44 protein-coding genes (1 of these 44 running past the window's edge) are annotated in these 57,671 nt (G+C 53.8%); 17 read left to right on the top strand and 27 right to left on the bottom strand.

The annotated features are described in order from the left end of the window. Positions 1-1,008, bottom strand: partial view of a phosphoenolpyruvate carboxykinase (GTP) gene (locus EKK48_09090; protein RTL43435.1) — the 5' portion only. Its footprint begins 831 nt before the window's first position; 1,008 of the gene's 1,839 nt are visible here — the first part of the coding sequence; it begins with the start codon at positions 1,006-1,008; its stop codon lies beyond the left edge, outside the window. Between the two features lie 715 nt (positions 1,009-1,723). Beyond that, positions 1,724-1,924: a hypothetical protein gene (locus EKK48_09085; GenBank protein RTL43434.1), complete on the bottom strand. Its 201-nt coding sequence runs from the start codon at positions 1,922-1,924 to the stop codon at positions 1,724-1,726. A gap of 400 nt (positions 1,925-2,324) precedes the next feature. On the opposite strand from EKK48_09085, the gene EKK48_09080 reads away from it, so the two are divergent. After that, on the top strand, positions 2,325-2,780 hold the full coding sequence (locus tag EKK48_09080; protein ID RTL43433.1) for an FHA domain-containing protein: 456 nt from the start codon (positions 2,325-2,327) through the stop codon (positions 2,778-2,780). A 179-nt stretch (positions 2,781-2,959) separates the two neighbouring features. Next, the gene (locus EKK48_09075) at positions 2,960-3,835 is read left to right on the top strand and encodes a hypothetical protein (protein RTL43432.1); all 876 of its coding nucleotides are present in this window, start codon (positions 2,960-2,962) and stop codon (positions 3,833-3,835) included. A 273-nt stretch (positions 3,836-4,108) separates the two neighbouring features. Here EKK48_09075 and EKK48_09070 read toward each other — a convergent pair whose 3' ends face one another. Continuing rightward, the gene (locus EKK48_09070; GenBank protein ID RTL43431.1) at positions 4,109-5,506 is read right to left on the bottom strand and encodes a class II fumarate hydratase; all 1,398 of its coding nucleotides are present in this window, start codon (positions 5,504-5,506) and stop codon (positions 4,109-4,111) included. A 27-nt stretch (positions 5,507-5,533) separates the two neighbouring features. Next, positions 5,534-5,746 carry a hypothetical protein gene (locus EKK48_09065; GenBank protein RTL43430.1) on the bottom strand — a complete coding sequence of 71 codons (213 nt, stop codon included), beginning with the start codon at positions 5,744-5,746 and terminating at the stop codon, positions 5,534-5,536. Between the two features lie 80 nt (positions 5,747-5,826). Between EKK48_09065 and EKK48_09060 the strand changes: the two genes are divergently transcribed. Beyond that, positions 5,827-6,717: a PH domain-containing protein gene (locus EKK48_09060; protein ID RTL43429.1), complete on the top strand. Its 891-nt coding sequence runs from the start codon at positions 5,827-5,829 to the stop codon at positions 6,715-6,717. Between the two features lie 9 nt (positions 6,718-6,726). Here EKK48_09060 and EKK48_09055 read toward each other — a convergent pair whose 3' ends face one another. From EKK48_09055 to EKK48_09025, 7 genes are all read right to left on the bottom strand, one after another. After that, the gene (locus tag EKK48_09055; GenBank protein ID RTL43428.1) at positions 6,727-7,200 is read right to left on the bottom strand and encodes an NUDIX hydrolase; all 474 of its coding nucleotides are present in this window, start codon (positions 7,198-7,200) and stop codon (positions 6,727-6,729) included. Between the two features lie 788 nt (positions 7,201-7,988). Then, positions 7,989-10,229, bottom strand: coding sequence for a hypothetical protein (locus tag EKK48_09050; protein ID RTL43427.1), 2,241 nt, complete (start codon positions 10,227-10,229; stop codon positions 7,989-7,991). 180 nt (positions 10,230-10,409) lie between these two features. Continuing rightward, a complete protein-coding gene (locus EKK48_09045; protein RTL43426.1) occupies positions 10,410-12,392 on the bottom strand; it encodes a hypothetical protein in 1,983 nt (660 codons plus the stop codon). 623 nt (positions 12,393-13,015) lie between these two features. Further along, a complete protein-coding gene (locus tag EKK48_09040) occupies positions 13,016-15,964 on the bottom strand; it encodes a hypothetical protein (protein ID RTL43425.1) in 2,949 nt (982 codons plus the stop codon). Between the two features lie 203 nt (positions 15,965-16,167). Next, positions 16,168-17,154, bottom strand: coding sequence for a hypothetical protein (locus tag EKK48_09035; protein RTL43424.1), 987 nt, complete (start codon positions 17,152-17,154; stop codon positions 16,168-16,170). 1 nt (position 17,155) lies between these two features. Continuing rightward, the gene (locus EKK48_09030; GenBank protein ID RTL43423.1) at positions 17,156-18,292 is read right to left on the bottom strand and encodes a hypothetical protein; all 1,137 of its coding nucleotides are present in this window, start codon (positions 18,290-18,292) and stop codon (positions 17,156-17,158) included. Further along, complete coding sequence (locus tag EKK48_09025) at positions 18,293-18,709, bottom strand: hypothetical protein (protein ID RTL43422.1); 417 nt, start codon at positions 18,707-18,709, stop codon at positions 18,293-18,295. It abuts the gene before it with no gap. Between the two features lie 426 nt (positions 18,710-19,135). On the opposite strand from EKK48_09025, the gene EKK48_09020 reads away from it, so the two are divergent. Next, complete coding sequence (locus EKK48_09020; protein ID RTL43421.1) at positions 19,136-19,483, top strand: hypothetical protein; 348 nt, start codon at positions 19,136-19,138, stop codon at positions 19,481-19,483. Here the strand turns inward: EKK48_09020 and EKK48_09015 are convergent. Next, positions 19,458-21,101: a tetratricopeptide repeat protein gene (locus tag EKK48_09015; GenBank protein ID RTL43420.1), complete on the bottom strand. Its 1,644-nt coding sequence runs from the start codon at positions 21,099-21,101 to the stop codon at positions 19,458-19,460. The genes EKK48_09020 and EKK48_09015 overlap by 26 nt on opposite strands. 263 nt (positions 21,102-21,364) lie before the next feature. On the opposite strand from EKK48_09015, the gene EKK48_09010 reads away from it, so the two are divergent. Continuing rightward, positions 21,365-22,030 (top strand): hypothetical protein, encoded by a 666-nt coding sequence (locus tag EKK48_09010; protein ID RTL43419.1) that lies wholly within the window; start codon positions 21,365-21,367, stop codon positions 22,028-22,030. A gap of 153 nt (positions 22,031-22,183) precedes the next feature. Here the strand turns inward: EKK48_09010 and EKK48_09005 are convergent, their stop codons facing one another. The 3 genes from EKK48_09005 to EKK48_08995 form a co-directional block, all read right to left on the bottom strand. Further along, entirely contained in the window at positions 22,184-23,242 is a 1,059-nt protein-coding gene (locus EKK48_09005; GenBank protein RTL43438.1) for a class I fructose-bisphosphate aldolase, read from the bottom strand. Between the two features lie 140 nt (positions 23,243-23,382). Next, positions 23,383-23,808 (bottom strand): methylmalonyl-CoA epimerase, encoded by a 426-nt coding sequence (mce, locus tag EKK48_09000; protein RTL43418.1) that lies wholly within the window; start codon positions 23,806-23,808, stop codon positions 23,383-23,385. Continuing rightward, on the bottom strand, positions 23,805-24,323 hold the full coding sequence (locus EKK48_08995; protein RTL43417.1) for a hypothetical protein: 519 nt from the start codon (positions 24,321-24,323) through the stop codon (positions 23,805-23,807). Before EKK48_08995 ends, mce begins: the two co-directional genes overlap by 4 nt. Positions 24,324-24,598: 275 nt before the next feature. Here EKK48_08995 and EKK48_08990 point away from each other — a divergent pair, with 275 nt between their 5' ends. From EKK48_08990 to EKK48_08970, 5 genes are all read left to right on the top strand, one after another. Then, positions 24,599-26,896, top strand: coding sequence for a tetratricopeptide repeat protein (locus EKK48_08990; protein RTL43416.1), 2,298 nt, complete (start codon positions 24,599-24,601; stop codon positions 26,894-26,896). A 4-nt stretch (positions 26,897-26,900) separates the two neighbouring features. Next, positions 26,901-27,401 carry a D-glycero-beta-D-manno-heptose 1-phosphate adenylyltransferase gene (gene rfaE2, locus EKK48_08985; protein ID RTL43415.1) on the top strand — a complete coding sequence of 167 codons (501 nt, stop codon included), beginning with the start codon at positions 26,901-26,903 and terminating at the stop codon, positions 27,399-27,401. 77 nt (positions 27,402-27,478) lie between these two features. Beyond that, positions 27,479-28,228, top strand: a complete 750-nt coding sequence (locus EKK48_08980) for an ABC transporter permease (protein ID RTL43414.1) — start codon at positions 27,479-27,481, stop codon at positions 28,226-28,228. After that, entirely contained in the window at positions 28,225-29,490 is a 1,266-nt protein-coding gene (locus tag EKK48_08975; GenBank protein ID RTL43413.1) for an MCE family protein, read from the top strand. Before EKK48_08980 ends, EKK48_08975 begins: the two co-directional genes overlap by 4 nt. A gap of 1,076 nt (positions 29,491-30,566) precedes the next feature. Continuing rightward, on the top strand, positions 30,567-30,884 hold the full coding sequence (locus EKK48_08970; GenBank protein RTL43412.1) for a hypothetical protein: 318 nt from the start codon (positions 30,567-30,569) through the stop codon (positions 30,882-30,884). Between the two features lie 43 nt (positions 30,885-30,927). On the opposite strand, the gene EKK48_08965 is transcribed toward EKK48_08970, so the two are convergent. Continuing rightward, the gene (locus EKK48_08965; protein RTL43411.1) at positions 30,928-35,832 is read right to left on the bottom strand and encodes a tetratricopeptide repeat protein; all 4,905 of its coding nucleotides are present in this window, start codon (positions 35,830-35,832) and stop codon (positions 30,928-30,930) included. A gap of 575 nt (positions 35,833-36,407) precedes the next feature. Here EKK48_08965 and EKK48_08960 point away from each other — a divergent pair. Continuing rightward, entirely contained in the window at positions 36,408-37,481 is a 1,074-nt protein-coding gene (locus EKK48_08960; protein ID RTL43410.1) for a hypothetical protein, read from the top strand. Between the two features lie 248 nt (positions 37,482-37,729). Here the strand turns inward: EKK48_08960 and EKK48_08955 are convergent, their stop codons facing one another. The 6 genes from EKK48_08955 to EKK48_08930 form a co-directional block, all read right to left on the bottom strand. After that, positions 37,730-38,986 carry a DUF1501 domain-containing protein gene (locus EKK48_08955; protein RTL43409.1) on the bottom strand — a complete coding sequence of 419 codons (1,257 nt, stop codon included), beginning with the start codon at positions 38,984-38,986 and terminating at the stop codon, positions 37,730-37,732. Positions 38,987-38,998: 12 nt separating this feature from the next. Further along, positions 38,999-40,564 carry a DUF1800 domain-containing protein gene (locus EKK48_08950; protein RTL43408.1) on the bottom strand — a complete coding sequence of 522 codons (1,566 nt, stop codon included), beginning with the start codon at positions 40,562-40,564 and terminating at the stop codon, positions 38,999-39,001. 197 nt (positions 40,565-40,761) lie between these two features. Then, complete coding sequence (locus tag EKK48_08945) at positions 40,762-41,040, bottom strand: TM2 domain-containing protein (GenBank protein RTL43407.1); 279 nt, start codon at positions 41,038-41,040, stop codon at positions 40,762-40,764. Positions 41,041-41,223: 183 nt separating this feature from the next. Next, positions 41,224-41,850 carry a hypothetical protein gene (locus EKK48_08940; GenBank protein ID RTL43406.1) on the bottom strand — a complete coding sequence of 209 codons (627 nt, stop codon included), beginning with the start codon at positions 41,848-41,850 and terminating at the stop codon, positions 41,224-41,226. A 126-nt stretch (positions 41,851-41,976) separates the two neighbouring features. After that, entirely contained in the window at positions 41,977-42,609 is a 633-nt protein-coding gene (locus EKK48_08935; GenBank protein RTL43405.1) for a hypothetical protein, read from the bottom strand. Positions 42,610-42,691: 82 nt separating this feature from the next. After that, positions 42,692-44,326 (bottom strand): hypothetical protein, encoded by a 1,635-nt coding sequence (locus EKK48_08930; protein ID RTL43404.1) that lies wholly within the window; start codon positions 44,324-44,326, stop codon positions 42,692-42,694. A gap of 998 nt (positions 44,327-45,324) precedes the next feature. On the opposite strand from EKK48_08930, the gene EKK48_08925 reads away from it, so the two are divergent. Then, positions 45,325-45,777, top strand: a complete 453-nt coding sequence (locus EKK48_08925; protein RTL43403.1) for a hypothetical protein — start codon at positions 45,325-45,327, stop codon at positions 45,775-45,777. Positions 45,778-45,920: 143 nt separating this feature from the next. Next, the gene (locus EKK48_08920) at positions 45,921-46,367 is read left to right on the top strand and encodes a hypothetical protein (protein ID RTL43402.1); all 447 of its coding nucleotides are present in this window, start codon (positions 45,921-45,923) and stop codon (positions 46,365-46,367) included. A 197-nt stretch (positions 46,368-46,564) separates the two neighbouring features. Here the strand turns inward: EKK48_08920 and EKK48_08915 are convergent, their stop codons facing one another. The 4 genes from EKK48_08915 to EKK48_08900 form a co-directional block, all read right to left on the bottom strand. Then, positions 46,565-48,646 (bottom strand): hypothetical protein, encoded by a 2,082-nt coding sequence (locus EKK48_08915; protein ID RTL43401.1) that lies wholly within the window; start codon positions 48,644-48,646, stop codon positions 46,565-46,567. A 303-nt stretch (positions 48,647-48,949) separates the two neighbouring features. Continuing rightward, positions 48,950-49,825, bottom strand: a complete 876-nt coding sequence (locus tag EKK48_08910; GenBank protein RTL43400.1) for an HD domain-containing protein — start codon at positions 49,823-49,825, stop codon at positions 48,950-48,952. Between the two features lie 447 nt (positions 49,826-50,272). Further along, positions 50,273-51,058 carry a MerR family transcriptional regulator gene (locus EKK48_08905; GenBank protein ID RTL43399.1) on the bottom strand — a complete coding sequence of 262 codons (786 nt, stop codon included), beginning with the start codon at positions 51,056-51,058 and terminating at the stop codon, positions 50,273-50,275. Positions 51,059-51,278: 220 nt separating this feature from the next. After that, on the bottom strand, positions 51,279-51,716 hold the full coding sequence (locus tag EKK48_08900) for a hypothetical protein (GenBank protein ID RTL43398.1): 438 nt from the start codon (positions 51,714-51,716) through the stop codon (positions 51,279-51,281). A 417-nt stretch (positions 51,717-52,133) separates the two neighbouring features. On the opposite strand from EKK48_08900, the gene EKK48_08895 reads away from it, so the two are divergent. Genes EKK48_08895 through EKK48_08885 form a run of 3 tightly spaced genes read left to right on the top strand, consistent with a single transcriptional unit; the run spans position 52,134 to position 54,989 of the window. Further along, positions 52,134-53,570 (top strand): phosphopentomutase, encoded by a 1,437-nt coding sequence (locus EKK48_08895; protein ID RTL43397.1) that lies wholly within the window; start codon positions 52,134-52,136, stop codon positions 53,568-53,570. 42 nt (positions 53,571-53,612) lie between these two features. Next, positions 53,613-54,134: a hypothetical protein gene (locus EKK48_08890; GenBank protein ID RTL43396.1), complete on the top strand. Its 522-nt coding sequence runs from the start codon at positions 53,613-53,615 to the stop codon at positions 54,132-54,134. Between the two features lie 9 nt (positions 54,135-54,143). Further along, positions 54,144-54,989: a purine-nucleoside phosphorylase gene (locus tag EKK48_08885; GenBank protein RTL43395.1), complete on the top strand. Its 846-nt coding sequence runs from the start codon at positions 54,144-54,146 to the stop codon at positions 54,987-54,989. A 244-nt stretch (positions 54,990-55,233) separates the two neighbouring features. Here EKK48_08885 and EKK48_08880 read toward each other — a convergent pair whose 3' ends face one another. Further along, positions 55,234-55,929, bottom strand: coding sequence for an NUDIX domain-containing protein (locus EKK48_08880; protein RTL43394.1), 696 nt, complete (start codon positions 55,927-55,929; stop codon positions 55,234-55,236). Positions 55,930-56,871: 942 nt separating this feature from the next. Between EKK48_08880 and EKK48_08875 the strand changes: the two genes are divergently transcribed. Then, positions 56,872-57,444: a hypothetical protein gene (locus EKK48_08875; GenBank protein ID RTL43393.1), complete on the top strand. Its 573-nt coding sequence runs from the start codon at positions 56,872-56,874 to the stop codon at positions 57,442-57,444. Positions 57,445-57,671: the final 227 nt, after the last annotated feature.

The following is a 57,671-nucleotide window of genomic DNA, read 5'->3' as shown; positions in this document are numbered from 1 at the left end:
GGCGTTGGGATTGGTCTTGGTGGAAGTGCCCGGGGCGACGCCGAAGTAGCCGGCTTCCGGGTTGATGGCGTAGAGCCGCCCATCAGCGCCCGGTTTGGCCCAGGCGATGTCGTCGCCGACTGTGGTCACCTTCCATCCGTTCAGACCGGCAGGAGGCACCAGCATGGCCAGGTTGGTCTTGCCGCAGGCACTCGGGAACGCTGCCGCGATGTACTTCTTCTCGCCCTGGGGCGACTCCAGACCGAGGATGAGCATGTGCTCGGCCAACCAGCCTTCTTCGCGTGCCATGCTCGAGGCGATGCGCAGCGCGAAGCACTTCTTGCCCAGAAGGGCGTTGCCGCCGTAGCCCGAGCCGAACGACCAGATCTCGCGGCTCTCCGGGAAGTGGCAGATGTACTTCGTCTTGTTGCAGGGCCAGGCGACGTCGGTTAAGCCTTCTGTGAGCGGCATGCCCACCGAGTGCAGGCACGGGATGAACGCGCCGTCTTCACCCAGCTGGTCGAGCACAGCCTCGCCGATGCGCGTCATGATGCGCATGCTCGCCACCACATACGGTGAATCGGTGACCTCGACGCCGATGTGGGCGATGTCGGAGCCGATCGGACCCATGCTGAAGGGAATCACGTACATCGTGCGTCCCTGCATGCAGCCGTCGAAGAGGGAAGAGAGAGTCGATCTGGCCTGGGCGGGATCCAGCCAGTTGTTGGTCGGTCCGGCATCGGCCTCGCTGCGCGAGCAGATGAAGGTGCGGTCTTCGACGCGGGCGACGTCGGATGCGTCGGAGCGAGCCAGGAAGCTGTTCGGGCGCAGTTCCGGATTGAGCCGCAGCAGTGTGCCGGACGCGACCATGGTGGCACAGAGCGAGTCGAATTCGGCTTGCGAACCGTCGCAGAGGTGAATGTGTTCGGGCTTGCACAGTGCGACCATGTCGTTCACCCAGGCGGAAAGCCGGGCATGAGACAGGGAGAGGGCGGGCTTGGAGGGGAGTTTGTTCGATGCTGAGGTCATGAGATGTCCTTCATAGGTTGACCTGCGTTGAGAACCTGAAGTGCCTGGTGCGGGGTTAGCGCAGCTGCGCCGCTTCAGGGGCTTTGGTGCGTCTCCGGCAATGTGTCAGCCTGTATGCCGTTTGGGGCATAAGGATGTGCGTTTGTTTTGTTAAAAGCACGATCAGTGCAGTGATGTAATCCTGGACGAAGAAAAAAGTAGACTTCAGAAACTTATCAAGAGAATTTCGCGCGCGTTGAAATGTACGGACTGTGTAGTTACTTAATCAACAGTCTTGAATGCGCCGCTTGATGACGTTTTTGACCCGTTACAAATGTCTTCTTCATCATTCCTTAGTGTGGCTGACAAGCATTTTTGGTTGTTGCAGCTCCGCCAGGGGCGTGTGCATTTTGCCAGACCAGTGTGAGCCTCTGTTAACGTCGACAACATTGCCAATGTTATTGCCTGCTGCGAATTTGACAATCTTTGGTTCAACGGATGCTAAAGCGTTTCATAGCGGCGCGAAATTTAGAGTAGATTCTCCTCCTTGACCCATCGTTAACCGCATTCATACTGGTACCATATATGGTATCGTCGCGCCGGCTGTTCCACTTTCCAGCTCTCGGTACTGCCTGACCTGGGTTTTCTGCTCACCTGTGACTTTTTAGTAACTTTTGGGCTCATGCTCGCGATAGAGATTGAAAGGTCTCATGACTTTTGTAGTTCTCGTGAATGCTCAATTCAGGCGGATTTCAGGTGGTAACGCATGTTTTTGAAAGAAGTTTTCAGGTAATTTTATTGATTCATTGTGCGCTAGTTCACTTTTTCGTGAGAGCGTTTTTGCTTCATCGAAAACATTTGGTTCGATTCCGTCCGGCGCCAACTGGGGCGGTTCTTCGCTTCTTTTCAAGAAATAATGGTGGCTTGCAATTTGCATCCCAAAATGCGCAGATTGGGGTGTCTACTTTTTCATTTTTGCATTTCCGGATAACCGCCAACTAGCGTTCGCTTCAGCCTCATTTTTGTACTTTTTCACTTCTCGCGCGAGGAGGCGAGAAGATTCATCGGTCGCAGGCAGTCATCTCTCACTGCGTGTCATCACATGTGGTGGCAGCGCCAGAGGACCAAAAGATGCTTTCTGATGATGAACTGAAGAAACTCAGGCAGGAGTGGCTTGAGTTGCAATCCCGGCTGGAGCGTTTCCGTCAACTCGAGAAAGAGTTGAGCTGGGATGAATTCGAGGTTCCATGGATGGAAGCCTGGAACAGATTTTTTCGTAGCCTGCCGCTGTAGGTCGGCTGCGTTTCCCATGGCTCCTTTCTGATAGGAGTTTTGCGATGAGTAAGAAGAATTTTGCGCAGGGTGAGATCGTCACCATTGGTCGGTCTGCGGAGTGTGAGTGCATCGTCGGTGACGACGCTAAGGTGAGCCGACTGCACCTGGCCCTGGTGGCTGTGGGTGGAAAGGTCAGCGTTCGTGACCTCAACAGCACCAACGGTACTTTCGTCAACGGCAGCCGCACGAGGCGTTGCGTTCTCCAGCCCGGCGACCGACTTACCATCGGCCTCGCGACCGAGATCGTCTGGTCGGTGAACGCCGAGACGTCCATGCTCGTGCTGAGCCTGAGTCATTCTTTGACCGACCAGCCCGAGGGGCAGAATCCGGCTGTTGGTCAGGATCACGGGCAGGTTCCGGACCCGGCTCTCGGTCAGGGTCAGGTCGATCAGGCTTTTGGTCAGGGTCAGGTCCCGGCGAAGGATGTGGGACCGGCTGACGATCAGGTGGCTCAGTAGGTCCTGTTCGGGATGAGGTCTACCTTCGGCGCCTGAGCCAGACAGCTAAATTTTCTGGCTCAGGTGCTGCGCTCCTTGTTCGCTCCGACTTCAGTCGGGGCTTGTCGCGTGCACCGGTAGTGGTGACTTGGCTGCCGGTGCTTTAAAAGAGGCGGATTGTCCGTCTCAGGAGGAATTTCATGACCGCAATCGGTACGTTCGTTAGCTTCGAGGATCTGTCGTTCGAGGAACAGCAACTTGTCGATGTGGCCGTGGGCGGTGCCGCAGCGTCGGCGCGGCATGGATTGTGCTTCAACTCAGATTTCCCGGTCGGCGCAGGCATTCTTGCCGCTAACGCGATGGGAGAGACCAGGGTCTTCGGCGGTAGCAACGTCGAGAACGACTGGTTCCCGCCCACTATCTGCGCCGAGCGGACTACTGGCACGCAGGCGGCCTTCCAAGGCTACAAGCAATTTCGCATCGTCTCGGTGTTCTGCCGCAAGGTTCCCGGCGGTTCACCTTGTGGGCTTTGCAGGCAGCTCCTGGTTCAGTTCGGACGCGACGCCATCCTGCTCAACATCGTCGACCATGATCGCAACGTGCGCAAGGCGCTCGTCGGCGACCTCCTGCCCGGCGCTTCTGTGGCGCGCATCGCTTTCGCCGATCTGAGCGGCGATGAAAAGAATCTCGTCAGGCGCGTGAACGGGCTGAAGAAGCGCGCTCACGTTCCCTACTCGAAGCGTCCGCGCGCAGCGCTCTTCATCTGTGAGAACGAGAAGGGCGTCAGACGTGTCTTCTCAGGTGTCTCTGACGACAATGCCTCTTACGGCGGCTCAGCGCTGGCCGAAACAGTGGCGATGCGCAGCGCCCGCACCGCTGGTTTCGCTCGCAAGGTGAGGCTGGTCGTCACTGTCGACGACCCGACCAGCGTCAACCCGGTAGAAGGCGAGTGTCTGCAGGTGCTGCGCGAGTTCGGCGCCGACGCACCGATCTTGCTGGTCGGACCGGATCGCTCGGTCGTTCACACCAGCCTCGTAGAGCTCCTGCCCGATTCCTTCGGACCGGAAGCTCTTTGAGCGGATGGCGATCTGAGTACATAGCGATCTGAGTGCACAGACATCTGAGTACACAGCGAAAAAACAACGACATCGGCGGAGCTGGCTCCTGCCACCTCCGCCGATGCTCTGAACAAAAGGAAAGCGGCAGCCTCCCGCCATTTTCCTTTGCCTGGAGATACTATTTTATATAGCATATTGGGGCTTTTGAAAGAGCAGGTGGTCATCCCGCCTGCTCTTCCAAGAGTTAAACAACAATCGTCCCACTGAATCTCACTTTCGGGTTCGGAAATCTCAGTGTTGGCCGATCATCTTGAACGGGTCAAGCAGGCTTTCCAGTTCCGGCTGCGTCAGGCTGGTACGCCGCAATGCCACAGCCAGAATCGATTCACCGGTTTGCGAAGCCTCGTGGGCAATGCTTGCAGCGGTATCGTATCCGATGGCGGGCACGAGAGCTGTCGCGAGCATCAGTCCGTTGCGAACGCACTCGGGACCCTTGCTTGTAGCTTCGATATCCTCCAGGCAGCGTTCCCTGAAGTTATCGATGCTGCGCGCCAGAAGTCCGATTGATTGCAGCAAATTGTAGGCGGCAACCGGCTGCATCACGTTGAGTTCGAACGAGCCCGACTGTCCTGCGAAGGTGATGGTGGCATCATTGCCGATCACCTGAGCAGCTGCTTGCAGAATCGATTCAGCGATAACGGGATTGACCTTGCCTGGCATAATCGAGCTGCCGGGCTGCACTTCGGGCAGAGCGATCTCACCCAATCCGGCGCGAGGACCGCTGCCCAGCCAACGAACGTCATTGGCAATCTTGATCAGGCTGACTGCAATGGTCTTGAGAATGCCGCTGGCCTCGACCACTTCATCCATGGTGCTTTGCGCCTGGAAGTGGTTGTCGGTTTCACGGATTCTGAATCCCAGCATTTTGGAGAGCTTGAGGCAGACCAGAGCAGCGAATTCGGGGTGAGTGTTGATACCGGTACCAACCGCGGTGCCGCCCAGTGCCACTTCAGAAAGCCGTTCGCAGGCGTGCTCGACGCGGCTGATGGCACGTTCGACCTGACCGGCATAGCCCATGAATTCCTGACCGAGCGTGATCGGTGTGGCGTCTTGCAAGTGGGTGCGGCCGGTCTTGATCACGGGCATGAATTCGTTTGCTTTGCGCACCAGGCAGTCGTGGAGCAGTCGCAGAGCCGGCAGTAGCTGTGTGTGGATGTCGATCAGGGCGGCAATGTGAGTTGCCGTCGGAATCACGTCATTGGATGATTGTCCGTGATTGACGTGGTCGTTCGGGTGAATGAGCTGGCGGTCGGCTCTTTTGCCGCCCAGAATTTCGCGCGCACGAGTGGCGATTACCTCGTTGGCGTTCATGTTCGTGGACGTTCCGGAACCGGTTTGGAAGATGTCGACGACGAAGTGTTCGTCGAATCTTCCGTTTGCCACTTCGCGAGCGGCCTTGCGAATCGCGCTCGCCTGACTGGCGTCGAGAGCGCCATGGCGCTTGTTGACGTCGGCCGCGCAGAGTTTGATCAGAGCAAGGGCGCGAATGAACGATCGCGAAAAACGCAGATCGCTGATAGGAAAGTTGAGAACTGCGCGTTGTGTGCTGGCGCCGTAGTATGCGTCCGCAGGTACCCGCATCGTTCCCATAGAGTCTCGTTCGAGACGAGTTTTGATTCTTCCGGGCATGATAAATACCTCTCTACAGTTGAGTGTCTACTCAAGCGAAATCGGATTTGATGCCGTAGCGTGCGCAGTGGATTTCTGCGTACACTCGAACAATCGACCGGCGACCGATGTGGTGGCAGCTTGAATGGCAGTGGGGCTTGAAGTGAAAAGGCTGGTTGGCTTGAGGCGATAAATGTAAAGACGCGATGAACCTAACCTGTATGAGATTCGAACTTCAATCTCAAGAGCAAAAGTAATCATAAAGATTTCGGCGCTGAGTGGATAATAGGTAAGCTAGCCCCGCCAGCTCGCGCACCCGCTAAGGCAAAGGTTGCTTTTGTATGACTAAAACATATCGGCTGAAAGCAATGGTTTTCGTGCGCATGCTTTCGGAAGTGACTCTGTTCGTGATTTTTATGGCATTGCCTGTAGTGCTGATGACTCTTGGCAAGTTTATGCAATTGTCAATACCAGGGCGGGCCGTTTTCATCACGCTGGCAGTGCTGGGTCTATGCTTGCTGCCCTTTTACGGCTTTATTACCTGGCAGGTTCGCACGGATGCAAGTGGTATCACCTGCGTATCTCTTTTCAAGAGGCAGTTTTGCGAATGGGGTGTAGTGCGTGGTCTATCGCGCCGCTCCAGTTGGAACTGGCTTAGATACGTGATCGAAACGCGTGATGGTGAAATATCTTTTCCAGTTATGCTCAAGGACTGCGACGATCTTGTCGATACTATTCGACAGTGTTTACCGGCCGGTGGACCGGCTTCGCGGGGCACTAATAAGCTGTTTGAGCACGACAAAGTAGCGGCGTTCTGGCAGCTTGGTCAGGTCGTTTACGGCTTTGTTTTCATTGCTATCATCTGGACTTTTTTTGCTACTTTGCACGTCAAAACAACTTCCGACTGGTGGCTGTTGTTGAGTTTTAGTGTGGTTGCAACAATTGTCCTTTTGTGGCGCACTGTAGTCATTGCTTTGATGCCGCTCAAGGTGGAAGTTACAGCTGAAAAGTTGTTACTCAAGAATTTGTTTTTTGAGCGTGGTTATCTGTGGGGTGATCTTCGCGCGGTCAAACCATCGTCGCCATTTTTGCCCGAGGGATTCACCATCAATACCAGGAAAATGTCATATCTGGTTGGTTCCAATATGAATGCTGCTGACGAGTTGCAGGAAATTCTAGTGGCAAAGATACCTGCAGAGCAGAAGATTGAAAATCGAAAAGCCCAGCACTAAATCTGGTGCTTATGCCGGTTGGATCATTTTTCCATTCATTTCAAAAAACTTGGCAATCATGCGCCTGTGCCACTCGAAGGCGATGTTGGACGGTAGTTCATCTTGCTTGAACGCTCCTACATCGCTGGCATCGTCACCAGCAACCATTTCGCCTGTTGCAGATTCGGCTGCGTAAAAAAGAATGATGACGTTGATACCCCGCCCCGGCGCAGTGGCCTTGAGCAATTTCTGGTTGTGAATGTTGAGCCCGGTCTCCTCAAAAACTTCGCGAGCGGCAGACTCATCAGGATCTTCGTGCCCCTCGATGAAGCCGCCGGGCAGGCACCAGTCGCCTACGTAAGGTTCGAACTTGCGCTTAACGAGGACGATTCCGCCATTCATGGGAACCAGAGTAGCTGTCACCGGTTTGGGATTATCCCAGTGGACGAACTCACATGAGATGCAGACAACGCGATCACGACCACCAATCTCGGTGATCTTCACGGTGCTCGAACACAGCGGACAGCAAATCAATGGGTCGGTTCCAGCGCTCGGTGATATCACGGATTGTAACAACCAAATCGGGGTGGTGTGGTGACGAAAAATTGCCTACTCCTATTGAATCAGATGTGAGGGAAAACTTCTCCCCCTCTGAACCGGCTTAAAATGCCGTTCTTCGCCGTTTTTCCTTGCGGGGCTTATCTTTAGCAAAATATTTCGAATTCAAATTTGCAAATAAATCTCTGATAACTGGCCGATATTGGGTTTACTTATTTCAAGACGCTGTTAAGATGTCCGCAGCTACTCTGGGATTTATAGTGCTTCTATGACAACGTCGTAAAGCGCGAACTAGAAAGAAGAATCTACTTAGTATTTAGTACGCTTCGCTCTGCCCACCCAGTCCGCCGTAAACCCTCGCAAAAGAGGCTAGTAGGAGTCTGTCCATGAATTCGGGATCCTTTGGTAATCGCTCTGTGCGACAGCCCAAACAATCTTCAAACGCAAATCAACCGGCACTTTCAATCAGACCTAGAACTAAAGTCGGAGCCCAGCTCGAGCCCGGTAGTCCGAATCAATGCACTAACGGCATTTGTCAATTATCTTGGAAACCAAGCCAACTCGATTCTAAATTGCCCGACAACCCAGGAGCTTAGTCGATTTGCTCAATTACACGCACCGCACGTGATACCGATCCGGTCACGTGCTTATTTGCATGTGAATTTTTAGCATTTGACGGATTGTCAAGGTTTTCGGCGGTTTCCTCAGGCGAACTTTCAGACCCGGTGACTGGATCAGTCAGTGTTCTGAGCCGGTTCTGCTTGTTTTGGAATTGATTTACCACGGCTTAAATTGAGCAATGCCACTGACCCGTATATTGCGATAGCGATGAAGCCCAGTGCTTGCATGCCCGTCAGCATTGAAAAATATTCCAGGCAGACGCCAATCAGGCCGCCTGTGATGTTAAAAGCCAGTGCCGTACTGGGGCTTTTTGTGTCTTTGAACAACAGGGCAAACATGACTGAGGCAAATACCATCGGTGAAAGAAAGATCACTGTGCCCAGGGTCTGACCGCTGAGTGAACCAAGCTCGGCGAGGTTGGAAAGAGAGCAGAAAGTTGTTCCAAGCAAGGTAAGAATGAGCATTGTGGCGATGGCATAAAGGTGTTTGCCCGACAGCTTTGTCGCCACAAAATTTGCGATCAGTATAACTACCATGACGCCCGAAATGACTGTACTGTTGACAATCCAGGTCGAGCCGAAGAGCAGTGAGAGTGCCGACATGGCGCGCACTTCGAGGAGCATGAAACCCATACCCATGAGAAACATCTGCCAGTTGAGAATTTCCTTTCGACCTTCCTTCATCTGTGGTATCACCAGCGCGAAACCAAATGCCAGAACGACGAAAATCGGAATCATGTAGACAGTTGGAATCTCGTGCTTAGGTAAAAACAGAAACGGCCAGTCGTCAGTCGAAATGGGCGTATCGACGTTGAGGTCGACGTTGCGCGGTGGCAGTCCCTGAACGTTCGGTGTGTGCCCAACAATGCCTGGTCCGGAAATGAGAGTACCGACGTCGACGTTTCCGTTGTTGACGCAGAATCCCAGTGGTGTCATTCCTGTAGCTGCGGCCAGGGCTTTGGCGTGTTTTTGCCATAGCCAATCAGCCATAGATAAAAACGTAATTACGATCACGCCGTCTTTTTTCAGGCAATGAGCTGCGTCAGTCAGCGACTCGCGGGTGAACAGGTAGTTGTCCATGCGCAGTGACGACAGTGATGAAAAAGCGGCGTGGCTGTCTACGTAAGCAAACAAAATCAGATCGTATTTCTTCTTCGTGGTGCGCAAAAAGGTGCGCGCATCCATGACGTAGAGCTTGACCTTCTCATTGTCGTATGGTTTCTCCGGATGTAGTGTCCGTCCGATTTTGACAATGCCCGGGTCGATTTCTACTCCGTCGACACTTTTCACTCCGCAACGCAAGGCGGCAGCCGGATCGGTGCCGTTTGCGGCGCCCAAAATCAAGACATCTTCTGGTGTTTTGTCAAAGATGTGATAGGGTCGCTCGAAGGAAAGGCGCATTGTTTCTGCCACCACCGGTGGCATCTTAGCCAGATTCTCGGGAGTGCAGTCGAGAATTTGCTGAAAATTGTCGTAATTGATATAGACTGTATAGCCGAAATAGAGATTTTTCTTTCCAACCGCCTTTTCATCGGCTTTCTCGCGTGTTAAATCGATTCTGTAATAAGGTGACCAGATCGTTTCGACGTAGGAGTCGCCATAGTAGGCGCGGGAAATAAATGGTGCGAGCCAGAAAATATAGAGTGCACCTAGCAATATAAGTGCGTAGTTTGCAGGTTGTTTGGGAAACATCGAAAGCAGCCCGACGCCCATGACAATCAGCCAGATGCCGGGCGAGCAGTTAAACCAGCAGAGCACTGAAAAAATCACCGTGCCCAGCAGGGCTCCAAAAACGTTCCATGAATACGCTTCCAGCGGTTTTAGTTTTTCGAAGAGTTGCCCGGTTTTTTGACCGAAGCCGACGAACACCAGTGTGGCCAGAACAAATGTGCCAAACATGATTAGAAGCGACTTGAGTGTGTTGAACAAGTCCAGGCTGGTTGAGGCAACGCTGGTTTTGCCTACTCCGAAGAGCATAAACTTGAACGGGTCGACAAAAGTCAAAAATGTGAAATGAAGAGCCAGAGCAAAGATCAAAATTCCGGATAAAAACAGCAGGCAAATGCCTGACGTTTTCATCCAGTCCTTTTGCCTGTGGGTCCACAGAAAGCCGAGTCCCAATCCCAGAAATGCTGCCATTAAGGGCAGGTTTTTGAAGTAGGCAAAAATTCGAATTTCAGTTGCCAACCAGCGAATGATCATCAGTTCGCAGAAGAGGCTGAGAAAGCTTACCAGAACCAGATCTCGTCTGATTTTTCCGATAGAGGGTTGGGACATGAAGCAGTGGTTCCCGTTGAAAATAAGTGGTGTCGGCAAGACGATCATACATGGGCAGCTTTCATTGGTGGAAAACATCTCTTAATAACTATATGCATGAGTAGGTGTGGAAAAAGAAAACAGCCTGGGGTCTCGCGACCCCAAGCTGCCTTCCGGATAGCAACTCAAAGACTGTCAGTCAGCTGGCTTGTGGCGAGCTGGTTAGCAGTCAAATTGAGTCACAGCCCAGCCGCCAACGCCTTACCGGCGTTCAGCAGCTTACTTGCGCCCGAACATGCTGTTCCATGCGTCGTTGGCCATCTTCCAGGCTCCGACGAACAGGGCAGCGATGCCAAGCCAGACCGGCTTGAGCCAGCCGAAGAAGAACTTGACGTAGGGCGCCAGGAAGTCCCGCACCGCCTTGAAGACGCTGAAGAACGTCTCCCAGCACCACTTGTGGGCTCCCTCCAGAACAGGCAGCAGCCAGCTGGTGAAGAGCGGGTCGGCGATGTAACGCACGCCGATGAAGAACAGCGGGTAGGCGAGGCAGTAGGTCACCGCCGCGACGACGATACCGAAAGGCACGGCAAAGCCGTAACCCAGCGGCTGTGCTCCGAGGACGATGCTGCCGAGAGCGACAGCAACGATGAGAGCCGTGACCGCGCCGACCAGTTCGAGCCCGGCCTTGACGAGGTACTGCCCGCCGGCGATGTAAGTGATCGCCGTGCCAGCCGCCGTGGCGGTGATGGCGAGCCACGGGTGAGCGACCGAGAAGCCTGCCAGCAGGAAGTGCAGACCGAAGCCGGCCGCGACCGTGACGAGCAGGTTGGTGATGTGAAGCACCAGCTTGTCGTAGGGGCGATCGTCGTTGTAGGCGAAGCGATAGACCTTCTCGCAGCGGTCGACGAGCTTGTCGAAACGCTTCCACACCTTGTCGTGTCCGGCGTGGAGAGCATTTCCCAGACCGCTCGTGAGAATCGTGACCACGGGCAGGTTGCTCGCCCAGCGATAGCAGGCGTAGAGCAGCGGGAAAATCAGGAAGAAGACGGGCAACGCCGCCAGCACTCCCGCGATGACCGCGCCCCAGTTGCCGTAGATGAGCTCGGCATTGTGCCAGCCGAATCCGGCAGCGGTGCCTGTGGCAGCAGCCAGCAGCGCGCCGATGACGAAGTTGCCGCCGTCCCAGTCGAGCACCTTACCGGCCAGCGTGTAAGTCAACGCGGCAACGAGAGCCACCGCGCCGACCGTAGCAGCCAGTGGCAGTGCGATGGCGCTGCACAGCCAGGCCGCGCCCCAGCCAGCTGCGGCTGTGACGACGAGGTTGGTGCCCTGCTGGAACAGGTGCCGTGAACCGTTCTCCTTCTCGTCGTAGACCGATTCGACGAGCGGCTTCAGGGTGTTGCGCACCCAGGCGAGCAGCCGGTCGCTGAGCAGCAGCACTGCCCAGGGGAAGACGTAGGCCGCGAAGAGAATGCTGCCGACAGTCGTGCCGATCACCGTGGTGAGCAGGCTCAGACCGAGGTGCGAGGCGACGAATGGTGCACCACCTGCGATGGCGGCGATGCTGAGTGCGATGCCCACGGCCGGTGTCTTGCCGTAATAGAACCACTTGCAAGCCACGTCGGCGAGCAGGGCGAAGACGAGCACACCAACCACGGCGCCCGCACCAGTGGCGATACCAGTCAGAACCGGGGTGCCGGCGCCGAATGCTGCCACCCAATGCTGAGCGAGCCAGCCTGCGTAACCGCTGGCGGCCACGGCGCTGGGGAAGGTGAGCACCTCGAGAACCTTCTGGAAGAAAGACTTCTTCCGGTCGGAAGCGAGCAGTTTCGACCAGCCGGAGTCTGCGCCAGGCAGCACGCGGGTGAAGTCGACGATACCCGAAGCGATGCCCTCGAAGTTCTTGCGGGCGAAGTTGTTGATCGCCTTCCAGAGCTTCTCGAACGTCTTCACGATCGGGCGCAGGAGGATCATCCAGAGAACCGGCGTGACGTAGCCGGCAGCAACCAGGAAGCTCAAGAAGCCTCCGACACCGGACGCGAGCATGCCGTAGCCGAAGCTGTGCACCAGGTTGAAGCCGGAGGCGGCGCCGTAGATGGAGCCGATCAGCCCGAACAGACTGAAGCCGACGTAGTCGAGCGAGTCGTTGTAGACCCGCTTGTACAGCCACTTGGCACCCTCGTAGGGGCCAATGAAAACGATTGCCAGGAAGATCATGACGATCTTGCCGAGCAGCCATCCGATACCGCGAAGGATATTCATATTTTTTCCTCTCTCAATTTCCGCGGCAGTGCAGGAAGGTCTCGTCCCACGAAAGACGATGCCGACTTGCACAACACGCGGAAACTGATTGTTGAAGACGACCTGTTTTAAGGCAGGTCAGTGGGAGCGAACGATGGCAGCGGCTCGTCGTTCGCTTAGTCCTCGATGGCAGGCACAGTCTCACCTACAGGCCGGAAGACCTGATGACGTATCGTGATAGTCATGATTTTTAGAAGGTGTTGAACTGTTCCAGATATCGAGATTGGAGATTAAAGTGACTCTTTAACTTAAAGCTCCGATCGGCTGGGATTCAATCGATGTAAAGCAGAAACCTTACTCATCTTCGCTATCTCGGTTTGGCAGTTTGGTAATTTGTCCACTTTTCGGGGGAATTGGCCGGTTCTATGCCAGTCAGATCTCGCGCTAGCTATCGGTTATGCCTTGTTAATCAGGAACTCAGCTGCTCGGACACTTTCGTAAAGCGATATCGCTTTGCCGAGGGCCGGTTTTGAAGCGATATCGCTTTACCGAGGACTGTTTTCTAAAGCGATATCGCTTTGCTCTGCGGTGATGATCCTGGGAAATTCATGAAACGCACACCAATTCAGCTTCTCGGGCGAGGATTAATGTCCAGCGTCATTGTATGCGGTTTGCGGATTGTTGTTGTTGGGCTGTCTATCTCTCAAGTCGGCATAGTTGAGCCCGGTTGTCGCTCCGAACGACTCATTTCTCCAATCGGTCAGAGACATAGCCCCGATTGCTGTCCAGCTTGCGCCTTTGGGTTGCGGTGTGATGTCGACAATGCGGCCGTCTATGCGCCCGAGATTGGCCGGATCTGCTATGGGAGCGCCGTCAGCACCCAGTTGAATCTGGTGCGAAAGCATTCCTGTTTCAAGCTTGGCTTTACCGCTCAGGTAGTCCACCATCAAACGCGGCTGGCTCAGTCCAAGTCCTCGTTTTACGACTCCGCTTTCATCGACGAATTTTGGTGTGTTGACCCCTGCTTCAGTGCCGAACATCGAATGTAAGCCATTAACACGTGCGTGCTTCAAGGCATCACCGGTCAGATCAGGCGTTATGCCAAGCATGTCGTCATAGATTCCAGATTTAGCCCATTTGTCGATCGGGTGGAAAAGGGTTCCTATCTGATAGCTTTCGTTGCCGTCCAGTTTCTGCCAGGTTCCCGGTTGTTCTCCAGTACCAGGCTTCCAGATTTCGATGTTTTTGATGCGGCTGCCGGCACTGGCGAGCTGCCCGTTTTCAGCCTTAATTGGCGGTTGCGTTAAGTCTATCTGATAGCGCATTCCGCTTGTCTGAACGAAATTGCCCGAGTAATCAGGACGTTCTTCCGAGGCGGCTTTGAACAGATTGCCGGCGAAGCTCTTGATGCGGCCAAGAGCACCGCTGCCTGCCGCTTCTGGCGCCGGCATGTCTTGTACGCCAAACTCCAGGGCGCGCCGAATTGCTTCACCATTCATGGTGGCAACAGTTAGTTCTGAAGAATTCTCGCCGTTACAGAACAAATTGGCAAAATGCCAGCCGGATAGGTCTGTGTCTCCGGGAATGGTTTTGCGAATATCTCCTGAGTGCTTCAAGAAAGCATTGAGGCGCACGTCTGAGCCATTGCTGGCCAGGTGATCGTTAATGCCTGCATGCAGCCCGTCTGAGACAAGGGTGCCCAGGGTGGTTTGCTTGGCTCGTACCGACTCCACTGAAAATTCTCCAGCGGTCGAAACATTGCCATAACCTTCAGCCCCACGGAGCCCGGTAACTCTGGCGTAAAATGGCTGTTCCTGCAGAAATTCAACGATTGCTGGTTTTTCAGCCACTTTTTCTGTAAGCGGAATCAAGCGCCCGCTGCTCATGTATTTGTCGACTTCGCCTGAATTTGGTTTGAAGGCCAGCTCTAGCTGCCCGAGCCACTTCATATCGTTACCGGCTTGTACGACTGGAACATTCCAACCGTTGTTGGCTTTCACCCAGTGCGGCACCGGCTGTGCGTCGTGAGAGTGAGCACCGATTATCGCGCTCAGTCCTTCAACTTCCTTGGCCAGTTGAACATCTTGACCGCGACCGAGGTGGGAGACGAGAATTACTTTCTGAACGTCAGCGTTGGCTGGGTCGGCTTTGAGAGTCTCGATGGCTTTACGTGCCGAGTCTATGTACCGTTCGGTCAGCGTTGTTGTTTCTCTCGACATGCCTGGATTGACTTGCAGTCCCATCGGATCGATCTCTTCTGTGACCAGACCGATGTAGCCGACGCGTTCGGGTCCGTTTGGTCCAGTTATCGTTCGAACCAGATATGGTTTTACGATTGAATTGGGACCAGTGCCGACAATGTCACCCTGCAATAAAGCTGGGTCGAGATTAGCATCGGAGAAGACTTTGGAGTACTTAGCCAGTTCGGCTTTGTCAAACGCTACGTTAGAGACGACTGTATTGGCTTCGCCTGTCTCATTCTGGAGCAGTTTTGCATTACGCAGCCATTCGGTGATACTGGCGGCTTTATCTACAGCATGGTTGCCCATAGTGCGAGCCGTCGGATGCATAGCTTTTTCAAGCGTCATGTTCTCGACGAGACCGTTGTGGGTTGATGCATCAATTTCGGTGCCGCCGAATTCATCGCCTGCATTGACAAAGTGTGTGGTTATACCTTTCTTCTCTGCTTCCGCTGAGATTCTGTCTGCTTCTGTAGCCATTCTCGCCCAGGGGTGACCGCCCTTGTCGTTGACGAGTGAGCTGTGAACATCGTTGACGTGCCCAATGTTCAGGCGCGTTGGCTCGACTTCGCTGGGCATGAATTTGGCGCGAGCGTATCCGATTACATCGGCGCGGTTAGCTATGGTTGTGAACGCTCCGCTCAGTACGCCTCCGGTCAGACCACCTACGGTCGTTTCGATAGCAACATCTTTAAGAATGCCTGTAACTGCGCTGGCGTCGCCCTTCTGGATTTCGCCCCAGTGGTTGGAGACGCTATGGGGCAGGCTGTACGCAAAGGTGCCGGCGCCACCGCCAACGATGCCACGCATAATGCTTGCTTTGTACTTGTAGCTCAAATCGCTTTCGAACATTCTGAAGCCGGCTTCGCGCAACTTGGCTGCATCTTCGACCTGCCCGAGAGCTTTCAGTCCGACGCGCTCAGCATACGCTTTGCTCGCGCCTGTTTCGGCGATGGCACCGATACTTCCCGATAGACCGTTGGCGGCGCCCCAGGCCAGGTCCTTCCATGATGTGTCTCGTTCGCTCTTATCACAAAGAATTTCCTGCAAACCAGCCTTGACGCCATAGTTTGTCAGGCTGCCTGCTGCCGCCGAGCCCGCCAGGGCAACGAAGCGACCGTAAGAGGTATGGCTGAGAAGTGAATAAGTGACGGCACCGGCTACGCCGCTCGTCAGTGTACCGGCTACGTCGCTGACAATGTGACCGAGGCTGTTTTGCTTCTCTTGTGGCGCGGCCTGGGCTGGCGTGCCTAGTAATTTGTGCGTGGCTTCGAAAAGTTTCGCGGAAGCGTCTTGATCCGTCGGCTGTGCCGTGGTCTGTGAGACTGAGTCGCTGGTTTGTGGAGGAGCCATTCTGGAGAAGCCCTGCTATAGAATCGTCCGCGTTGCCCGTGAGCAGCGAGGGTTTTAAACGTCTCCTTAACTTCCCGAGTGAAGTTCATTTTTGAGAGACACCATCAATAAACTCTTTTTTCTGCCTCCTGACAATGTGGAAAACCGCAAGCCCATCTATGACAAAGTTCGACGAAGCAAATTGCCAGTCGGGTCCGTTGGCCTCAGTTCTGCTCGAAAAGGTCGATTGTATTTGCGATTACAGACTTCGCATCGGCTACGACTTCGTTTGTGACATTGGGGCGTGATAAAAAATCGAACCAGGCTGAAAGGTCTACCAGACGAATTAATCTTCGCCAGTCGTTCGGCAAGTTGCCGCCATGTTCTGTATAGGATTCTGCCACTGTTTCGGCAAAGTTTTGCATTGTGCCAAGTGGCGGGCGCAGCAAATTGCCGAAATCAAAGAGCGGCGTGCCGCTCAGGGCGAACTCCCAATCCAGCACGGCCGCTACTTCCCATCCTTTGCCAACGTCGTGCACGAGAATATTCGAGCCGCCGAAGTCTGAATGTACTAAGCATGGTTCGCTTTTCCACTGATCGAGAAGAGGCCCGAAGTGTTGCACGAAACCCAATATTTTCTCTGTGAAATCTTCGCTGAGATGGCTGTTACCGCGTTTTTCGATTAAGCACTCGCGGGCAAACGCGATCATCCCTGCTGAACCGATCTCTATCGGTTCGCAGATCTTTAATTTGTTGTCCAGCATTCCTGTGGCGGAAAATTTGTAGTCGTGAATCGATTGCAGAACTTTGCCGAGCGATTTCGCCAGTTGAAGCAGTTCACCAGGTGAAAGTTTGGCTGCCACAAGTTCTAACCGGGGCGCGTCGAACCACTGCATGATCGCGTAAGGCTGACCGTTGACGGGATTATCGACAGAGAAGTGAAAACAGTCTGGAGTAGGCACTGTTTTGTGCACGGCGCTGTTTATGCGAAACTCTTTCTCGGCCTGACTGGCGTCTCTTGTCCAAATGCGCAAGAGGACCGGTGCCTTTTGTTCGTGCATAAGCACGCGGATGTTTGTATTGGAGAGCCCGCCTGATGCCAGTTGGCTGTGGAGAACGCGAGCATTTGGAAAGACTGGATGCAAAAGCGTTTGCATCTCGCTTTCGCTGAGGGTTAGTTCTTGATCTGCTCGTGTCCAGTTTTCGCGCACATCACAATTCCCGGTAGGTGGGCTTGCCTTTGTTAAAGAGCAACTGGCGCGCAAAATCAAGGTCTAAAATTGCGCCAGTTGCAGTTCTCTCGGCTTCAGCGAGATTGCATTCACGCAAATGTTCCATTGACTGTTCGTAAAACCTCAACACGGCATCAAGCCTCTTGGTCGCGTGAACATCGTTTTCGCTGCGATTTTGAATCAAACGCTGTAGTTTCAAAATTCTTGTTTTGAATTCGTTGACGCGCTGAGCGATGAGATCGTGTTCTTCCCCGGCAGCATCGTCGGCAGTTTTCTCTTTGGCGTTGCTGCTGTGAAATAGCTTCTCGGAAAGCGCTACTTGCATAGTCATCGTTGTCGTCAGCTTATCGACCAGCTCGATTTCGTCGTCAACGAACGCCTGAACTGCAGCATAAAAATTCTCCACCGCATTATCTAAATGTTTGGTGATGCGTAGTGAGACCGGACGTTCAGATTCGATCAGGCTTTCTTTGAGGTTGCAGATGCAGTCGACAGCTTCTTTGATTTTTTTCGACTCTTTCTTCGTGAATTTAGGAATGTTTTTCAGGTCGACAATCGACTGGCGATTGTCGAGCTCAATCTGGCGTTCCAGCAAATAGAGCATGAGCAGACCGCCTTCGCAGGTTCGCTGCGACATCTCGGGCTGACCGGTGCGGATCATGTCGACGGCGTCATTGAACATGGTCACGACCCCAACTAAATTCATACGGATCGCTTCGCTAACCACGCAATTGCTGTATTCAACCGCCATTTTTGTCCGAGCGATAGCGCCAGAGAGCATGAGTGCACTGTGCTCGGGTGTGTTCTCTTCAAAGTTGGGCAGAAATTTTTTTTCTTGGGCCACGCTTAACTGTTGCTTGACCAGGTCCAGTCTGAACAAGCCAAATTCTGTGCGGCGCTTACATTCTTCTATGTCATCTTTGTACTCAGTCAGAGCCGATTGATATTCTTCTTCTGCCTTCAAAAGGTGTTTTTGCAGCAGGCTTTTGACGGCCTCGTCTTTGTTTTGCGAGATGTTGCTCAGTTCGCTGATTGTAGACATGAGCTGCTCGATTTTTGCTTTCGCGTTTCGCCGTTCCAGCCAGTTAGAAAATTGCTCGGGAAGCTGGAAAGGCATTTATGTTGACGTCCCACGGTTGGCGGTAATCTCGGCGCGCACTCGTTGCAATTCTTGTTCGAGAAAGGCGAAATGCTGTTTGGCTCTGTCTTGCCACGGCACACTGATGTCGCCTAACTCGAGGTAGTCGCTCTCCCCGAGCAGGTGCTCGATCGCTTCAGCATCGATGATTTGCCGACCGAAGTCAGTGTGCAGCCAGGCAATGCCGGCTAGCTCGAAAGCCCGTTGATACTCGTCTTCAAATAGTTTTTCGAAAGCGGCATCGAGTTCTTCGCGGGCGTTTCTTATGCAGTCGGCTACGACAGCACTTTTACGGTAGGTTGTTTCTTCATAGTCGGCGCTCAATTTTGACAGGGCTAACTCAACTGTTGCCAGCCTGTTTTTGACTAGATTTTTAGAAAAGCTTTGTTTGGCCAAGATCTGAAATTCGTTGCTTGAACCTACCGATCATCAGCTTAGCACTGGGTTTTACCTAGAGGAAGTTCGTTCACTACAAAAACTAATAATGGTTGACTAAAGCGATATCGCTTCAGGAAAAAGATGAATTCATGGCAAAACGATATCGCTTTAGGAAAAAGATGAATCGGTGGTAAAGCGATATCGCTCTACCCAATCTGCCAGTTTTTCGGCGCTGGATTAAAAATTTGAGGTTTCCAATAGAATTAATATCAGAAAGTCGGGGGATTCGGGGTACAAATAGAGTGTACGCATTTAGTAAGGTAATCCAATGAGTCATATCGCAAACTTCTTGAACCTGCTCATGCAGCGTCTGTTCCCTGCCAAAATGTCGCCTGTGCCGATCGAAGTGCGCAATAACAGATATCGACGCTAAGCCCCGGCCCCATGCCTAATTCGCAAGTTTATCTCGTTCTGAGCGAAACAAACGAGATGTTCGCTATTACGTGTCCAGCAACAATTGGTTCAGACAGAAAAAGCGACGTCGTTCTCGAGCATCCTTATCCTGAGCCCATTCAGGTCTCGATTACTGAGGCTGACGGAAAGTATCAGGCCAAGATCGAGCAGGGATCGTTCAAGGCTAAGTCTAAAATCGGCATTTTTCCTATTACCGTCTGGACAACCATAAACGGAAAGCCGCTCAAATCAGACATGCCTCTGGAGGAAGGGGACTGTCTGAAGATTGGTGAGAACATTTACTGGTTCACGCTCAATGCGCACGACCCACCCGTATAGCCGGGGGAACATTTGCACCTTCAGATCGTTGCTGCCGGGCGAGAATAGAACGGGCTTGAAAGTAAACTTTTTCCGCTTCGAAGTTGCGTTCGGTTTTGGCCAGCAGTCGAGCGTAATCTCTGAGTGTGTCAGCCAATTCCACGTGATCGTGTCCGAAGTGTAGCTCTTTCAAGGTCAAGGCCCGCGTCAGAAGCGGCTCAGCATCTTTGTGGAAGCCCTGGTCGAAATAAATCATGGCGAGCATATTCAGGCAGTTGGCCAGCAAAGCACCGTTATACGGACGACTCTGTTCGAGCAGAGCGATCGCCCTTTGCACTGATCTTTCTGCATTGTCGAATTTGCGCTGGCTGATTTGTACTTCGGCAAGATTCTTCAGATCTACAGCCAGGCTCGGGTGCAGGCGACCACCTGTACGTTCTTTCAAGGACAAGACTCGCTCATAAAGCCACTCTGCTTCCAATAAATTGGTGGCTGCAACGTGTCGGGTCGCTAAGTTCTTGTATGCTTTCACAAGCTCACCATATACGGTGCAGAGCGCTTGTGGCGGTTTTGGTTCTCCGGTTGAACGCAAAGAGCGTACCAGGCGCCGCGTCCGCATATCGAGAGCGTTCCAGCTTGTTTGATCTGCCTCGCCGAATGTTGAATCGAGCTTTGTTGAGGATGAACCCGCATCGACTGCGCTGAAGAATTTGTTGACCGCGCTGTGATTACCGCCGGCCAGCGTCGAATCGGCAGTGCCCTGGGATGTGATTTTGGGCAACTGCAGCACCCCGAGCTGCACTAATGCCTCCGAAATCGAGGTGTTATGTGCTTCTATGTGTTTCAGGCATTTTGCTGCTTCGTCCGTGCGAATGAATTTGTTTTCCACCATTTGTTGCAGGTTGAGAGCACACTCCAGCAGAAATGGGCTGATGAAGCCAAATCCAACCAGGAGCTGACCAATTTTTTCGTTTGCATGGAGACCCACTTCAAGAACGTTAATTACGTCAGTGCGGCTGAGAATCCTTGCCCTCACCAATAACTCACCCAGTCGAACTGTTTTCTGACCCTGCGCTTGCATGTCCTGCTCGTTCAGTTGGTCTGGTCCAGCCGCTATCAATGCCAGCGCTTGCTCTCGTGTGAGCATCTGATCTCGCACGCGCATTTGTATCTCAAGCAAGTTGACCAGCGTGTCTTCACTGATCAGGTTGTTTGTCACTAAAATCCGCCCGAGCGGCAGCCCGGTCGAGAGGCTCTTATCGATCGCCGTCTTGCACTGTTCCGCAGTTAGCAGACCGGAGTCCACAATCAGCTCCCCGAGCCGATTTGTCGGTATGCTCTCAGGCGCAGCACCGACTGCGCTCAGGGCTTCATTGAAGGTCAAGCCCTCACTGCAGGCTTTTTCCAGCGCTTTGCCAGCTGCCTCTCTGTCTACGGACCTGTCGCGAATCGCTGATTGAGCCTCGATGCCCGCCTTGAGATCGCTCGATTTAAGATAACCAGAGAGGACGAGTATTTGACCGAAGTGCAAATTCTTATTGCCGGCAGTTCTGACTGCATCATTAACCTGCTTGGCTGTAACAATGCCTGTTTTGGCCAGAAGGTCTCCCAACCTTATGTCTGTCAGATATTTATTCATGGGCAATGAAGCTGAGGCGCGGGAACAGCGGGTCACCGGTTGCTAAGCTTATAACGCGGCGATCTGTTAAGGGTCGAAATGTGCCTCTTTTAATTATCTTTTCTGCTCTCCGCTTGCCATCCTGCCTGAATATGACAACGAGTTGGCGATTTAACGATGTTGCGTTAAGAGTCCCGGCAGATGAGTGCAGGGATATAGATGTGATAAGCTGACGCGCACCGCCATTGTTTGGATGACCGGCTGAGTCCGGAAAGGAAAGTGCGATGAAACTGAAATATGTGTTACTGCCAACTCTTTTGTCTTTGTCGACGGCACTGGGTGCTCTGGCCATCGAAAAGACATCGCTTTTCTTCTACGGTCAAAATGAAGTACATGGCGGCACCGCAATCGTGCGCGAGACTGCTCACGTAGATGCCTACGGTGGTGCCAGTGTCGAAGCTTACGACCAAACCTACATAAATGCCTTCGATACTTGCACTGTAATTGGTTATGGTCACACAACTGTCTATGCCAATGCCGACGTGAAGACCAAAGCGTTCGACAACAGCCGCATTTTTGCTCACAACAAATCAGACATCGATGCAGCCGGTAACGCCTATGTTCAAGCTGACGGACAATCAACCATCATGGGACATGGCAACTGCAACATCACGGGCGCCGGTAACGCGCTTATCAAAGCCTACGACAACTGCACAGTATTTGCCGCCGGCAAGTGCAGAGTCGAGTGCTACGGTAATGCTTCTGTTATGGCTCTGGGTGACGTCACAGTTGTCGCCAAGGACAGCAGCGTAGTCAAGGCTTACGGAAACACTGTTGTCACTGCAAGCGACAGTGCTACTGTCGACGCTTACGACAATTCCAAAGTCACGGCCACTAAAACAGCCAAGGTCGAAGTTCACGACGCCGCAAAGAAGACAATCGGCGGTTAATTTCAATCGGCTTGGAAGATATCGGAGCGCTGTCAATTTGACGGCGCTCCTTTTTTTTCAGCAAAAAGAGACTTCGCGTTCCACCCGTGGATGGAACGCGAAGAACTGTTTGGATGCCGTTTCCTGAGTCAGTCCTCGAGGGAGGAACTTTGCCTAGGCGACTGTAACGTCTTTGCAGAGGTAAACGTCTTGAATAGCATTCAGCAACTGAACGCCTTCTTTCATTGGTCTCTGGAAAGCTTTTCTTCCTGAGATCAAGCCCATTCCACCGGCGCGCTTGTTGATAACGGCTGTAGTGACGGCTTCTTCGAAGTCATGCTTACCAGAAGCACCACCGGAGTTGATCAAGCCCTGGCGTCCCATGTAGCAATTGACTACCTGGTAGCGGGTCAGATCGATCGGGTGATCTGAAGTCAGCTGTGAATAAACGAGCGGGTCAGTTTTGCCGAACTTGATGGCGTTGTAGCCACCGTTGTTTTCAGGCAGCTTCTGTTTGATGATGTCGGCTTCGATTGTGACGCCGAGGTGGTTGGCTTGACCGGTGAGGTCGGCTGAGACGTGGTAGTCGGTGTCGGCGGTCTTGAAGGCTGGGTTTCTCAGGTAGCACCAGAGAATCGTGGCCATGCCGAGCTGGTGAGCTTCGTGGAAGGCATGAGCAACTTCCTGGATCTGGCGAGAAGATTCTTCCGAACCAAAGTAGATTGTGGCGCCAACTGCTGTTGCACCCATTTCCCATGCCTGCTCGACAGCACCGAACATGATCTGATCGTAGCGGTTGGGGTAGCTCAAGAACTCGTTGTGATTGAGTTTTACGATGAATGGAATCTTGTGCGCATATTTTCTTGCCACGGAGCCCAGAACGCCGAATGTCGAGGCGACAGCGTTACAACCACCTTCGATGGCCAGTTTGACGATATTTTCTGAATCGAAATAGATTGGATTCTTCGCAAAGGAAGCGCCGCCGGAGTGCTCAATGCCCTGGTCGACTGGAAGAATGGAGACATAGCCTGTGTTAGCCAGTCTGCCTGTGCTGAAAATATCTTGCAAAGCGCGCATGACGCGTGGGCTGCGGTCGCTCTGTACAAAGACATTGTCTACGAAGTTCGGTCCTGGAATGTGCAACAGATCTTTGGAGACAGTTTTGCACTCGTGTTGCAAATAATAAGAAGCTTTGCTTCCCAGTGCCTCTTCAATTTTTGATAGTTCCTGCATGACTGGCATAGTGCCGCTGCCTCCTTCTAGGTGTAGGCGAATACTTTCTCACTGAAATGGAAAGTATGAACCAAAACGCCCACATATATCAATGTTTCGGTTAAGAGTCGGTGAAATTTGTTGCGAGAAGCGGCTGGCTATCAGTGCTTGTCAGACCCAACTTCAAATGGCTGGGAAAGCTCCAGAAGCACGCCGCCTGTGCTTTTCGGGTGCACAAAGGCGATGCGGGCGCCGCTTGCACCAAGCTTGGGCTGCTCGTCAATGAGCCTGGTGCCAGCGCTTTTCAAGCAATCCAGTTTGGTGATGATATTGTCGACGCCCACGCAAATGTGATGCAGACCGGGTCCACGGCTGGCGAGAAACTTGCCTACAGGTGAATCATCCGATAGCGGTTCAAGCAGTTCGAGATGGGTGTTGCCAAGATCTAGCTTCGCTACCCTGACTCCCTGTTCGAGAACTTCTTCGATCTCGATGCATTCAAGACCGAAAGAGTCTTTGTAGAACTTCAATGCTTCATCGAGGCTGCGCACTGCTACAGCAATATGGTCAAGTCGTGTTTCGCTCATGGTCCAAATCCTGAGTATTTTTCGAAAAATTTATTCACCGGGGTGAAGACGCGATAGATGTTGGCTTCGTCATATTCACGCCAGGTGCCCATCAGTCGGCAGGCGCGTTCAATGGTATCGACTTGATCGAACGGTGTCCATTCTTCGCCGCGCCATTTTGGGTTGTAATAGACGCGATTGAGCGCATCAGTGAGATTAACGGTTCTGTCGACGTTGAGTACGAATGGTTGTCCGTCTTCACGAATCGGAAAGAACTGTTGCTCTCCCGGCGGTGGCACGAGTTTGTTGCGGTCTGGCTGAGGTGCAGACGGCATTGGGATTTTGTTAGGTACCTTTTTGCCGATGAAAAGGTAGTCCGGAATCTCATCGGTTTTTCTCGCCTGGGCACCGCCGGCAAAGGCACCGAGGCAGCTGGTGGCTAACAGGAATGCAACGATGTGCTGGGTTGTGACGCCCTTCTTGACATGCCCGGGTGTGAATGGTTCTTGTTTCGCTTTGCATCTTAAAGGTTTCATATTTACAATGTATCTCTAAATGAACGCTGACAGCAACAAGAATTTTTTCGCACTCGAACTCTCAAAACGTCACAATTATAGCCTGTGCAGCCGTTGGCAGTGCCGAAATCTTCTGTCAATCTGTGAATTAGTTTAGTAGCTAAAGTCATGCAGATGAATCCGATTGGCTGTCTTAGCGCTCTTTACTTTAGTAAAATGCGCAAGGGAATGCCGTGCACAGGCAATGCTTTCGGTTGTGGCTGTGTCGGAGTGAGTTAATCAACGGAGTGAGCTACATGACTGATACGAAACAATCAGGAAGCAAAAGTACGACGAGAATCGGTTCTCTCTCTCTTGTTTTATCTGGTATCGCTTTAGCCACCACCATATCGCCTCTTACTGCTGGCGCTGCCGGCACTAAACCTTTGCCGATCGAAAGAATCGGTCTCGACAATGCCCGTCAGTTGGTTGTGCAGTTTGCTTCTGAGCCAGGAGCTTTTCCATCTATCCCTAACGTTCTCGACTTACCTGGACCGAATCATCGAGTAGTAGTAGATTTCGCCGATACGACTATAGATCGTGCCAAGATACCTACAGTCGAAGAAATGACAACGGCGATGGGAAAGGTTCTGCCTGTTATCAACGGTATTCGTTACTCGATTCTTCCCAATGCTGCTAAACCAACGGCCCGAGTCGTTCTTGAGCTGCCCGAAGATTTGAAAGTGACTCCGCGTGTGGTGAAGGTCGAGGAGAACTCGGTCACCATCAATCTTGGCGATGAAGTCAAAAATCTGGTTGTGCCCAAGAAGACTACCGGCAGAACAACGCACGAATCAAGCGCCCGACCGGCGACTGTGCCATCTCCAGGCGGCGAGAGTGTAGTCAGTGCCGTGAATGCTGCCAGTGCGCCGGTACCTTCCGGAGCTGTCGGCGCGCCGGTGCCTCGTTCCACTACCACCACCGCTGCAATGACTCAGTTGGCATCCACACGTATCCCTCTTGAAGACGATGCTGCACCGGTTATGGCGTCAACCGCGGCACCGGTGGCGGTACAGGCTCAAGCGCCTGTACCGGTCGCCTACCAGCCTCAAGCACCCGCGCCTGTGGCACAACAGGCGCCGCTGCGCACGGTGACAACGACGCAGTATCAGGCTGCACCTCCAGTTTTTGCCGGGCAACCAGTTGTGAATGCCGATGGTGAGACAGTTGCACTCAAGGGCGAGCAGAAGATTGACGAGCTTTCCGTGCCCGCTGGTGCCACCAAAAGTAGTGCCACGGCGTCAGGGTGGGATTGGAATTCGCCGGTCGAAAATGAACTCGTCTCTAAAGCGGCGGCTACGAAGTCGATGTCGGACGGCGCCGCTGCAAGCGGTCCAGCAGTGGCGCAAGCACGGCCGGGCGATGACCCGGAAGAAGCGTTCGTGAAGAAAATCGCAGCCAAGGAGATGGGCGCATCAACTCCGCTAGCTACCCTGACAGATGTGGCACCATTGACGTCAACAACGAATCTGGCTGCCAGCCGAGAGGAATCTCCGGCTGCTGCAGTTTCGCCGGTCGCACAATTGCGGGAGTTGGACACGGCTACCGTCACTCCTGTGGCCCAGCTCCGCGATGTTGAGGCTGTACCTGTAGCGACTGCACCCGTGACTGCTCCAACGGCAGCCAGTGCGCCGATAGCGGCGGTACCCGTCGCAGCGGCGCCACAAGTGGAGACCGAGACAGCTTACGTGCCGTCTGCTGCGACTGCGCCGTCTCAGGAATCAACCGCACCAGATGCGGTGGTATCTGCTTCGCCGCCCGTGACGAAAGTGGCCCAGGTTTCTGAACCGTTGCGGACCGAACAGATTGAAACCCAGCCTCTGTCGTTGCCTGAACCTGCCGCTAAACCAGCGCCAGCCGCTGCGCCACGAGCCTCTGCACCAGTTCCCGCCGATGCTGTCGATGAATCTCCTGCTTCTGCAACAAGCGCCGACGGTGATGCTTCTGCCGCTGCACAGGCTGCTCCGCAGGCATCTGGACCGGCCCTTTCTCTGAAGTTGTATAACTCGGCTGTGCGAAATCACCTTTCTGGAAAGTTGATGGAGGCAATCAACGATTATAAAGGCGCTTTGGCCGCCAATCCATCGCTGGCCGAAGCCCACAGCAATCTGGGTTTGATTTACAATCAGCAGCATAATTATGCCGGTGCTCTGGGTGAGTTCCATAAGGCTCTCGCGATCAATCCTAAAGATGCCATCACATACAATGGCATCGGGGCAGCGCTGAGAGCTGAGAAAGATCTTCCCGGGGCGATAAAAAACTGGCAGACCGCCGTCGATCTCGATCCAAAGCTAGCGACTGCGCATTACAATCTCGGCACCGCCTTCGAAATTCAGAAAGACTATGATCGAGCTCTGGAAGCCTACAAAGATGCGATCACCAATGATTATCGTTTAGGTGAAGCGTACTATCGCATGGGACTGATTCTCCAGCAAAAACATCAACTTGATGATGCGGCCGCTCAGTACAGTCAGGCTTTGAAGATTTCTTCAACGGCTGAGTACAGTGCTGATGCGAAGCAGCGTTTAGCCGAACTAAAAGCGCAGAAGAAGTAACCTTATGGGACTGGTTGTAACACGCGAAGAATTGAAGCAAGTCGTTCGTGCTCAGAAGGAGCAGAACAAGATAATCGTCACGACCAACGGTTGTTTTGACATTCTCCATGTCGGGCATGTGCGGTATCTGGCAGAAGCTCGTCGGCTCGGCGATGTTCTTATCGTGGGAGTGAACACGGATGATTCCGTCAGACGCTTGAAAGGACCGAGCAGACCTGTGAACAATGAAAACGACCGGGCTGAAGTTCTCGCCAGTCTGGAGTGCGTCGATTACGTAACCCTGTTTCCGGAAGATACTCCGGTCGAACTTTTGACTGAGGTGAAGCCGAATTTTCACGCGAAAGGCGGCGATTACGACCCTGAGAAGCTGGCGGAAACCCCTGTAGTGGAGTCATTTGGCGGACAGGTGAAGATTATCAATCTCGTGCCCGGTAAGAGCACGACAAGCCTGATTGCCAAAATCGACAAGAGTAAAGAGAAAAGCAACGACACGGTCAATTGCTGAGTGCCATTACTTCCTGATACCATCTAGGCACTTTTCTGCCGCTCGCCGCGTCAGACTCGCTACTTTGGGGAAAGGAAATGCAGCGTCTGGCGCCGCACAATCGCAAGAACGACCTACTTCTCGCCTGGTTTGCACCGCTTGGACAGGCTGCGAAGCTGGCTCTGGAGATGCTCTATCCGGGCAATCTCCTTTCCATTCAATTTCGCCAGTATCGCTCCAGTCTGGGCTGGATGGGCATCAAGTCTCTGCCCCTGGTCGGACTGTCGGCGATGTTTGTTTCGCTTGCGCTTTCCATTCAAACTATCATCGAGCTGAAGAATTTCAGTGCTCAAGATATGGCTGGGATGGTGATTTCTATTGGTCTGCTGCGTGAACTTGGACCTTTGACTGTCAGTGTATCCTGGTGCGCACGGGTGGCTGCCAGGTTGTGCGGCGAGGCCCGCGATTTCAAGGGCAGTTCGAGTGACTTTGTCTCTGAGTTCGCACTCCCGAAGTATCTGGCCGCCTTATCAATGGCTGTACCGCTTGGAGCCTACGGTTTGGTGATAGGTTTTCTGACGTCGGCGATTTTCGCTCCCTATCTCGGCGTAAGCTCCATCCATGACTATCTTTCGGCTGCTAAACCTGCCATTCGTGACAAGGATCTGTTCTGTTATTTCTTCAAATTAATCGTTCTCAATCCAACTATCGGTGTTTTTGCCGGATGTGTTTTCGGTAGATATGGAAGGGGTGGACGCGCTGAAGTTTGCTCAAATGCTATCACCGCAATGTTTATCGCCGCCATGTTCTTCAATCTTGTGTTCACCTATGCGATGTACATGCCATGACTCAAAAGATAAGCGACGAGCGCGCCAGCGAATTCGAAACACCTGCCAGTTCAAATGCCGATGGATTTGCCGGCCTATTCGTGCTTGTGGCAATACTTTTGTTGCTGGGCGGATGGATGTGGCTGAAGAACTATTCTCCACTGCATCCCCCGCAAAGATTTTCGGTTTCGTTCCATAACGTGGCTGGACTGATCTCCAATGCCGCAGTCAACGTCAATGGTGTCAAAGTTGGTGACGTGGAAGGCTTGAAGCTGAAAGGAAAAGACAAGGTTCTGGTGAAAATTAAGATCACCGGTGCGACCGTTATTCCCGTCGGATCGAATTTCGATATCCTCTCTAACGGCGTGGTTGGTGCCAAGTATGTCGAGATAACGTTACCGCAAGAAGCCCCAGATCAAAAACTGCTGCCGCTTGACGAGAATTCGGTGGTGGAAGGTAATGACCCGGTGCGGGTTGAGGTTGTGGTTAGCAAGGTCGCTAAGCAGTTTGATGACTTTGACTTCAAAGAAGCGCATGAGCGTGTAAATCAACACATGGAGCAGTTCGCCAGAGCAGCCGACGCCGTTACAGTCCTCACTGACAAGCTGTCACCGGCGGCCAGTCGGGCTGTCGAGGTAGAAAATAAGATAGGCGAATTGGCCACAGAAATGAAGGGGACAAGCAGGCGGGTGAACAAGCTGCTTGATAACCCGGGGTTCTCCTCTGACTTGAAAGAAACGGCGCTGCGTGTCAAAGAAACGGCTGTGAGTATCAATAAAACGATGCATGAACTGAACGAGACGCTTACCAATAAGCCTCTCAGAGACGATTTGCTGGAAGCGATGAGTCGTCTCAATCAATCGACCATTCATATTCAACAGGCGGTGGAATCAGTTCAGAAAATAAGCAGCGATGAAACGCTTCGGACCGATATCAAACACATTATCGGCAGCGTTAACGAGACAATGGATAAGGCTGACCGTATGTTGAGCAAGCCCGGTTTCGGCACTGATATGAAGGGCACGCTCGGTGATGTACGCGACACAATCAAGCATCTGGACCTCGCTTCGTTGCAATTAAACGCCATTCTGGCTCGCAAGCATCCACTCGTGCATCTGATTTTCGGGCAACCCGGCTCCGTCAAGAACGCTGAAAAATTCCAATCGCAGATGGCGAAGAGAAAAAAATCTCCTCCGAAAGACGTCTCTGGTGACGCTTATCAGCCTTCGCTGCCGATTCCTGAGAGTACAGCAGAGACAGATAAAAGTACGATTCAGAACTGATTTTTGAGCAATTAGAAACAAAAACGAAAACGTGAATCATTTTTGCAAAGTTTTTTGTTGAAGGCGCTAATGTGCTTCTCTGTGGCTCTTTGCGCGAGCGGCCTGCTATTCGGAAAGGTGTGCGTACCACTTTGGGCGGTGCAAAAATAAAAGTCTGTGATTTTTTGTATTTATCCTGACTTTAACAAACGCTATGTGCGACGCCCTTAAAACGTAGGCCCCGTTTCGTTTAATCGGGTTTCAATGTCGGGCTTGATTCGTTAGATGCTTGCAAAAGCAGAGCAAAGCTTCTTTTCCTAAATTTTGTATCCCGCTGTAAAAGCGCGATGTTGAGAGCGTTCTGTATCGTTGTACCTGCTTGTGTTTGCGAATTTTTGACACGACTATCTTTTTTGCCTGCAATTGTTAACGTCAATGTTTTGTTTAGCATTACAAAATGCAATGTCTCGAAGTGATTAACTGGACCGAAAAAATGAGGATGCTAAGATGCGATTGTTTTGTAGTAGTCATCGTAGGTGGTGTCATGATAGTTTTGTTGCTTGCAGTAATCGTTTTTGGTTTTATTACGCTCTTTATTCTTCAAGAGCCTGAAGGTGCTGATCTCGGTGAGCGCTATAGCACCGGCAGTGGTGTGGGTCATCAATAAAGATCGATATAAGTGCGAAGATTCTTTTGTCTTTTAAAGAGTCTGTCTGAAAAACGTCCGCAAGTTCTTGCCCCTTTTCATAAATTGCTCGGCTTCCTCTATGAGGTGCAAATTGAATGCATCCGGAGGGAGAGGGTGGGTCGCAGCGAGAGCACTGTCACTGTCGATTAAATGCCGCTTGTCAGTTTGCTCCCGAATTTGGTTGCTTTACATTCGCAACATTTGTTTCTCTGGTCGTCTGGCTGATTAAAGCTCCTAATTCGGGTGCCAGTAAAGAGATTGCTGTAAAGCTATGAGGACGCACCTTTGGTGTAATCGGTGTTCCTGGCAGATCAACATATCTCTGGTTTCTCATCGACAAGCCGAGGGGCATAATGGATATATGTGGGGACCGCAAGGTTGTATTTAACGACAGGGAAAAGAGCGACATATGGCTAATCAAGATTATCGAGCTGGTGAGTATTTGAGTTGCACTATTGACGGAGAAGAGCCAGGCGGCTACACAGTCACTGTATCTGGTGACGATCGGGTCGGCTTTCTTCCAACCAGTGTTACTTGTCGGCTCGGAGAGGTAGTCAAAGCTCAGTTCATTTGCATGAAAGGTGAGCGTATTCTGGTTTCTGCTAAATTTAACGACCAGCAGAAGCGCAGCGAGCGCAAAGCTAAATCAGCTGCTGAGTTTGCCAGGCATGCCGGACGTCCCAAACAAGAAGCTGTTGCTGGCGATACTGGAAAGTCGGCAGAATAGCATTGCTGCAAGGGTAGTCGACAGTTTCGACTGCCGGGGCTAGTTAGTTTCTCGCTTCGTCCTTCAATTGCTCGACTGCGAGCAAGTAATCGTCGTTGCCTCTGAAGCCGTTCTTCTTTACCCATTCGAAATCTGTGCGGGCTTCGTCTCTCAGTCCGCCCAGCAAGTGGTCGAATCCCAGCCAGGTTCGAACATCTGTGTGTTCTCGCTCGTTGCGTGCCATATTGTTCAGTTCAGTAAGTGTCATTTCGCGTTTCAAGAATTTCAAGACCCCGTAAGGCCATTGTGTTGCCTTGAGGCGGGTCTCGCCCTGACTCAAAGCAGCGTTCGCTCCGTCTAAATCTTGCAGCTGTCGTTTCGCCAGCCACCACAGCAGTACGGTTGGACCTGACATTGAGTTGTTCCAGCCGTTCAATTCGAGAAATTGTTGGGCGTCCTTACTGGCCAGTGCACCTTCGTTGGCTAATAAGTGTGCCAGTGCTCTTTCTCTCAATGCAAAGAGGCTCGTGTTGTCGTTTTCTGAGACGCAGCTGTCATAGTCTTTGATAGCTTTGTCATAACGACCGAGGTTTAAGTAGGCTCGGGCTCTCGTCAACATGGCGTCTTTATCGTCGGTTTTCACTTTTAGCGCATTGTCGGCATCAGTTAAGGCGTAGTCGAATCGTCTGTCTTTCAGTTCGATTGCTGCTCTGATGTTTAGAGCTGGTCGAAACTGAGCATTGAGAAGTAGTGCTTTATTGGCGGCTGCCATTGCTTCGCCAAATTTATCGTCGTGGTAGTAGGCAAAAGCCAGGTCACCTAGTTGCTCTGGCGATTTTGCGCTGTTGCCGATCGAGGCTATTAACTTGCTGCAGGCGGCATGCAAGTTGTGCTTAGCGATTTCATAGGTGGGATTCAGTTTTAGTGCTTGGGCCAGATCGGCGATTGCATCTTTGTATTTGCCGCTTTCATAGAGGGCGTAGCCGCGGTCGTTATAGAATTCGTAACGTCCGGGGGCGATGCCGATGGCTGACGTAAAGTCGTTGAGCGCTTCATTCGTTTTGCCCAGTCGCTTATAGCTGTTAGCCCGCATGTAGAAGGCATTGGCGTCGCGAGGATTGTTTTTGAGGGATTGACTGTAGGCGTCGATGGCTTCACTGAGTTTTCCTTGAGCCAGATACGCGTTGGCGATATCTTCGAAGGCGCCTGTATGGTGGGGGTTGAGCTCAATGACTTTGTTCAGATCTGCAAGCGCCGGTGTGTAGTCTTTTAGTTTCGAGTAGCTCAGGCCGCGGCCGAAGTAGGCGTCTACATTGTTGGCATCTGCCTTGATCAGTTCATCGTAGTCGGCTATGGCTTTTGAGTAGTCGCCTAGATAGTAATAGGCAGCGGCGCGGTCGAGCCGGGCGCTGGCGAAATTTTTGTCTAGATTCAAAGCCGATGTATAGTCTGCTACAGCTGCGGCATATTTCTGAAGATGCAGATTGGCTCTGGCTCGATCGTGATAGAGGTCTGCTCTTTTGTCGTCGGCTTTGATGGCTTCATTGAAGTAGTTGACGGCGCGATCATAATTGCCTTCGTTGAAAGCTTCTTCACCGGCGCGTTGCGAAGGACTCATCGATACTTTGATCAGCGACTTGCCTGTAATAAAAATCACTGCCGAAACGGAAAGCACAAGTGGTACCGCCAGTAGTGCAAGAATGGCCACTCGTCCGCGGTTTTTGATCAGATCTGCTATGTCTGAGAAGGCGCCGCCACGTTGGCTTGCTCTCAATCGCTTTCCGCCGGCTGGGCTGCTCGCCTGGTTGTTCGGTGCGTCATGAAGGAGATTGGCGAATCGTTCTGATCGTCCGGAATCTTGTTGTCGTCTCGGTTTGGGCGGCTCTTTAGGAACGGGTGGGGTTCTATCCGGCTGCTTGTTCTTTTGTGCCGCGACTTCTTCGTGTTCCGCTTCTTGTTCTGGTTCTTCTCTGGTGGCCGGTAGTTGAACGCGATTGCGTGCTTCAGCCTCTCTCTCTTTAGCCTCTCTTCGTTCGCGTCCTTGTGCCGTCTCAAATGGCTTGGATGCCGGGGTTACGCCCGGGATTGCTGCTTTCCCCGAGTCTTCCATCAGGCGTTGGTTTGGATCGGGTTCAGGAGCTGAGTGCGGCAGCACCATTCCTGTTTCTTCCCGGAGATCGTTGTATGCGGGTCGACTCTTCTGTTTGACTGGAAAAAGTTGGGGATTTGGTGGTGTCGCTGCTGGTGCTTGCGCGGGGCTTGAATTTACTGGTGCCGCTGGTGGCAGTTCGGAGCTATTGCCGTCCTGAGTCGGGTGGGAGGAGCTGGCTGATTGGGGTTGGAATGTATTGGCTGATTCAGTCTGTTGGGGCGACCCTGGTTGCTGTGGATTGACCCCCGCAGGCGTGCCGCCGGTAGACTGCGGGGGTCTGTTTGGTGGGGTGCTCTCTTTGTCAGGCTGTGGATTAGCTGACTGAGGTTTAGTTACACGTTGATCGGGAATCGGCGTTTGCGCAGCGCTGACTGGTGACGGACTTTGCGGTCTTGTCGGATACGTTGTTCCCGACTGTGATTGGTTGGATCCAGGTTTGCCTGAAGGTTTCGGCAAGCCTGGTGCGTGATGACCGGGTGCTCCTGGTACGAGGTCTGTGAACTTGTGGGCAGAAGGCAGTGATGGAGGCGGAGGGTTGGGTTGAACAGGTGGCTTGGTACCAGCCAGTTCTTGCATTGGAGAAAAATTCGCCTGAATGCCTGATGGCTTTTGATAAAGTTGTTCAGTGACGTTTTCCTGTGGTGCCGACTGATAGTGCGTGGTTCCGTAGGCGTCGAGGTCGTCGTCACTGTCAGTTGGTGCAATGATTTTAATTCTCGAACTGGATTGCTGTCCTTGAATTGCATCTGCAGAGGCGTTCACGTTGGGGGGCTGAGGTGTGCCCGACAGTGGCTTTGGTGGAGCGCCGAGGGGATTGGCTCCGACATTGGGTGCGGGCAATCCGGGCTGCATTTGCGCCGATGGTGGCACCGCAAATGGTGCGCTCGCCGGTCCTAGAGGATTTTCGGAAGCGCTTACAGGTGGGGATGCAACGCTCGGGAAGGGCGCTCCGGAGGGACCGAGAGGGTTTCCGGTCGAGGCGGGGAATTGACCGGGAATCTGTTTTGAAGGATGTCCGCCCTGGTTTACAGTGCCGGAGTTGTCTAATGTTGGCAGTGGTCTCGATGCCGCTGGACCGAGGGGGTTCATGGGTTGAGCCGATTGTGAGCTGTTCTGAGGTGCAGCGGATTGCTTTGATTGGTCCTGTCTTTCAGCGTTCGTGCTCTGCGGAGCGGCGACGGTCTCTGTCTTGACCTGGTCGGAAGTCGCCTGTGCGTGGGGAGGCTCTCTCAATGCCGCCGGTACCATGTGTTGTCCGGTCGGAGGGCTGGCCGGCAGGGATGACGCCAGTGCAGCGCCTAGTGGTGAGACGGGCTGACCTGGTGCTGGCGACGAGGGTACAGGGGCGGGCATAGCTTTCAGTGCAGACATTGATGAGCGCGGATCTGCCTGGCGCGGTTGGAAATTATGCCCTGTCAGAACAGGCCTGGTTGGACCGTCTGGGTCGATGCCGTTTTTCGGCGCTTCACTTTCAGCTGGAATACGAACCGGCCCGGTTGTCGGGCGGGGCTCGCCGGTTTTGCTGCCTGGTGGTTTGGGGAGGGCGTGTAAGTCGGTATGCGCTCTCTGTTGATCTTGACCGCTTGCAGGTTGGGTGTCTTTCTGTGGCGCATTCGACTTGCCTCCAAACATTGGAGGCAATTGCACTGCATTCTGCGACGTGGTGCCTACTGACTTCGGCGGGTCGTTCGGCGACGGTCGAGATGGTGCCACCGGTTTGGCTTGCATTTGCTGAGGTGGATTGACTTGATTCTGCTGCGGCTGATCGATTTGATTCTGCTGCGACTCGGGTTGGTCCTGCTGAATTGGTTGATCCGGTCTCTGTGCTGCAGCCATACCCTGTTGGGTGGCAATCAGGCGACGAATTTGTAACCCATCTCTTTGCTCGCTCTGCTCACTTTGCTGTTGAGCGGGTGTTTCGATCTTTCGCTCGTGTCGTGGCTCTGGTGTCGCAGGTGGTGCCACTCCTTCCAGCACAAAAAATTGTTGTGCGCTAGATTGCTGTTGATCGACTGTCGGATGGTCTCCTGTATCAATTGTCGACTCGGAGGAAGAAGCGGGTGTCTCAGGGCGAGATTGTGGAACGGACGTTGGCTTGTTTTGCACTTGAGCTTGCACTTGAGGCGGGGGACCCCAGTGAGATGGCGAGCTGTCCTGGCGATTTTGTTCAGCTGGGGCTGTTTGTCCCGCTGACTGAGGAAGTGTCAGTTGTGGGTTTGATTGCGATGAGAGGGAACCGGGCGGTAGCGAAGATCTGATTTGCTGCGAAGGTCCGCGATGCTCTGGCTGAGGGGGAAGAGCCGGCTGTGCTGGAGAATTGCCTGGCGACGATGTGGCTGGGGGAGTTTGAGTTTGGCGAACAGAGTCACTCGCCTGCACCTGATTTGGTTCTATCTGTGGTGTCGATGGCGCAGCTGCCTGCGCTGTTGTTGGGGCGCTCTGCCCTGATCCCGGTCGATTGATGACCAGATCCTTTGGCACTTCTAGGGCAGGCAGTTCGGTGAAATCTGAAGCCATATCGGCTAGAGCTTCGCTGAGGTGTTCCATCAATTCGTCTTGAGACTTCGGCGCTGGCACCGGCAAGCTGGCATTGTGCCATTCTGCGTCTGTTACGCCTGGTTGCGCAGGACTGGTGAGAACTACTGCTTCGGTTTCGGTCTTGTGGGCGGCTGTTTCGGGGTGGTCTATAGGCGCCTGCAAATCGCCCGCAGCAGTATTATTGCCATTTTGATCTGGCAATTTATGCTTGTTGATACCGGAATCAGCTCCTGGTACTGGTTCCTGCTGACCCGATATCGCGGAGTCGTCCACCGACATACCTTCTACCCTACGATATCAATTTATTGCCTTATACCCAGTAACAACTACCATTCTGAGGCATTTCCACGTCTTCGCAACAACTTTCTAATCTGGAATTGGTTGCCATATATTCGTTTCAGCCTCTTCCCTGGAAATTATCGGCAGCTGCTAAGTAAGCTGCGCTAAATACTTCATGCCCGCAGTGCTGCTTGGCATCCCGTTCTCAAGTGATAGCGAGGCTTGTCAATTTGTACGGATTTAGGGCACTGTCTTTCGATTCCGGCTGAGAACGGCTATTTCTGCTCCGAAAACCAGTCGAGGGCAGGAAGATACTTATCTTTTCAAGATTTATTTATGGACTTTAGCCCTTGAAGAGCACTAGGTTCTGAGTGCTCGCTATTTAAAAACTTTTCTTTCGGAATCAAAGACCTCTTCCACCTTCGGCTCAGCGATTAAACCAGATTTCGTCTCCTTCAAGGCTTGTGCCGCGAGACGTGGTGTTGCTGTGCACTGCATTTGGTGGCGTGGTCAGATTCTGCCGCAAATACAAAAATTCGACTCGAAGCATTTGAGTCACTCTAGGAGCAACTCTTATGAGACACACACCTCTCAGTCTCGATGATCAGAAGCCCGGTGCCATTCGCCGGCGTCTGATCGAAACTTGGCTGAAGACGCTCGTTGGTTACCTTGGCATGGGCGCGCTCATCCTCGGTGCTTTCAAGCTCTTCGGCTCCACGTATCACCTTCAGCTGGGCTTCGGCCTGCTGTGGATCTTCCTGCCTGCGGTCATGTGGTGGTTCAGCGCCAAGGTGGCGTTGATGATGACCAAGTCGGTGCCTGCCGACCCCGCCAACCCCGAGCACAAGCGGCTGATCGACATCGTTCACCGCACCTGGCTGAAGAGCGGCCTCAAGCACGAGCCGCCCGTCTACATCTCGGACAATCCTCTGCCCAACGCCTTCGCTACTGGTCCGATCCACAGCAAGGCCGTGGTGGCAGCAACCAAGGGGCTTTTCCTCATCGGTCTGACCGATGACGAGATCGAAGCGGTTTTCGCTCACGAACTCGGGCACGTTCGCAACTACGACGTCGGCATCAACTCGATGCTGGCCATGATGTCGTCGCTCTTCTTCCTCATCGTCGATTCCGGGCTGCGTCTTGTGCTCGGTTCGATCGGACTGTTCCGCAAGGTGCTCGGCATCAAGCCGCGTGCCAAGGGTGAGCCGCAGGGCTTCTTCATCACGCTCTCGGGCATCCTGATGAACCTGATCATGTACGCTGTCTTCTGGCTCACCGGCCAGATGACGAAGGTGATCCAGATGTTCGTCGTTCGTTCCCGTGAATCAGGTGCTGATGCCACCGGCGCCTGGATGACGCAGAACCCGTGTGCCCTGGCTACGGCTCTGGAGAAGCTCGTCGCCTACGTCGAGAAGAACCGGCCGAAGGGTCAGGAGAAGGAACTGCTGCGTGCGCTGCGGCCGATCATGACGATCGACCCGCTCTACGACGCCGTTGCTGCCGATCCCAAGCCGGTGACGCTCTGGCAGAAGCTGCAGGCTTTCTGGAAGTGGCTGATGCTCTCGCATCCGACCGTTCCGGATCGCGTCTATCAGCTCGAGCGCATGAACGGCGGCGCCTGCCCCCGTCCGACCACGCTGGGCCGGTAATTCGGGAAGATAGCGAGCTTTGAATGAAGGTGCGCAGCCGGGTTTTGGATTTCTCCAGACCCGGCTGCGTTTCCTCTTTCTTCCTGCGGCCGTCTTTTTTGTCATTTTTTCTGCTGCTATATTTTTCTTCCCGTTATACTATTTCGTATCGTACAAGGCGCTAATGACGAGCCGGTGAGGCGAGCAACGAGCCTGAGCAACGAGCCTGCGCACGGCGGCGCGCACTTGAGCAACGTCCCGAAATGTCCTCAGACTTGAACGAAGGGATTTCCGTTTGCCTGGAAGTCTGGAAAAACCTTTGCCAGTGTTGTTTTGGACACGCCAATTTGGTTGTTCAAGAGATACGAAAGAACAGAGCGGAAGTCGGTACTGGTTGGCAGATCTCTTTGCTCATGCAGTGCTTCGGTGTTGAGACCAGCCCATCTGGCATAGACGTTGCCCCCGGGAACCTCGCCACCGAAAACCCACATGACGTTGCCGTGTCCGTGATCGGTACCCGAATTGCCATTTTCTTTTGCTGTGCGTCCAAATTCAGACATGACGACAATAGTCGTGTCTTTGTACATCGGTCCGAGTCCCTGAATCAGGTCGGCGATGCCCTGACCGAGCGGTGTCAGGTGATTTGCCAGTTGACCTTTACCGGTGCCTTCGTTGACATGTGTGTCGAATCCGCCGAAGTCGAGAAAGGCAACTTGAATCGATGGTGATTTGCGAAATAGTTGCGCCAGTTGCTTGCCGTAAGCTTTATTCTGTCCGGGTAGTGGAGCGCCTCGATTGGCCAGCATTTGCTCGCGGTCCATCATCGCGTCCTCATCTGGTTTGCTCAAGCTTTCGTTGATTTCTTGATGCGCGGCCATACCTTCTTTGAACGCTCGGCCGAGATCATCGTTGCGCTGTCCGTACAAATCTTCAAAGACGCTTGCCACAACCGGTCTGTCGAGAAGCGATTTATTTACCTGAACCGTTTTTGAAATCGTGGCGATTGAGGCTGGTCCAGACATGATGCGCGGCAGCACCGGTCCTATGCTTATGGCATGAAGCGAAGAACCTGATTTGACAGGTAGTTCGCTGACGAGCCTGTTGAGCCAACCGGTGCTCACCGATCGGGCCCCTGGCGCACCACTTTCCATGTTGTCCTGGGCATCGAAGTGCGACCTGGATGGGTTTGGAGAGCCGCTGGAATGCACAAATGCCAGGGTTTTGTTCTGCCAGTAGGGCATGAGCGGAGCGAGAGCTGGATGCAAACCGAAGTGTCCATCCAGATCGATCAATCCATTTTCCTGTCCCGGTTTGGCTACGGCGATGCGCGGACGAATACCGTAGTAGAGCGAATCTCCGTAAGGTGCGACGATGTTCAGCCCATCTACTCCGCCGCGCAACAGAATGACAATCAGTTTTTTGTTTGCCTTATCCATGCCGTTGCTGAAGGCCCAGCCTGCCAGTCCTGGCGCGAAGAGTGCCAGTGACGACAACGAAGCAAGTTTGATAAATTCTCTGCGATTCATAGTTGCTTACTCCTAGTAGTGCATGAATTCAGGGCTGCCCAGCACGATCGCCGACTTCATCGGCTCTGGTGCTTTGGCCACAACGGCAACGGTCTTTGGCGAAAATTTGCTACCACTGATGGTGGCGCCCAGCTGTCTGTACTCGGGCGGAGAATTTACAAGTCCTCGTGCATTGCCGGAAGCCACTGCGGTTGCGAAGTTGAGTCGGTTGAGAAAACTGTCAGGGTTGAGCCATGCGTCTTTGGTGTTCTTGTAACCGTCCGGCGTCAGACAACCATAAAGCGGCTCGCCTTGCAGGCGCATAAATTGCGCCACCACATCGTATCTAGCCGGGTGTGCATCGGTCGCGCGTACGATTGAGACGGCATAGCGAAGTGGTGTTTTGTACTTGGCGTTTTGATATTTGGGATCCCAGAATTCGCTACTGTTGAACATTTCTCGCAGTACTGCTTTGATATCGCCGTCAGTGCTCGAGAATTTTGCAGCCATTTTGTTAACCAGGGTGGCCGGTGGATCATCAGCTACAAAATATTGCGCTAACTGGTAGCTGATGTGGTGTGCGGTTGACGGGTGTGTAGCCAGCATGTCGAGTACGTCTTCGATTTCTTGCTCACCTTTGCCGCTGATTTTCTTTCCCAGGACAATCTTTTCGCCGAAGTCGTGTCGATTAGGTGCGAAGTATGCTCCGTAAGGTCCTACCGGCTCTACGTTTTGTCTTTGCTGGGCGATGTTTTTCATGCCCAGGCCGGTCAAAACTCGCGCCAATTCGGTGACGTCTTTCTGCGTGTATCCGCCATCCACGCCAAGTGTGTGCAGCTCCATCAACTCGCGAGCATAATTCTCGTTCAGCCCGGTGAATTTGCCTCTCGCTCCGGGGCTCTGGGGTGCTGTATTTTGCCAGTTATCCAGATAAAAGAGCATGGCCGGGTGGTGGCATGTCGCACTGAGCAAATCTCTGAATTTGCCCAACGCAAAAGGGCGTATGGCCTGGTCTTCGTACGGACCAACCAGAACATGGTCGAGACCCTTCGTGATACAGACGTTGAAGTGGTTGAACCAGAATTCCGTCATTACCTGTTCGAGCTGACGTGGGCTTTCCACGTCGCGTGTGAGCCGTTTTGTCACGAACTCATCGTTCATGTTTTTGAAGAATTTGCCGAGCATGTTAATCGATTTTTGTGCTGCTGCTTTATCTACTGCCTCATCACCCTGACCTTTTGCAGCTTGAATGGCTTCACTTTGGGCTTGCTTGTTTTCCTTTTTTTGTTGCTGAAGGTCTCTTACATGTTTCAGCAGTTCAGTAATGGACTCTTGTGTAGAGGTTGATTTAGCAACAACAGCTTGCACGGCCGGTGATTCAGGTATGGATGATGGATTGAGTTGCTCATCGATGAAGGCTTTTATGCCCATAGTCTTGACGCGCTGCAAGTCGCCCGGTGCAGGACCGAAAGTAAGGCGGTTGATAACGTGAAGCACCTTGTCGTCGTCAGACGGCGGTTGCGCTAAGGTTGAGTAGGCGGACGTTGTGCTGGTTGCCAGAGTGGTAGCAATTACCATGAGGGAGTTAAAACGTTTCATTGAGCGTCTCCACGAAAGGCGTCATGTAATTACCTACGTAAGTTGTCTGGAAAAAGTTCAAAAATTTTGCGGCTTTTTTGAGAAATTTTTTTTTGAGACAGCAAAACCCAGACCGGTCAAGGTCTACGCACTCTCTGTCGAGCCCGCCAGGCCCGCTGTCACATGATTCTCAGGGTCTGACTCTAGAGGTGGAGCGCTCAGAACCAGGGGTGCTGCCCGCGAACGTAGATGTCGTTGAATTTCTTTTCGTCCAGTCCGAAGTAGATAAATGCTTCTGCAAAACCAACGATAGCGACCAGGGCCGCTATGGCGGGTAACTGGCAGAGTATTGCTGCGACGCTAACAAGCGCCATAATCGCCCCTTCTCGTTTATAACCGAGAACGAACTTGTGTGCGCCGACGAAGCCAAAGAAGACGGCTGCTATGCAAGCGACTTTTCTTTTATCGTTGAAATCAAAGTTAGTAAGTTCGTCCATATAACACCCTGGAGAGACACGAACATTGTACCCCCATGAGGATGTGACAAGACAATCGGCGGCTTCTCTTCGATTGAATACGACCGGTCTATTATTAAAGCTGAAAAAAGTAAGGAGAGGTAGCCCGGCTCAAGCCGGGCTACCAATGAGTTCCTTACCAGTCAGTCAGCAACGCGACGCCGATTACTTGCCTTCGAGGCCGGGAATCGTCACCGCGTTCTGCCCGCCGCCGTTGTTCGAACCGTTCGGCTGCGAGATGGTGTTGAGGTAGTCGAGCGCCTTCTGCCCTTCGAGCATGTTGCCGTCGTTGTCCTGCACCTTCAGCCAGTGGTCCGGCAGGTTGCCCGTGAAGATGCTGTTGGGGAAGCTGCCGCGCCACACGTCGAACTCCTCGAGCAGCTTCTGCATCTGCTTCTGCAGCACGGCATAGCCTTCACGCTTCGCCTTGACGAAGTCGAGGATCTTGTCGTAGAGCGACAGGTCGATGTTCGGGTAGGCCTCGTGCATGGCCGAGTAGAACGAGCCCTTGGCGTTCGGGTCGGCCATCTGGGTCGGGTTGTAGCGCGCCGAGAGGGCGTCCTTGAGCACCTTGTCGAGGGCGGCCGACTTGACGTTGGCGATGCCGACCTGCTCCTTGAGGGAGGCGACGTACTGGTTCAGCTCGATCGTGTTCGAGTTGTTGAGCGAGACGATCTGCTTTTCCTGGCGCAGACCTTCGTTCATCACACCCTGGTAGGTGAGGAACGCCCAGACGCCGGCGGCGAGGACGAGAGCGACGGCACCGAGGCCGATGATTTTTCCGAGTTTCATACGAAATTTCTCCTAGGTTAACTGAATGTCGTCAGCACAGGCTGAGCGGAGGTGCGTGATTGCACCTCCGCCTTCGAACTTGCGTTCAGGCACCGCCTGCGGTGCCGGTAGAGAAGCGATGAACGGTTACTTGCCGTTCAGTCCGGGGATGTCGACGCCGGTCTGCCCGCCGCCGTTGTTGGAGCCGTTGGGTTGCGAGATGGTCTCGAGGTAGTCGAGCGCCTTCTGGCCCTCCAGCTTGTTGCCGTTGTCGTCGGTGGCGACCAGCCAGTGGTCGGGCAGGTTTCCCGTGAACATCGAGTTGGGGAAGCTGCCGCGCCAGGTGTCGAAGTCAGCCAGCATGGACTGCAGCTGCTTCTGGAGCAGGGCGTAGTCCTGGCGCTGACCCTGCACGAAGGTGAGGATCTTGTCGTAGAGCGACAGGTCGATGTTCGGGTAGGCCTCGTGCATGGCCGAGTAGAACGAGCCCTTCGACTTCGGGTCGGCCATCTGGGTCGGGTTGTAGCGCGCCGAGAGGGCGTCCTTGAGCACCTTGTCGAGCGCGTTCGACTTGACGTTGGCGATGCCGACCTGCTCCTTGAGGGAGGCGACGTACTGGTTGAGCTGGATGGTGTTGTTGTTGTTCAGCTCGACGATCTGCTTCTCCTTGAGCAGAGCGACGTTGCCGACGTGTGCCTTGACACCGAAGATGCCGATGATCAGAGCCAGCAGGATGACACCACCGGCGACACCGGCGATGACCTTGTTGTTGATCTGCATGATTCTTGTTTCTCCTTTGGAAATGAACATGGAGAGGTCTCGGACCGTTCAGACCCGAGACCTCACGACAGAATTTGCGCCGTTAGAAGCGGCGCCGATCACGCATGCGCGAGATGACGCTCTGCGGGTTGTTGCCGCTGCCGAAGGGCTCGTGACCGAGCACCTGGCGCAGACTGGGCACAGCCAGGAAGACCATCGCGCCCCAGACGAGCAGCGACAGGAAGAAGACGACCGAGTAGATGGCGAACAGCTGACCGCCGGTCGGCTGGATCTGCGTCTTCAGGTACTCGAAGCCGACGCCGTTGCCCGAGCCCTTGCCCGTCATGCTGACGCGCTTGAAGCCGGTGTCGTCAGCCCACATGATCGACTCCAGCGCACCAGGCGACTGCGTGTGCAGGATGGTCACCTTGTAACTGTCCGCACCCTTGGGTGAGAGCAGTCCCTTGGGCTGTCCGAGGATGGACAGCGGGGTGAGTTCCTTGCCGCCCAGCTGGTTCTGGATGGCGAAGACCATGGTGCTGTTGCCCGTGGGCATGCCGGTCAGAGCGCGCGCCCACTTCACCGTCTTGCCGTCCTCGGTGCCGAGCACGACGACGATGGCGTTCTTGGAGATGGCGTACTTCTCGAACTTGGGCGACTGCCAGTAGGCGGTCAGAGTCGAGATGTAGTTGTCGGGGTCGGTCACCTTGTGGGTGTCGGCGATGACCAGGTAGAGGTCGCCTTGCAGGCTTGCACCCAGGGCGGCGTTGTAGCGCTCGACCGCGGCTGTCCAGGCGGCCTGGTCTGCGCCCGTGTTGCCGACGAAGTAGGCGCGGTCCATGTAGTAGAAATTCTTCACCGAGTGGTTCAGGTTCGGCAGAATTCCCAGCTGCGTGTACTGGTCGATGTACGGCGAGTAACGCTTCAGGGCGGCATCCTGCGAGGCCAGGATGTAGTTGTCGTAGGAGTGCTCCTGCGTCACCGGACCGGGGTCGCCGGCTTCGATGCGCGACTTGGCTTGCGACCACTGCGACGGGATGCCGGAAGGGATGTCGCCAGGCACACGCGAGACGTAATCGCCGCCGTCATCGCCGTGCCACCGGTGCTGGTCAGGGTTGCTGGGCAGCCAGTGGGAGCCGATGGTGTAGTCGCCGAGAGTGGTGCGCACCGTGAAGGTGTATTCCTGCGTCGTATAGGGGCAATCGTGGTGGCGATGCTCCATGTGCGACACTTCGGGGTGATAGACCGCCGGGTGGTAGACCTTGTTCGAGTCGGTGTAGGCAGGCTCCGTGTAGGCGGCCTGGTCCACGACCTTGACCCAGTACCAGTCGCAGGCGTAGGTGTGCTCGCAGTATCCGTCCTTCTCGCAGACGGTGACACCGCGCAGAGCAGCAGCCTCGTAGCCGCCCCAGAACTCCTGGTAGGAGACCTTGTTGTCGAATGCCATCTTGGCGCCGACGTGGTCGACGACAGGGACGACGAGAATCATGAGCACGACCGAAGCGATGGTGGCCTCGGTCGAGGTGATGCGATAGTCAGACTTGACGAAGTGCAGAATCGCCCAGGCGATGGCACCGACGCCGAGCGCGATGGCGCAGCTCCAGAGAGACAGGCTGCCCAGTCCGGGGTAGAGGAATGACGCAAGGATGACCGCGGCGATGAGAACACCGGCGCAGATCAAGTTCTCTTGCGAAAATACCGTCGACCCGGAGGAAGCAGCCTCTTTGTTATCAGGCATACAATTCTCCTTCTTGAGAAGCGATGAGCGTCTGCACAGCAGGCTCTCATCGAAGAATCGACTCGATGGCGAGATGCACATCGAGCTGTTGACGTTGACCTCGTACTCCAGAACCCACAGGCGGCCAGCAAAAATTCGCGGCTGGCGAAGTAGTTGCTTGGGGGATTGGCGGCTGGGAAAGCTGGGTGTTAGCCGGAGGAGATTGAGGTGGTGAAATAACGTCTTAAAGCTACTCTTTGCAACTGCGCGGGCTCAAGAAATAGACGAGCTAGCGCTAGGTATTGCGTTACACACTGAAGAACGTCCGCAGCAGAGGCTTTAGCGGCTCGTCGACTGAATATTTGTGGTTTGATTTACCCGGATTAACTCAAATTCGCTGTGCGACGCTCGCGTGAGGCACTGTCTGGGCATTGGCGGTTTTCAAGCGTGGTCTAATTGACTCTTTTTCGCAATCATTCGCGTTAGCTTGCGCTAGCGGTATATTAACTGGTTATTCGCACTAGCCACGATAACGCCATTTTTCGATTAAATCTCTTTGCAACCGTGGGCGCCCGGTCTGTGCTACCTAGCGCAGGCAGCACTCAAAGCCTGGCACAGGCGGACCTGCGCCGTGTAAGCAAACATCAGTACACAATAGTGGGTAGCCTTTTAGCGCCCATTGCCAAGTGATAGGCTCCTGGTATCTTCTCTCTCCCTCCACAAGACCGCCGAAACTCTCGACAAGTCCATTTCTTCAGCGTATCTCCGTTCTCCGCTACCAGCTTCGGCTAGGAGTAAACGAGTACCTCGAAGTAAGTGGGCTTTGGTTTTGCTGGGAAGTTGAAGACTGCTCGGAGTGCTCGTCGCCTCGTGCGTCAGTGCTCCTATCCTGGGTGTTCGTTGCCTCTGGTGACGTGCATCCGCTTGTGCTCGTCCAAGACATGACGTCAAGGATGGGTCTAACCCTGCGTTCCCCTGATCAAGGAACGTTCATTCAGCTGATGAAAGGTTTAAACACTATGAAGACCATCAACGCGATTCTCGCCGCCCTCGCTGCTCTGTTCCAGTCGCCCGAAGTCGCCGCCGCCAAGAAGGCGCAGCGCCGTCTCGCCGACAACAACAGCAACATCTCCGCCGCCGAGCAGCTGCTCGCCGCGATGAAGGCCCAGCGCATCGAAGACGCCAAGGCCGACGCCGCCGCCCTCGAAGCCGCCATCGCCGCCGCCACCAGCGAAGCCGAGAAGGCCGAACTGCGTCGCCAGGCCGAGCTCGACCTCGTCAACGACCAGACCGACGCCCGCATCAAGGCGCTCGAGGAAGCCATCGCCGCGGCTCGCCAGACCGGCGCCGAGAAGCTCGGTCGCATCGCCGAGAAGCAGGCTGCCGAGCGCACCGCCGAGAAGGCGCGTCGCGAGACCGCCGAAGCCGCGCTCGAAGAGGTGAGCGCCGCCGCCGGCAACAGCGCGAAGTAACGACTTCGCGTTTCAACTGAGGACGGGCAGCTGCAGTTCACTCGCAAGAGGGTTCTGCAGTTGCCCGCACCTCTCGCTCTTTTCTGACCGCAGAAGCAAGTCGCTCTGACATCAAATTCGCAAACCGAAAGGACCATCGAACTATGAAGACCATCAGTGCCATCATCGCCGCCATCGCCGCGATCTTCCAGTCGCCCGAAGTTGCCGCCGCCAAGAAGGCGCAGCGCCACCTCGCCGACAACAACAGCAACATCGCCGCTGCCGAGCAGCTGCTCGCCTCGATGAAGGCTCAGCGCATCGAAGACGCCAAGGCCGACGCCGCCGCGCTCGAAGCCGCCATCGAAGCCGCCACCACCGAAGCCGAGAAGGCCGAACTGCGTCGCCAGTCCGAGCTCGACCGCGTCAACGACCAGACCGACGCCCGCATCAAGGCGCTCGAGGAAGCCATCGCGGCTGCTCGCCAGGCCGGCGCCGAGAAGCTCGGTCGCATCGCCGAGAAGCAGGCTGCCGAGCGCACCGCCGAGAAGACGCGTCGCGAGACCGCCGAAGCCGCGCTCGACGAAGTCAGCGCCGTCGCCGGCTCGAAGTAGCCTCCGCTTCCTGTCCATCACGGACACAGTTCAGTTGATTCTGGACTGGTGTCCCTGCTGGACGGGTGAAACAAGGACATCGGAAGTGGCGTGACCCGCCTCTTCCGGTGCCTCTTGTTTTTCACATTAACTACTATTGCAATTAGTATTTAAATTTCATAACCGTGAAAGCGTTTTAGGGTCCTTCCTTCTCATTATCAGCGGCGATTTTGCCAGCTCAAAAAGCGCATCACTTCAGCAACGGACCAGGCCTGGGCGATGCTGCCACGCGGCAGGTGCGGCCTCGATCCGTCGAATATTTCAGAGATACTGCCTAACCCGGCTTCTTCGATCAGGTGGCTCAAGAGCGGCTGCATGACGAGGTTGATGCGCACAGTTGTCTCTGGTAGCAGTCCATAAACGTTTATCAGTGCGTCGCAATAAGCTCCAAGCAGCCAGGGCCAGGCCATTCCCTGGTGATAAGAGAGATCGCGATGATATTGGTCGGCGTGAGCGAACCCGCACCCGTAGATGCTTTGATAAGCGGAATCTGTGGAAGCGAGGGTACGAACGCCCATCGACGTGAGTAGCTCAGATTCGATGGCGATCAAGACAGACTTCTCCTGGGCTGTCGTCAGCGCTCGGTAAGGAAGTGAGACCGCTAACAACTGATTTGGTCTGATGCTTGACTCGGGCAGGTTGGACGAACCGAATCCTGGCTCTATAACATCGAAGAGGCATTGGCGGTCGGCATTCCAGAATTTTTGCATCGACTGCCGGGCCAGTGTGGCGTAGTGCTCAAGCTCGGTTATTTGACCGTCTAATGCATTTGTGGACCGCGCGAAAAAGATAATTGTCTCCAGAAAGTTGTACCAGAGAGCGCAAAGTTCTACAGCTTTTCCGGCTCGTGGTGTGATCGGATAATCTGCCACTTTTGTGTCCATCCAGCTGTGTTCCTGGTGAACGCCAGAGCATTTGAGAAGACCGTCGCTTGGGTCGATCTTCATGTTTTTGTCGGCGCCGTTGATGTAGTGGTTAGCAGCCTTGAGCATGAGCGGAAGTTGTTCGGTGACGAACTGCACATCTTTTGTCGTCTTGTGATACTGATAGAGCGCCCAGGCCCACCAGAGAGTAACGTCTGCTGCACCATATTCGAAACCGACCGGTGTTCTCGGCTCTTCGATGTAGCGATTGGGCATGACGCCATCTTTGCTGTTATCGGCATAGTGTTTGAGAATGCGTTTTCCATCATCGAACCGTCTTGTTGCCAGCGTCAAACCGGGCATTGCGATCATGGCTGCTCGACCCGATTCAGCAAACCATGGATAGCCTTCGATTACTCCCAGATCGGCATCAGAGTCGGTTGTAGTTTTGCTGACCAGGAATTGGTCGCATGCCAGAACAAGCAGATTAGATGCGGTGTTGCGCGGCAAATTGGCGATGCGCAGAAGATCTCTCTGTCTTTTCAAGTTTTTTTCGACAGCGGCGTGGCAGTCGGGTTTTTCAATAGGCTTGTCCAGGCTGGCGCCCAGGGAAAATTGTTTGTCGGCGTGGAGTTTTGTTGAAACTGAGCCGACGAAAAACAGGTCTTGTTGATCCGGCTCTCCTCTGGCTGTCTCTTCGGGCCAGTGGTAGTCCCACCACCACTGCTTTTGCGACTCGTATTCGCCTTCGTTCCAGGTCAGACAGAGGCGTTTGGCTGCCTCGCTCAGAATGATTACCGAATGATTGGGTGAGACGAATTGCGGATATCTATCGTCTGATGAGCCGGCCAGCTTTTCGTGGAAGTTTCTGTAGCCGGTCAAAAATCGCACTGACAGTCGTACATCAGCCGGAGCATTATCGCTGTCAGGCAGCCAGGTGTAGCCCACATGCACTTCATTTGTGCCCCAGGTGAGCGTGCATTGCTTGATCAAATAGTTGCCGTTGATTTCGTAAACCCAGGTCGGACTGGGGAGAATCGAGAAAGATTCGATTTGCTTATAGCCGGTCGGTGAGACTACTCCGGAAGCCCAATGGTTGGTAGCCAGCTGGTGGGTCGTGCCGTTGATGGTCAGCAATTCGTCAACCTGGGAGAGGATGACGTTGCGATTGTGGGGCGGGTCGAGCGCTGCTACGAGCAGAGCGTGGTAGCGCCGCGTTTGTGCACCAGATACGGTGCCAGAGCTGTAGCCGCCCAGCCCGTTCGTCAACAGCCATTCCCGATGGTCGGGTTGTTCACGTGACGGATACCAGAGCGGCACGTCATAGACGAGATCCTGGTACTTCGATTTTAGCCAGTTGATCAACCCGAAGGTCATGTGTCACTTGCCTCCGCCTTAATCGTACCCTCTTCGCATGTCTCCTATTTGTGTCTTTCGAAATTGCTTTCCAGATTCGTGTTTGGTTGAGTTGTTTTGAGGGTGCCTGTCTGCAACTTGTCTGTTTTGTTGAAAAACTGACCGAACTGTCTGGTCTGTAGAGCTTCTGGTTTTGAGAGTGTCTGACTGTTGGAAACTTTCTGTTTTTGAAAATGTTGTACTGTATGCCGTAATAGAAAATGGAAAAAATTGAAGCGACTGAGAGTTCGTGGGTTCGAACTCTCAGTGCTTCAATGCCGACCGTTACTTCGTGGAGCCGGACGGTGCGACAGGGTCTTCGGGCATCGTCGCGTGGATGGTCTCGACGCGCTTCCAGCCCTGAGACTTCTTGTCGTAGAAGTAGCGTTCACCGTTGAACTCCAGGCGGAAGACGAAGCCCAGGTATTGAGCTGCCTTGCCGCAGGCGTGGAAACGACGACCGTAGAGCTTGTAGACCTGCTCCGGCGAGGCGACTTCCTCGTCGAGACGGAGCTTGAGCACGATCACGCCGGGGTCGGTTGCACCCTTGCCGCGACCGTCGAGCACCAGGTCGGCGCTCTTGATGGCGAAGTTGACCTGGTCGTGCTCGCTGCCCTTCCATTCGCTCATCTTGTGCTCTTCGCGCAGACGGGCGAGTTCAGCGGCCGGGCCGGGACGAACGCGCTCTTCGTCGCCGACCGCCTTGTCGGCGATGACGACGATTGCCCAGGCAGCATCGGCGTAGTTCCGACGGCTGAAGGAGCGCGGCTTGAGGACGACCTCGGAACGATGGCAGGCAATCACGCGAGAGATCTCGCGGATGTCGTCCCTCGTGAAACCGAGCTTCTTCAGGTACTTGCGCGACCACTGAGCGCCGACGCGAGCGTGGTCGTCAGGGTTGATGCCACCGCCAACGTCGTGCAGGAAGCCGGCGACGGGGATGATCACCTCACGGGTGTGGGGCGAGAGCATCCCGGGAATCAGGTTGTCGATCGACGTGGCCAGGCTGACCGCGACGTCGCGAACCAGGGTGAAGTGCGTCAGGTCGTGATAGGTCTGACTGGCCCGCTTACGGTCGCCCTCAGCGCACAGAGCCAGTACTTCCGGGTCGGTGTAGACCTGCGGAACGAGGGACTTGTAATCGGGAACTTGTTGTTCCATGTAACCTCCGGTTATAAGCCTCCAGCGCGACCGTTATGGACAAACAGTCGCGTTCAGAGAGTGGTTGATTGAGAAAAGTTGCTACATCAATCCAAAACGTAGGTCGCACCCAGGTTCAGCAAGCTCGATTTTTCAGAATCAAAAGGGCTGAGGTAGGGGGTCTCCAGATGTTCAAGTGTGAAAGATGTATGTTTTGACCCTAACAAGTTGAAGTAATCAAGCTCAAGCCTTGCGCGGGCTCGATTTGAAGGTTTTTTCGGCGCGGGAGTCAGTATTGTTGCCCTCTGTGTACGCTGGTTCACAAAAGTAGGCCAATCTAGAAAGCTCGCGAAGCAAACAGAGCTTGGTTCTCAAGCGGTCGTGCGAAAGCGCTGGTGATTGCAGGCGTCAGGACAAGCCCGGACGCTAGCAAAGCCTCGCCATTTCATTTGCTTAAGGTGTGCGCTTTTACGGCGCGGCAGTTTCGCCGTTCATGACGGTGATCAGGTGTTCGATCAGTCTTTCAGCTTGACTGCGACCCAGTTCATCCCAGTGTGCGACGTTGTATGACTTGCTTGAAAAGGCGTCGGCTTGTTCGTCTGTCCAGCCGACCAGATCGAGCGCTCTGCCCAGAATGGTCAGGTAATTCTGATCGGTGACTTCACCTAATCCAAGCAGGTCGCTATCGCTTGGACTCGGTTCTTCTGCTGCGACATTGAGATTAACAGCTGGTCCGAGATTTATCTCTTCAGCAGGGGACGCTTTTACTTCAGGCACGAATTCTTGCGGCATTGGTTGCCAGGGCGAGCTCAGCTCCCCTTGCAGTTCTTGCTTGAGAGTTACAGAAATGAGGAGCTGTCTCAGTTCATCTATTTGCCTGGAGATTTCAATGAAGCGTCGTTCCGTAAAACTTCTAAAGCCAATCAGAGCTTCCATCAAGACTTCAGGGTTGCCTGGAGGAGTTGGCAGTCCTATCAATTTCGGTGAAACCAGACCTTCGGCTTCGAGCTGCGGGCGAATTTGAGAAGTAGGCCAGCCCTGATCTACGAGCTCTTTGATGCGTTCCAGAACGGATAAGTCTTCGGCACGGTATTGGCGCTGTTGTCCACGACCGCGTTTGATTTCAAGCCCGAACATCAACTCCCAGCGTCTTAACTGGTGAACAGACAGTGCCAGGCGAGCGGCAACAGCGTTAATCGACATCAGTTCGGTCATGGAATTCCCTGCGCTAAGTATCCCTAATTTATACACCATACTAGCGCAGCTATGACAACTCTCGATGTTTGATTTTATACTATATCGTTCAGTAAAAAGGGTGAAAAAGGAAGTGGTTCGGGTAATCCCGAGACCACTTCCGTGCAGTCGGAAAGCGAGAGGCGATGTCTTCGTTGGTCCGTCAATTCAGTCAGAGACTGAGAATCAGGACCGTAGAGACTGTGCCTTCAAGCTTCCCGATTGGCCAGTTGGTCTGCGGTCAGTTGACGCGCAGGTTGCCGTTGATGTCGTACCAGACGTAGCCGCGGTAGTAGTTGTCCCAGCGGGCGATGTGGCGCACCGTGTAGCTGCCGCGGTACGGGTCGTAGACACGCTCGTAGACGATGCGGGTGGGCGGGATGGGCGGATAGTTGCGCCAGCCGCCGTCGGGGTACGGGTAGGGGTAGCCGCGATGACCGCCACCGATGATGATGTCGATGCCACCGCCGCCGATGACGATGCCGCCGCCGCGGTTCCAACCGCCGTAGCCGCCGCGGTAGTCGTGACCGTAGTTGCCGCCGTTGTAGCCGCCACGGTAGTCGTGACCGTAGTTGCCGCCGTGGTAACCGCCGTGACCGCCGTGGTGTTGAGCCTGAGCCGTGCCAGCGAACCCGAGCATCATGACGGCCAGTGCTGCGAAAACTGTGAGCTTTTTCATAACTGTGTCCTCGTGGGTGGTTAGCGCGAAATCTCAGTTCGGCCTCACCCTTTTAGATGTGAAACGAGCCTGTCTCCACCATGGAAACGGGCTGCGCGAGATCGCCTGACGCCGCAAAATTCCGCTTTGCACCTGAATCCGGTCTTTATCGCACTCCGGTGATGGAGAGCAATAAGCATCGGAAAAGCTGAAGGAGAGATGTGCTTGGCGGGAAGTTGGAGGCGTTTTGGCAGAAAAAACGAAAGTACGGTGTGACGCTAACAAAAAGACGAAAAACAACACAAGGGCTGGCTATGCGTAGATTGGGGAATTTAAGCTCGATCTAAAAATCTCACCTCTTTACAATTGCCTTCTCTCACTCATCCTCCATTCTTTCGTCACGCTGAAAGGTAAACAGGATCAGGCTTCTGGCGCTATATGACGCTATCTGAAGTTCGCGAGCTAGCGCGTGCCTCGCTACGACGACGATTTCAAAGAAGTGGGAAAATCGAGACGCGGAAACTACAATATCCAAATCAGCGAAGTAAGCGATTTAATGCCTTCCAACGGTTGGGAGATGTGATTCGCTACGAGGGGGTAATTGTGGCCAGCCAGACGGGAAAAACAAACGAACATGGGCTTCGACGGGCGTTTGTCGTCGTCATTGATGGATGTGGAATTGGAGCCGCCCCTGATGCGGCAGAGTTTGGCGACCTCGATAATTGCAACACTCTAGCGAATACTGCCCGCGAAACAGGCGGTTTGAAGCTGCCCAATATGGCTCGTCTGGGTCTGGGAAATATCGCTCCGATTGCCGGCGTGCAGGCGATCGAAAAGAGTGTCGGCATGTTTGGCAAGCTGCAAGAGTGCAGCAACGGCAAAGATACGCAAACCGGTCACTGGGAGATGATGGGCGTAGTTAACGACATTGCCTTCCCCTATTATCCGCAGGGTTTTCCAGACGATGTTATCCAGAGATTTATCGATGAGACCGGCTGCAAGGGCGTACTCTGCAATAAGCCGGCCTCTGGAACTGCAGTATTAGACGAACTGGGTGAAGAACATCAGCGCACTGGTTTTCCGATTGTTTATACAAGCGGCGACAGCGTTTTTCAGATTGCCACGCACGAAAGTACTGTTCCTCTGGAAACGCTCTACAAGTGGTGTGAAATAGCGCGCCGACAGTTGCAAGGCAAGCACCGCGTCGGTCGAGTCATTGCCCGTCCGTTTACGGGCACGCCTGGCAATTGGAAACGCATGAGTGGCGCCCGTCACGACTATGCTGTGCCACCTCCGTCTCCGACTTTGCTTGATGCACTGTCGGCAAAAGGAATCGGCGTGTTCGGTATCGGCAAGATCGAAGACATTTTTACAGGCCAGGGTTTGACGCACGCGCAGCATACCGGTTCAAATCAGGAAGGTCTTGAGCTGACTCTGCAGTCGATCACAAATCAGGTTGATTACGAAAAGGTTCGTCTTGCTAAAGAAAAACCAGAGCATGTGCAGTTTGTTTTCACCAACTTGGTTGATACTGACTCGCTTTTCGGTCATCGCCGAGATGCGAAGGGCTATGCCGCGGCCTTGAGCGAAATTGACGAATGGCTGGGCAAAATTCTCAAATCAATGACCAATGATGACCTCCTGATTATTTCATCTGACCATGGCAACGACCCGACTGCACCAGGCACCGACCACACCAGAGAGTTTGTGCCGCTGCTTGCTTATTCGCCAGGCTTCCAGTCGGCGTCTGATTTAAATGTCGGCATTCGTGACGGTTTTACCGACGTTGCTGCCAGTGTAGCTGACTGGGTCGGCACAAAATGGGATGGTCCGGGCGTTTCATTTGTTTCAAGCGCGCGCGCTGCGATGGTTTAGTGGCGGTGACGGCAAAGACTATCCTCGGATAAGGAGATTAACGTGGATTTGAAAGGCGCAAAACTAATAGATTTCACGGGTAAGGTCGTTGGTGCTCAGCAGTTTGATCGTTTTACCGATGAAGTGACCAGCGCTGTGCGCAACCACAAAGGCACCAGGGTCGCGGTTGTTATCGACCCTGGTTTCGGGTTTACAGCTGAGGCACCGCATCTGGTGTCTGACCATATCAATTTGACTGGTTCCAATCCACTATTGGGTCCTAATGATGCCTGTGGTGAACGGTTTCCAGTCGTCAATGATATTTACCTGGTCGAGGAAATGCCTGGCAAGATTCTACCGGCGATTCAGCGCGGTGTGCTGGGCGGGCTCAAGCAAGGTGTGGTGCCGGATGCGGCTGAGACTGCTAAGTTGAAGAGTCTGGGAGCCGAATTCTTTTCCTATAATCTCGCTCAAACGATGATTGTTGCCGCTCATTCAGGGTGGAAAGTGATCGGTATTGTCGTGCCTTCCAGGTTGCCGCTGGACGGGGCCCTGATGAATGAAATCAAGTCGTTGATCAATTAGGAGTTTCTGATGAAGACTGAATCCTGGAATATCGAAGCAAAATCAGCGAGTAGTTCCGTTGGCATTTTAAAGGCTGCATGCAAGCGTGTGCCGGATGCCGCGGTTGTGCTTGGTTCTGGTGTCAAAGTGTTGATGGATCTGCATGATCCAGTTGCTTTGCCCTTTGAAGAGGTCTTCGGCATCGCGCCGACAATCGCCGGACACGCAGGATCGATTGTCGTCGGGCGGTTGGTCGAGGCTCCTGATGGTCCTCTGGTAGCGGTTCTCCGTGGACGATTCCACCTCTATGAAGGTCACGACTGGTCTGTTGTCACACTGCCGGCGCGAGTACTTGTTGAATGGGGCGTTCCCAAGCTGTTTCTGACAAACGCGGCTGGTGGGTTGAACAAATCGTTCAACGTTGGCGACTTGATGGTGCTGACTGGCTATCGCGATTTTCTCAATCCTGAACACAAGGAAAAGGGTCTTGTGTCGGCGCTTATGAAAGATCCAGTTGCTTGCGCCAATGCGCTTACAGACAAGGTTATCGAAATCGGCAAAAAGCTCAGTGGCGCCGATCAGTCGTTTGTGCCGTTGCAGCAAGGTACTTACGCCGCCTGTCTGGGTCCTTCATATGAGACTATGGCTGAGATAGAGATGCTGCGACGACTGAATGCCGACGCCGTTGGTATGTCGACTGTGCCGGAACTGCTCACAGCGGCGGGAACAGGCACCGTAGCGGCGGCCATATCTGTGGTCACCAATGTCTGGAAAGAGGGTGAGGCGATGGGTGGACACGAAGAGGTGTTGGAGGCTTCCAAGCAAGCGTCATTGCGTCTGGACAAGCTTTTCCATGCCGTGCTTACTTCGATCTAGCTGAGCCTATCTGTTTTCTTCTTTCTTCGACCGTCCTGCGTTTTCGCAGCGCGTTCTGTGCTTTTGACTGCCCTTTGTTCTTGTGTGCCACCGTATTTGGTGGCACTGGAAGCAAAATTTTTTTTCTGCGTGCGGCTGTTTTGTTGTACTGGCATCACGGCTATAACTGTCTTTGACGCAGACCAGGCAAATTCCGCAGTTTGCTACGGAACTTGCCTGGTCGGACATGCTTTCAGGGCGTCACCTATGGGCTGCAGCAGTCGAGCTCGGCTGGTTTGATCACCGTGTTGTCGAAACAATGGGCGATGATTTTGCGATGCTGGTCGAAAGCGATATCGGCAGGCAGTTCGCCCTGGCTGAATACGCCTACTTCGCTCTCTTCATCACCAGGCTTAATCGAACCTCCGACCACGGCAGCCTTGTAAACCAGAATGATTTCATTGACGTCGTGACAGGGGGCGTAGGCGCCAATCAGGCTGACGATTTTGACTTTCAGCCCGGTCTCTTCGAAACACTCGCGCGCCGCTGCCTCTTCGCCCGTCTCGCCAGCTTCCATGTAGCCGCCGGGAATGCACCACTGTCCGGTGGCGGGTTCGATTGCGCGACGCACGAGGACGATTTTGCCATTGATTTCAACGACGCAAACAACCACGGGTTTGGGGCTGTCCCAGTGTACGTAGCGGCAACCGCGTCGAGTGCATGCCAGTCTCAGTCTTCCGCAGATCTGCGCCTGACGCAGTCTGCCACGGCAAATCGGGCACCAGCGAACATTGTGGAAGTGAGCCGGCGGCGGCGTCTCCCTGCCACGCTGCTGCCCGAAAACCTGCCATCCGCGTCGCCGTGCCAGGAGCAACAGCAGGATGACAGCCAAAATCAGCACACCACATATGGTGCGCAAGGTGAATATCTCCATGGGTCCCTCGTTTCTGAAGATACGCATTAGCAGCGGTGTTTACAGGTCGTTCGAAGACCACTGAGGTGGGCGTCGAGCGACCTTAACAGGTTCCAGCTCTGCCGGATCTGTTCTGGCAACAGCAGTCTTGTGCACTGATGTGCGCAGGAGACGACTGTTACTCGTGCTGTTATCTACGTGTGGGTGGTGTTCGGGTTAGAACGGAAAAATAAAAAGGCTACTTTTACCTAGCAGAAGTATGCATCGATAAACAAGTAAACGCTCTGGTCTGCCAGAGCTTGATAGGTGAGGAGTCTGGGATATAGGGGAGCTGCTCAGATTGTGCCTGCGCCTGTTTATGGTCCCTGGACTGGTCGCCCTGTTGACATCAGCGGAATTTCTTAATCAAACCTAGCGCCAGTGTGCAAGTTGCGCTACATCATTTAAATGGCTCAACGGTGCCGCTTTGCAACCAGGGGAGCAGTCAAGAGTATCCACAAAACTAGCCCGAAATTGACATGTATTCAAGTGTTCGAGCTCCGGTGCGGTGCGCTCTGTGCTGCTGCCTTCAGCCCTCAAATTAGGCGGAAGTTAGTTTGGTTAGCTTGCTTACCGGTGAGGTGTTGCCATAGGCTCTCATAGTCTTCCTCTCTTCACCTTCTCCAGTTTCTTCTCAACAGCCCACCACCAGCATCTTCCATCGATTCTTTTCTTGCCTGCATCGCTGTCTGTGCGATGAAGGTGCTGGTCGACGAGGTTCCTGGAGTTGTTCAAAGGCGTTGAAGACTACTTCGCCTGTCACTTGTGAGCCGTATCGATAGCTGCCTCTGATTCTTGGACTGGGTCAGATTCGGCTTCGTAGACGTTAGCACAGTGAATTCTTATGCCAACCTGCGCACGGTATCACCCATGATGCCCAATGCTGCTTTGCGAGGGAGCGGCATGCGCAGCTATTCCGGCATTCAGCCGGTGTTTTGAAAGAGGTGTCGTATGCACGTAAAGTTCACCATCTCCCCGACGCTCAACAGCGAAGGTGGAGTCCAATCAATCCGCACGCCGATGCTCATGCTCACGAAGATCCAGGGCATGGGTCTGGGAGCTGGGCCGAAGGCGATCGATGCGCACTGTGACGGACTTTTGTCGCAGGCGCTCGAGCAGCACGGCTTCCGGGCTGAGCTGGCCGAGGCTGTCACGGTCGAGCTTGGCTCGGACAGTCCGCAGCAGTACCTGGTCATGATGGGGCTGGGCAGTGTCCAGAACTTCAACCCCTGTGGGCTGCACGATGTCATCGAGGCGGCTGTCGACCAGGCGCTGTCGAAGGGCTGCAACAAGCTGACCGTTCCCGTGGTGGCCAATCGGCTCACTGCGCTCAACATCAACCTGCGGGGCACTGCCCACATCGTTCGCCAGTCGGTCGAGCGTAAGCTCGGCGCCATCGAGTCTGACCAGACGTTCGAAGTCGAGTTCGTCTGCACGGCTCAGGCCAAGCGTCACATCCAGCAAGGTCTCGACGTGGTCTGCCAGCACCGCAAGGACCGCTGCTGCAAGGGCGACAAGGACTGATGTTTCAAGCTCGCTGCTAGCTAGCTGTATCAGGTAGCAGATTCAGTTAGTTCGAGGAAGCAGCTCTTGCGGTGTTGATACCAATCGTGGTTTCACCCGCAAGACTGCCCTCGGACTCATTTTTCTCTAGCACTGCCTTTTGTTTTCTGACCTTCCCCCCATTTAGTAGACAGTGGTCTAAAGCCGACCCGCTTTAGGCCACTTTCTTACCTTTTTGGCCTTTTTCC

The organism is Candidatus Melainabacteria bacterium (genome assembly GCA_003963305.1).
In the GTDB taxonomy this organism is placed as follows: Bacteria; Cyanobacteriota; Vampirovibrionia; order Obscuribacterales; family Obscuribacteraceae; genus PALSA-1081.
Note: the sequence above shows the minus strand (reverse complement) of the source record. Positions and strands in the feature narration are given on the sequence as shown.

What these genes read in the sequence shown, in the direction of transcription:
- EKK48_09085 (RTL43434.1), bottom strand. Translation starts at nt 1,924, where the DNA reads ATGCAAATTGCAAGCCACCATTATTTCTTGAAAAGAAGCGAAGAACCG.
- EKK48_09080 (RTL43433.1), top strand. Translation starts at nt 2,325, where the DNA reads ATGAGTAAGAAGAATTTTGCGCAGGGTGAGATCGTCACCATTGGTCGG.
- EKK48_09075 (RTL43432.1), top strand. Translation starts at nt 2,960, where the DNA reads ATGACCGCAATCGGTACGTTCGTTAGCTTCGAGGATCTGTCGTTCGAG.
- EKK48_09070 (RTL43431.1), bottom strand. Translation starts at nt 5,506, where the DNA reads ATGCCCGGAAGAATCAAAACTCGTCTCGAACGAGACTCTATGGGAACG.
- EKK48_09065 (RTL43430.1), bottom strand. Translation starts at nt 5,746, where the DNA reads ATGATTACTTTTGCTCTTGAGATTGAAGTTCGAATCTCATACAGGTTA.
- EKK48_09060 (RTL43429.1), top strand. Translation starts at nt 5,827, where the DNA reads ATGACTAAAACATATCGGCTGAAAGCAATGGTTTTCGTGCGCATGCTT.
- EKK48_09050 (RTL43427.1), bottom strand. Translation starts at nt 10,229, where the DNA reads ATGTTTTCCACCAATGAAAGCTGCCCATGTATGATCGTCTTGCCGACA.
- EKK48_09045 (RTL43426.1), bottom strand. Translation starts at nt 12,392, where the DNA reads ATGAATATCCTTCGCGGTATCGGATGGCTGCTCGGCAAGATCGTCATG.
- EKK48_09040 (RTL43425.1), bottom strand. Translation starts at nt 15,964, where the DNA reads ATGGCTCCTCCACAAACCAGCGACTCAGTCTCACAGACCACGGCACAG.
- EKK48_09030 (RTL43423.1), bottom strand. Translation starts at nt 18,292, where the DNA reads ATGCCTTTCCAGCTTCCCGAGCAATTTTCTAACTGGCTGGAACGGCGA.
- EKK48_09020 (RTL43421.1), top strand. Translation starts at nt 19,136, where the DNA reads ATGCCTAATTCGCAAGTTTATCTCGTTCTGAGCGAAACAAACGAGATG.
- EKK48_09015 (RTL43420.1), bottom strand. Translation starts at nt 21,101, where the DNA reads ATGAATAAATATCTGACAGACATAAGGTTGGGAGACCTTCTGGCCAAA.
- EKK48_09010 (RTL43419.1), top strand. Translation starts at nt 21,365, where the DNA reads ATGAAACTGAAATATGTGTTACTGCCAACTCTTTTGTCTTTGTCGACG.
- EKK48_09005 (RTL43438.1), bottom strand. Translation starts at nt 23,242, where the DNA reads ATGCAGGAACTATCAAAAATTGAAGAGGCACTGGGAAGCAAAGCTTCT.
- mce (RTL43418.1), bottom strand. Translation starts at nt 23,808, where the DNA reads ATGAGCGAAACACGACTTGACCATATTGCTGTAGCAGTGCGCAGCCTC.
- EKK48_08995 (RTL43417.1), bottom strand. Translation starts at nt 24,323, where the DNA reads ATGAAACCTTTAAGATGCAAAGCGAAACAAGAACCATTCACACCCGGG.
- EKK48_08990 (RTL43416.1), top strand. Translation starts at nt 24,599, where the DNA reads ATGACTGATACGAAACAATCAGGAAGCAAAAGTACGACGAGAATCGGT.
- rfaE2 (RTL43415.1), top strand. Translation starts at nt 26,901, where the DNA reads ATGGGACTGGTTGTAACACGCGAAGAATTGAAGCAAGTCGTTCGTGCT.
- EKK48_08980 (RTL43414.1), top strand. Translation starts at nt 27,479, where the DNA reads ATGCAGCGTCTGGCGCCGCACAATCGCAAGAACGACCTACTTCTCGCC.
- EKK48_08975 (RTL43413.1), top strand. Translation starts at nt 28,225, where the DNA reads ATGACTCAAAAGATAAGCGACGAGCGCGCCAGCGAATTCGAAACACCT.
- EKK48_08970 (RTL43412.1), top strand. Translation starts at nt 30,567, where the DNA reads ATGGCTAATCAAGATTATCGAGCTGGTGAGTATTTGAGTTGCACTATT.
- EKK48_08965 (RTL43411.1), bottom strand. Translation starts at nt 35,832, where the DNA reads ATGTCGGTGGACGACTCCGCGATATCGGGTCAGCAGGAACCAGTACCA.
- EKK48_08960 (RTL43410.1), top strand. Translation starts at nt 36,408, where the DNA reads ATGAGACACACACCTCTCAGTCTCGATGATCAGAAGCCCGGTGCCATT.
- EKK48_08955 (RTL43409.1), bottom strand. Translation starts at nt 38,986, where the DNA reads ATGAATCGCAGAGAATTTATCAAACTTGCTTCGTTGTCGTCACTGGCA.
- EKK48_08950 (RTL43408.1), bottom strand. Translation starts at nt 40,564, where the DNA reads ATGAAACGTTTTAACTCCCTCATGGTAATTGCTACCACTCTGGCAACC.
- EKK48_08945 (RTL43407.1), bottom strand. Translation starts at nt 41,040, where the DNA reads ATGGACGAACTTACTAACTTTGATTTCAACGATAAAAGAAAAGTCGCT.
- EKK48_08940 (RTL43406.1), bottom strand. Translation starts at nt 41,850, where the DNA reads ATGAAACTCGGAAAAATCATCGGCCTCGGTGCCGTCGCTCTCGTCCTC.
- EKK48_08935 (RTL43405.1), bottom strand. Translation starts at nt 42,609, where the DNA reads ATGCAGATCAACAACAAGGTCATCGCCGGTGTCGCCGGTGGTGTCATC.
- EKK48_08930 (RTL43404.1), bottom strand. Translation starts at nt 44,326, where the DNA reads ATGCCTGATAACAAAGAGGCTGCTTCCTCCGGGTCGACGGTATTTTCG.
- EKK48_08925 (RTL43403.1), top strand. Translation starts at nt 45,325, where the DNA reads ATGAAGACCATCAACGCGATTCTCGCCGCCCTCGCTGCTCTGTTCCAG.
- EKK48_08920 (RTL43402.1), top strand. Translation starts at nt 45,921, where the DNA reads ATGAAGACCATCAGTGCCATCATCGCCGCCATCGCCGCGATCTTCCAG.
- EKK48_08915 (RTL43401.1), bottom strand. Translation starts at nt 48,646, where the DNA reads ATGACCTTCGGGTTGATCAACTGGCTAAAATCGAAGTACCAGGATCTC.
- EKK48_08910 (RTL43400.1), bottom strand. Translation starts at nt 49,825, where the DNA reads ATGGAACAACAAGTTCCCGATTACAAGTCCCTCGTTCCGCAGGTCTAC.
- EKK48_08905 (RTL43399.1), bottom strand. Translation starts at nt 51,058, where the DNA reads ATGGTGTATAAATTAGGGATACTTAGCGCAGGGAATTCCATGACCGAA.
- EKK48_08900 (RTL43398.1), bottom strand. Translation starts at nt 51,716, where the DNA reads ATGAAAAAGCTCACAGTTTTCGCAGCACTGGCCGTCATGATGCTCGGG.
- EKK48_08895 (RTL43397.1), top strand. Translation starts at nt 52,134, where the DNA reads ATGACGCTATCTGAAGTTCGCGAGCTAGCGCGTGCCTCGCTACGACGA.
- EKK48_08885 (RTL43395.1), top strand. Translation starts at nt 54,144, where the DNA reads ATGAAGACTGAATCCTGGAATATCGAAGCAAAATCAGCGAGTAGTTCC.
- EKK48_08880 (RTL43394.1), bottom strand. Translation starts at nt 55,929, where the DNA reads ATGCGTATCTTCAGAAACGAGGGACCCATGGAGATATTCACCTTGCGC.
- EKK48_08875 (RTL43393.1), top strand. Translation starts at nt 56,872, where the DNA reads ATGCACGTAAAGTTCACCATCTCCCCGACGCTCAACAGCGAAGGTGGA.